General features: G+C 41.3%; 58 protein-coding genes, 1 pseudogene and 2 riboswitches (1 of these 61 running past the window's edge). Of the genes and pseudogenes, 16 read left to right on the top strand and 43 right to left on the bottom strand.

Annotated elements, in window-relative coordinates:
* Positions 1-1,250: the 3' portion of an LVIVD repeat-containing protein gene (locus tag N8M93_RS00290; RefSeq protein WP_261128929.1), read on the top strand. The gene continues 118 nt to the left of window position 1, outside the view; only the last 1,250 of its 1,368 coding nucleotides appear in the window; its start codon lies beyond the left edge, outside the window; the stop codon is at positions 1,248-1,250.
* Positions 1,251-1,363: 113 nt separating this feature from the next.
* On the opposite strand, the gene N8M93_RS00285 is transcribed toward N8M93_RS00290, so the two are convergent.
* Together N8M93_RS00285 and N8M93_RS00280 are read right to left on the bottom strand one after the other, a co-directional pair.
* Positions 1,364-2,569, bottom strand: coding sequence for an MFS transporter (locus tag N8M93_RS00285; protein ID WP_261128928.1), 1,206 nt, complete (start codon positions 2,567-2,569; stop codon positions 1,364-1,366).
* 178 nt (positions 2,570-2,747) lie between these two features.
* Positions 2,748-3,077 carry a four-helix bundle copper-binding protein gene (locus N8M93_RS00280; protein ID WP_261128927.1) on the bottom strand — a complete coding sequence of 110 codons (330 nt, stop codon included), beginning with the start codon at positions 3,075-3,077 and terminating at the stop codon, positions 2,748-2,750.
* A 139-nt stretch (positions 3,078-3,216) separates the two neighbouring features.
* On the opposite strand from N8M93_RS00280, the gene N8M93_RS00275 reads away from it, so the two are divergent.
* From N8M93_RS00275 to N8M93_RS00265, 3 genes are all read left to right on the top strand, one after another.
* On the top strand, positions 3,217-3,807 hold the full coding sequence (locus N8M93_RS00275; protein ID WP_261128926.1) for a guanylate kinase: 591 nt from the start codon (positions 3,217-3,219) through the stop codon (positions 3,805-3,807).
* 37 nt (positions 3,808-3,844) lie between these two features.
* Complete coding sequence (locus N8M93_RS00270) at positions 3,845-3,988, top strand: hypothetical protein (protein ID WP_261128924.1); 144 nt, start codon at positions 3,845-3,847, stop codon at positions 3,986-3,988.
* Between the two features lie 689 nt (positions 3,989-4,677).
* Entirely contained in the window at positions 4,678-4,992 is a 315-nt protein-coding gene (locus N8M93_RS00265) for a hypothetical protein (RefSeq protein ID WP_261128922.1), read from the top strand.
* Between the two features lie 90 nt (positions 4,993-5,082).
* Here N8M93_RS00265 and N8M93_RS00260 read toward each other — a convergent pair whose 3' ends face one another.
* From N8M93_RS00260 to N8M93_RS00165, 20 genes are all read right to left on the bottom strand, one after another.
* Complete coding sequence (locus N8M93_RS00260) at positions 5,083-6,117, bottom strand: serine hydrolase (RefSeq protein WP_261128921.1); 1,035 nt, start codon at positions 6,115-6,117, stop codon at positions 5,083-5,085.
* 418 nt (positions 6,118-6,535) lie between these two features.
* Complete coding sequence (locus N8M93_RS22760; protein WP_314728241.1) at positions 6,536-7,399, bottom strand: response regulator; 864 nt, start codon at positions 7,397-7,399, stop codon at positions 6,536-6,538.
* 33 nt (positions 7,400-7,432) lie between these two features.
* Positions 7,433-9,070, bottom strand: coding sequence for a GspE/PulE family protein (locus N8M93_RS00250; RefSeq protein WP_261128919.1), 1,638 nt, complete (start codon positions 9,068-9,070; stop codon positions 7,433-7,435).
* Positions 9,071-9,239: 169 nt separating this feature from the next.
* Positions 9,240-9,328, bottom strand: a riboswitch (cyclic di-GMP riboswitch).
* 221 nt (positions 9,329-9,549) lie between these two features.
* Entirely contained in the window at positions 9,550-10,206 is a 657-nt protein-coding gene (locus tag N8M93_RS00245; RefSeq protein WP_261128917.1) for a class D sortase, read from the bottom strand.
* Positions 10,207-11,349 carry a processed acidic surface protein gene (locus N8M93_RS00240; protein WP_261128909.1) on the bottom strand — a complete coding sequence of 381 codons (1,143 nt, stop codon included), beginning with the start codon at positions 11,347-11,349 and terminating at the stop codon, positions 10,207-10,209. It abuts the gene before it with no gap.
* A gap of 224 nt (positions 11,350-11,573) precedes the next feature.
* Complete coding sequence (locus tag N8M93_RS00235; protein WP_396125336.1) at positions 11,574-12,116, bottom strand: ribonuclease H-like YkuK family protein; 543 nt, start codon at positions 12,114-12,116, stop codon at positions 11,574-11,576.
* A 377-nt stretch (positions 12,117-12,493) separates the two neighbouring features.
* Positions 12,494-13,204, bottom strand: coding sequence for an ATP-binding protein (locus N8M93_RS00230; RefSeq protein ID WP_261128907.1), 711 nt, complete (start codon positions 13,202-13,204; stop codon positions 12,494-12,496).
* Positions 13,201-13,692, bottom strand: a complete 492-nt coding sequence (locus tag N8M93_RS00225) for an ECF transporter S component (RefSeq protein WP_261128906.1) — start codon at positions 13,690-13,692, stop codon at positions 13,201-13,203. Before N8M93_RS00225 ends, N8M93_RS00230 begins: the two co-directional genes overlap by 4 nt.
* A complete protein-coding gene (locus N8M93_RS00220; RefSeq protein WP_261128905.1) occupies positions 13,689-14,276 on the bottom strand; it encodes a cob(I)yrinic acid a,c-diamide adenosyltransferase in 588 nt (195 codons plus the stop codon). Before N8M93_RS00220 ends, N8M93_RS00225 begins: the two co-directional genes overlap by 4 nt.
* Positions 14,277-14,291: 15 nt before the next feature.
* Complete coding sequence (locus N8M93_RS00215) at positions 14,292-14,732, bottom strand: bifunctional adenosylcobinamide kinase/adenosylcobinamide-phosphate guanylyltransferase (RefSeq protein ID WP_261128904.1); 441 nt, start codon at positions 14,730-14,732, stop codon at positions 14,292-14,294.
* Entirely contained in the window at positions 14,684-15,301 is a 618-nt protein-coding gene (locus tag N8M93_RS00210) for a histidine phosphatase family protein (protein WP_261128903.1), read from the bottom strand. Before N8M93_RS00210 ends, N8M93_RS00215 begins: the two co-directional genes overlap by 49 nt.
* The gene (cobS, locus tag N8M93_RS00205; protein WP_261128902.1) at positions 15,259-16,050 is read right to left on the bottom strand and encodes an adenosylcobinamide-GDP ribazoletransferase; all 792 of its coding nucleotides are present in this window, start codon (positions 16,048-16,050) and stop codon (positions 15,259-15,261) included. The genes N8M93_RS00210 and cobS overlap by 43 nt, the downstream gene beginning before the upstream one ends.
* A 2-nt stretch (positions 16,051-16,052) precedes the next feature.
* Positions 16,053-17,552 carry a cobyric acid synthase gene (locus tag N8M93_RS00200; RefSeq protein WP_261128900.1) on the bottom strand — a complete coding sequence of 500 codons (1,500 nt, stop codon included), beginning with the start codon at positions 17,550-17,552 and terminating at the stop codon, positions 16,053-16,055.
* Positions 17,518-18,111 (bottom strand): bifunctional adenosylcobinamide kinase/adenosylcobinamide-phosphate guanylyltransferase, encoded by a 594-nt coding sequence (locus tag N8M93_RS00195; protein ID WP_261128899.1) that lies wholly within the window; start codon positions 18,109-18,111, stop codon positions 17,518-17,520. The genes N8M93_RS00200 and N8M93_RS00195 overlap by 35 nt, the downstream gene beginning before the upstream one ends.
* Positions 18,090-19,169 carry a threonine-phosphate decarboxylase CobD gene (gene cobD, locus N8M93_RS00190; protein WP_261128898.1) on the bottom strand — a complete coding sequence of 360 codons (1,080 nt, stop codon included), beginning with the start codon at positions 19,167-19,169 and terminating at the stop codon, positions 18,090-18,092. The genes N8M93_RS00195 and cobD overlap by 22 nt, the downstream gene beginning before the upstream one ends.
* Positions 19,144-20,109: an adenosylcobinamide-phosphate synthase CbiB gene (gene cbiB / locus N8M93_RS00185; RefSeq protein ID WP_261128897.1), complete on the bottom strand. Its 966-nt coding sequence runs from the start codon at positions 20,107-20,109 to the stop codon at positions 19,144-19,146. Before cbiB ends, cobD begins: the two co-directional genes overlap by 26 nt.
* The gene (locus N8M93_RS00180) at positions 20,106-21,575 is read right to left on the bottom strand and encodes an adenosylcobinamide amidohydrolase (RefSeq protein WP_261128896.1); all 1,470 of its coding nucleotides are present in this window, start codon (positions 21,573-21,575) and stop codon (positions 20,106-20,108) included. Before N8M93_RS00180 ends, cbiB begins: the two co-directional genes overlap by 4 nt.
* Positions 21,576-22,637: an iron ABC transporter permease gene (locus N8M93_RS00175; RefSeq protein WP_261128895.1), complete on the bottom strand. Its 1,062-nt coding sequence runs from the start codon at positions 22,635-22,637 to the stop codon at positions 21,576-21,578.
* Positions 22,600-23,571: an ABC transporter substrate-binding protein gene (locus tag N8M93_RS00170; RefSeq protein WP_261128894.1), complete on the bottom strand. Its 972-nt coding sequence runs from the start codon at positions 23,569-23,571 to the stop codon at positions 22,600-22,602. The genes N8M93_RS00175 and N8M93_RS00170 overlap by 38 nt, the downstream gene beginning before the upstream one ends.
* A gap of 132 nt (positions 23,572-23,703) precedes the next feature.
* Positions 23,704-23,886, bottom strand: a riboswitch (cobalamin riboswitch).
* A gap of 340 nt (positions 23,887-24,226) precedes the next feature.
* The gene (locus tag N8M93_RS00165) at positions 24,227-24,721 is read right to left on the bottom strand and encodes a PCYCGC domain-containing protein (RefSeq protein ID WP_261128893.1); all 495 of its coding nucleotides are present in this window, start codon (positions 24,719-24,721) and stop codon (positions 24,227-24,229) included.
* Between the two features lie 195 nt (positions 24,722-24,916).
* Between N8M93_RS00165 and N8M93_RS00160 the strand changes: the two genes are divergently transcribed.
* Positions 24,917-25,522, top strand: coding sequence for a hypothetical protein (locus N8M93_RS00160; protein WP_261128892.1), 606 nt, complete (start codon positions 24,917-24,919; stop codon positions 25,520-25,522).
* A gap of 186 nt (positions 25,523-25,708) precedes the next feature.
* On the opposite strand, the gene shc is transcribed toward N8M93_RS00160, so the two are convergent.
* Positions 25,709-27,589 carry a squalene--hopene cyclase gene (shc, locus tag N8M93_RS00155; protein WP_396125335.1) on the bottom strand — a complete coding sequence of 627 codons (1,881 nt, stop codon included), beginning with the start codon at positions 27,587-27,589 and terminating at the stop codon, positions 25,709-25,711.
* Between the two features lie 66 nt (positions 27,590-27,655).
* Here shc and N8M93_RS00150 point away from each other — a divergent pair, with 66 nt between their 5' ends.
* The 4 genes and pseudogenes from N8M93_RS00150 to N8M93_RS22750 form a co-directional block, all read left to right on the top strand.
* Positions 27,656-28,813: a DUF2515 domain-containing protein gene (locus tag N8M93_RS00150; RefSeq protein ID WP_261128890.1), complete on the top strand. Its 1,158-nt coding sequence runs from the start codon at positions 27,656-27,658 to the stop codon at positions 28,811-28,813.
* The gene (locus N8M93_RS22755; protein WP_314728240.1) at positions 28,722-29,204 is read left to right on the top strand and encodes a CBO0543 family protein; all 483 of its coding nucleotides are present in this window, start codon (positions 28,722-28,724) and stop codon (positions 29,202-29,204) included. Before N8M93_RS00150 ends, N8M93_RS22755 begins: the two co-directional genes overlap by 92 nt.
* A gap of 127 nt (positions 29,205-29,331) precedes the next feature.
* A complete protein-coding gene (locus N8M93_RS00140; protein ID WP_261128888.1) occupies positions 29,332-31,092 on the top strand; it encodes a Rieske 2Fe-2S domain-containing protein in 1,761 nt (586 codons plus the stop codon).
* A gap of 173 nt (positions 31,093-31,265) precedes the next feature.
* Positions 31,266-31,433, top strand: a pseudogene (locus tag N8M93_RS22750) (YjcZ family sporulation protein); the annotation flags it as partial.
* 286 nt (positions 31,434-31,719) lie between these two features.
* On the opposite strand, the gene N8M93_RS00130 reads toward N8M93_RS22750, so the two are convergent.
* Entirely contained in the window at positions 31,720-32,268 is a 549-nt protein-coding gene (locus N8M93_RS00130; protein ID WP_261128887.1) for a thioredoxin family protein, read from the bottom strand.
* Between the two features lie 427 nt (positions 32,269-32,695).
* On the opposite strand from N8M93_RS00130, the gene N8M93_RS00125 reads away from it, so the two are divergent.
* Entirely contained in the window at positions 32,696-33,022 is a 327-nt protein-coding gene (locus N8M93_RS00125) for a hypothetical protein (RefSeq protein ID WP_261128884.1), read from the top strand.
* Positions 33,023-33,346: 324 nt separating this feature from the next.
* Here N8M93_RS00125 and N8M93_RS00120 read toward each other — a convergent pair whose 3' ends face one another.
* From N8M93_RS00120 to N8M93_RS00105, 4 genes are read right to left on the bottom strand one after another with little or no spacing between them, the layout of a single operon-like run.
* Positions 33,347-33,646 carry a ferredoxin family protein gene (locus N8M93_RS00120; protein WP_225064517.1) on the bottom strand — a complete coding sequence of 100 codons (300 nt, stop codon included), beginning with the start codon at positions 33,644-33,646 and terminating at the stop codon, positions 33,347-33,349.
* Positions 33,646-34,941 (bottom strand): FAD-dependent oxidoreductase, encoded by a 1,296-nt coding sequence (locus N8M93_RS00115; protein WP_261128879.1) that lies wholly within the window; start codon positions 34,939-34,941, stop codon positions 33,646-33,648. Before N8M93_RS00115 ends, N8M93_RS00120 begins: the two co-directional genes overlap by 1 nt.
* On the bottom strand, positions 34,925-35,959 hold the full coding sequence (locus tag N8M93_RS00110; RefSeq protein WP_261128878.1) for an electron transfer flavoprotein subunit alpha/FixB family protein: 1,035 nt from the start codon (positions 35,957-35,959) through the stop codon (positions 34,925-34,927). The genes N8M93_RS00115 and N8M93_RS00110 overlap by 17 nt, the downstream gene beginning before the upstream one ends.
* Positions 35,959-36,786: an electron transfer flavoprotein subunit beta/FixA family protein gene (locus N8M93_RS00105; RefSeq protein WP_261128876.1), complete on the bottom strand. Its 828-nt coding sequence runs from the start codon at positions 36,784-36,786 to the stop codon at positions 35,959-35,961. The genes N8M93_RS00110 and N8M93_RS00105 overlap by 1 nt, the downstream gene beginning before the upstream one ends.
* A 338-nt stretch (positions 36,787-37,124) precedes the next feature.
* Between N8M93_RS00105 and N8M93_RS00100 the strand changes: the two genes are divergently transcribed.
* The 3 genes from N8M93_RS00100 to N8M93_RS00090 all read left to right on the top strand — a co-directional run bounded on the left by N8M93_RS00100 (position 37,125) and on the right by N8M93_RS00090 (position 39,908).
* Positions 37,125-37,445, top strand: a complete 321-nt coding sequence (locus N8M93_RS00100; protein ID WP_261128875.1) for a DUF4212 domain-containing protein — start codon at positions 37,125-37,127, stop codon at positions 37,443-37,445.
* Positions 37,442-39,127, top strand: a complete 1,686-nt coding sequence (locus tag N8M93_RS00095; RefSeq protein ID WP_261128873.1) for a sodium:solute symporter family protein — start codon at positions 37,442-37,444, stop codon at positions 39,125-39,127. Before N8M93_RS00100 ends, N8M93_RS00095 begins: the two co-directional genes overlap by 4 nt.
* A gap of 355 nt (positions 39,128-39,482) precedes the next feature.
* On the top strand, positions 39,483-39,908 hold the full coding sequence (locus N8M93_RS00090) for a hypothetical protein (RefSeq protein WP_261128871.1): 426 nt from the start codon (positions 39,483-39,485) through the stop codon (positions 39,906-39,908).
* 63 nt (positions 39,909-39,971) lie between these two features.
* Here N8M93_RS00090 and N8M93_RS00085 read toward each other — a convergent pair whose 3' ends face one another.
* Positions 39,972-41,558 (bottom strand): multicopper oxidase family protein, encoded by a 1,587-nt coding sequence (locus tag N8M93_RS00085; protein ID WP_261128870.1) that lies wholly within the window; start codon positions 41,556-41,558, stop codon positions 39,972-39,974.
* Between the two features lie 201 nt (positions 41,559-41,759).
* On the opposite strand from N8M93_RS00085, the gene N8M93_RS00080 reads away from it, so the two are divergent.
* The gene (locus tag N8M93_RS00080) at positions 41,760-42,227 is read left to right on the top strand and encodes a YndM family protein (RefSeq protein ID WP_261128869.1); all 468 of its coding nucleotides are present in this window, start codon (positions 41,760-41,762) and stop codon (positions 42,225-42,227) included.
* Positions 42,228-42,315: 88 nt separating this feature from the next.
* Here the strand turns inward: N8M93_RS00080 and N8M93_RS00075 are convergent, their stop codons facing one another.
* The 5 genes from N8M93_RS00075 to N8M93_RS00060 form a co-directional block, all read right to left on the bottom strand.
* On the bottom strand, positions 42,316-43,776 hold the full coding sequence (locus tag N8M93_RS00075) for an Msr family ABC-F type ribosomal protection protein (RefSeq protein WP_261128868.1): 1,461 nt from the start codon (positions 43,774-43,776) through the stop codon (positions 42,316-42,318).
* 253 nt (positions 43,777-44,029) lie between these two features.
* Positions 44,030-44,074, bottom strand: coding sequence for an erythromycin resistance leader peptide (locus N8M93_RS22830; RefSeq protein ID WP_396125353.1), 45 nt, complete (start codon positions 44,072-44,074; stop codon positions 44,030-44,032).
* A gap of 91 nt (positions 44,075-44,165) precedes the next feature.
* Positions 44,166-44,939 (bottom strand): NRDE family protein, encoded by a 774-nt coding sequence (locus tag N8M93_RS00070; protein WP_261128867.1) that lies wholly within the window; start codon positions 44,937-44,939, stop codon positions 44,166-44,168.
* 90 nt (positions 44,940-45,029) lie between these two features.
* Positions 45,030-45,476 (bottom strand): N-acetyltransferase, encoded by a 447-nt coding sequence (locus N8M93_RS00065; protein ID WP_261128866.1) that lies wholly within the window; start codon positions 45,474-45,476, stop codon positions 45,030-45,032.
* Between the two features lie 204 nt (positions 45,477-45,680).
* Positions 45,681-45,866 carry a hypothetical protein gene (locus N8M93_RS00060; protein WP_261128865.1) on the bottom strand — a complete coding sequence of 62 codons (186 nt, stop codon included), beginning with the start codon at positions 45,864-45,866 and terminating at the stop codon, positions 45,681-45,683.
* A gap of 164 nt (positions 45,867-46,030) precedes the next feature.
* On the opposite strand from N8M93_RS00060, the gene N8M93_RS00055 reads away from it, so the two are divergent.
* A complete protein-coding gene (locus N8M93_RS00055) occupies positions 46,031-46,441 on the top strand; it encodes a DUF1761 domain-containing protein (RefSeq protein WP_261128864.1) in 411 nt (136 codons plus the stop codon).
* 148 nt (positions 46,442-46,589) lie between these two features.
* Here the strand turns inward: N8M93_RS00055 and N8M93_RS00050 are convergent, their stop codons facing one another.
* The 8 genes from N8M93_RS00050 to trpD all read right to left on the bottom strand — a co-directional run bounded on the left by N8M93_RS00050 (position 46,590) and on the right by trpD (position 54,972).
* Positions 46,590-47,186: a superoxide dismutase family protein gene (locus N8M93_RS00050; RefSeq protein ID WP_261128863.1), complete on the bottom strand. Its 597-nt coding sequence runs from the start codon at positions 47,184-47,186 to the stop codon at positions 46,590-46,592.
* Between the two features lie 99 nt (positions 47,187-47,285).
* Positions 47,286-47,615: an MGMT family protein gene (locus N8M93_RS00045; RefSeq protein ID WP_261128862.1), complete on the bottom strand. Its 330-nt coding sequence runs from the start codon at positions 47,613-47,615 to the stop codon at positions 47,286-47,288.
* 692 nt (positions 47,616-48,307) lie between these two features.
* Positions 48,308-50,488, bottom strand: a complete 2,181-nt coding sequence (locus N8M93_RS00040) for an anthranilate synthase component I (protein WP_261128861.1) — start codon at positions 50,486-50,488, stop codon at positions 48,308-48,310.
* A gap of 95 nt (positions 50,489-50,583) precedes the next feature.
* Positions 50,584-51,378 (bottom strand): tryptophan synthase subunit alpha, encoded by a 795-nt coding sequence (gene trpA / locus N8M93_RS00035; protein ID WP_261128860.1) that lies wholly within the window; start codon positions 51,376-51,378, stop codon positions 50,584-50,586.
* The gene (gene trpB / locus N8M93_RS00030) at positions 51,375-52,571 is read right to left on the bottom strand and encodes a tryptophan synthase subunit beta (RefSeq protein WP_261128859.1); all 1,197 of its coding nucleotides are present in this window, start codon (positions 52,569-52,571) and stop codon (positions 51,375-51,377) included. Before trpB ends, trpA begins: the two co-directional genes overlap by 4 nt.
* Complete coding sequence (locus N8M93_RS00025) at positions 52,572-53,195, bottom strand: phosphoribosylanthranilate isomerase (RefSeq protein ID WP_261128857.1); 624 nt, start codon at positions 53,193-53,195, stop codon at positions 52,572-52,574.
* A 3-nt stretch (positions 53,196-53,198) separates the two neighbouring features.
* Positions 53,199-53,957, bottom strand: coding sequence for an indole-3-glycerol phosphate synthase TrpC (gene trpC / locus N8M93_RS00020; RefSeq protein WP_261128855.1), 759 nt, complete (start codon positions 53,955-53,957; stop codon positions 53,199-53,201).
* On the bottom strand, positions 53,950-54,972 hold the full coding sequence (gene trpD, locus N8M93_RS00015) for an anthranilate phosphoribosyltransferase (protein ID WP_261128853.1): 1,023 nt from the start codon (positions 54,970-54,972) through the stop codon (positions 53,950-53,952). Before trpD ends, trpC begins: the two co-directional genes overlap by 8 nt.
* A 637-nt stretch (positions 54,973-55,609) precedes the next feature.
* On the opposite strand from trpD, the gene N8M93_RS00010 reads away from it, so the two are divergent.
* Entirely contained in the window at positions 55,610-55,894 is a 285-nt protein-coding gene (locus tag N8M93_RS00010; protein ID WP_261129657.1) for a DUF3817 domain-containing protein, read from the top strand.
* Positions 55,895-56,638: 744 nt separating this feature from the next.
* Here N8M93_RS00010 and N8M93_RS00005 read toward each other — a convergent pair.
* Positions 56,639-57,307, bottom strand: a complete 669-nt coding sequence (locus N8M93_RS00005; protein WP_261128852.1) for a DNA alkylation repair protein — start codon at positions 57,305-57,307, stop codon at positions 56,639-56,641.
* Positions 57,308-57,671: the final 364 nt, after the last annotated feature.

The raw sequence follows: 57,671 nt of genomic DNA, 5'->3' as shown, positions 1-57,671 counted from the left end.
ACGAGGCAGAATTAAACGAAATTCCTATGGTTGAAGGAGCAAAAAACCTGGCCAATTGGAATGAAGCCGCTGCGGTTCCACTCAAAGAGTACAACGGGAAAAAGAATTCAACTGCAGATGTGTATGCGTATAAAGGCTTCGCTTATCTAGGAACTCATACATCAGGTGGCGGAAATGGCGGGGTCCGGGTCTTTGACCTCAAGGACCCATCGAACCCAGTTGAAGTATCCAGATTTGCCGAAGAAATTCCAGGAACCTGGCAGGAAAAAGTTATCGTAAAAACGGTAAACACTCCTTACTTCAAGGGTGATTTGGCAGTGGTAAGCATTCAACAGCTAAACCGTGATAATCCACTTTCTAAAGGTGGATTCCTACTATATGATGTGTCAGATCCATATGAACCTGAACGTTTGGGTTTTTGGGAACTTGATAAAAGGGTTCCCGGCACCCATGAGTTGTATCTGACGGTCCAAGGAAATAAGCCGCTTGTGTTGACAGCGAATCCATATGCGGATTACTACACACACGGGGAGCAAAAGGATTTTGCGTTAGTGGATGTTTCAGACCCGGCAAATCCGAATACCCTTTATGAATTCGATCCAAGGATGTTGGAAGAAGTACCAGACGACTTCAATGGTTACCACTGGGAATCTCCTGACGGAAAGACTCGCCCGGTATTCAATCACAGTACTATGACAGATGAGAACGGCCAGACAGCTTTCCTATCATTTTGGGATCTAGGGACGATCATGTTGGATATTTCGAATCCGAACGACGTAGAATATCTTGGCCGTACCGATTTTGCACCTGATGTTCAAGGATCTGCACACTCATCAGCTATTGCAAATGGTGGAAATGTCTTGATTGAAACGCGGGAAGTTTATGCTCCTTCTAGAGAAGGATATGAAGAATCGTATGGTTATACTAGAATTTTCGATATCAAGGATAAAACAGAACCCAAACTTTTAAGTACGTTCAAGACTGATCTAGTTGATAATGTAGAGGATGGTGTCACCTTTGCGAATACGGTCCATGATCCGAAAGTACAAGGAAACACTTTATATCTATCGCATTATGCAGGAGGAGTAAGAGCTGTCGACATCACAAATCCTTCAGAACCGGTTGAAATTGGAAAGTATGTTCCCGAACAAGCCTATATCTGGGGAGTGTTTGTAGATAGGAATTATATCCTTGCCTCTGATATGGGCGAAGGACTTAAAGTACTATTGAAAAATAACGGACAAAAATGATAGCGATAAACAAGGAGCTGACTTATAGATGACAAGTCGCTCCTTGTTTAAATTATAAATGACAGTGAACTAAGACTCAGCAGCACCTGGGGTTTCATTGAGCCAAGTTTCCTTCACATTTGCTCTCCCAATGCTGGTTTTTGTTGTAAGGTGAAAAGAGTGATGGTGACAGCCAACAGACTGACTGAAGATAGTGTCAGAAAGACATGGTTCTCTGAAGAAGTTAGTAGAACTGAAACGACTGGCGGGCCAGCCGCCACACCAATAAATCGCATACTGCTGTAGAATGACGTGATCGTTCCCCTCTCTTCTTTCTCGATTCCTTCTGTAATCAATGCATCTAAACAAGGTAATCCAATTCCGATACCAAGACCGGAAACAGAAAGAAACAAAATGATCAAACCTAATGAATTCATAAACAATAATGAGCATAATGCACCAGTAGAAATCAAATTCCCGATCAAAATCAAACGATCCATACTTCTTTTATCGTTACCTACCCTTTTTCCAGTGATATAAGAAGCCACACATAGTGCAAGCAGCGGAACCGCTAAATAAATCCCCTTCATGACTCCTGTAATATCGAATCTGCTCTCTAATGATGATGATAGATAAATGAGAAAACCAAAGATGACAAACATGTTCAAACCACCAAGCATAAAAACCCCGTACAACCACCTGCCATTCTTTTTGAAAATTTGTTTCAAAACCTTGAAAAATTCAGCAAATGGTTCAGGTTTATTGGTTTCTTTTGGAGGTTTTACAAATAACAACATCAAAATGACCGCGGTTACAGCTAAAAATGGCACAGACCAAAAAGGGATATACCAGGCCCAGATTGCGAGTAAAGCTCCTAATATCGGGCTGAGCACTTTTCCAAATGTATTGGATGTTTCGATGAGGCCAAGTCCTGCACTAACTTCATCTTCATCTTTGAAAAGATCACCTACTGTTGGTAACACAACTGGAAATGCACCAGCCGCACCTGCTCCCTGCAAGAGCCGTCCAAACATGATCCAAAGATAAGGACTATTTGAAAAAATCGCTCCCCATCCACTAATCACACCCCCTGCTCCGACTAGAATCAAGCTGGGAATGATGACTTTTTTTCGACCGAAATAATCGGATAGATAACCGGCAATAGGGATGAAGATAATGGCGATGACCGAGTAAATTGTAATGATCAGACTAGCTTGGAAAGATGTAATGTTGATTTCCTTTTCGATGATTGGAAGTACGGGGATGAACATCGAGTTGCCTAAGGTCATCAACAGCGGAATCGAAGCTAAAGCCAACAGAGCTAACTTATTCTCTTTCATATTCTCTTCTCCATCATTCTCCAATGTTTAGATGCGGAACTTCACCCTCACATTTTTTACTTTTCGCAGTTCAATTATTCATTCATCTTTGATCAATTAAAAGAGGCCGATCCATTGGATCAGCCTCTTAATTATAGACAACTTGGATACGGTGTATGTGCCCAAATCCCTGTTTTCATCAAGCTATTAGACTTTTACAAGCGTCTGCACATTTGAAGCATGCCTCTGCGCATTTTTGGCAGTGGTCATGATCATGCTTCTTACATTCGTTTCCGCAAGCTTCACAAATATCAGCACATGCTTTAGCTAACTCCGCCGTAAATGGAGTCCCTCTTCCTAGTGCTTGTTCCAGAAAAGAACACATGTCAGCACATTCTCTATCCATTCGGATACAATCAACCATCATTTTTAGGTCATCTTCCTTCAAACATGCATCATAACAGTGGTTGCATGCTACCATGCATTCGTGTAAGGTGTTGATCAAAGATTGGTGATTTTCGTGTGACATCATTAGCCTCCTTCTGATTTTTGGTACACTCCCAATATACCCGGCAAGGTGTTAGAGCAAACACGATATCAGCAGACGTTGCTAATTTATGGTATAATAAAATAACTGAAATTTCTAACACTTTAAAAGGAGGTTTTATATGTATCAAGTAAAAGATGATGAAAAGATCTTCATTTACACGGGTCCAGATGGTTCAGGTCGAAAAACACTAGCGAAGATGGTTGCTACAGTTTTTGATATGGAAACGGTGTTATCTTACACGACTCGGAAGCCTCGTCATTATGAAGAAGAAGGTAAAGACTATCATTTTGTAAGTGAAGAAACGTTTCAAAAGATGCAGCAACAGAATGAATTTTTGGAATGTGTCGATATAGATGGTTTCCGCTATGGTATCCGTGAACAGGACATTGTGAATACTTTCAAGGACCATAAATTAGTTTATCTAGCACTGAACCCTGAAGGTGCAGATAAACTGAAGCATATGTACGGAGAAAACGTCATCCGGATTTTCATTTATGCAGATCGAGACACTGTCATCAAACGTCAAAAGGAACGGCAAGATGATGAGGCTGCAATCCGCCGGCATATGGCACACTATGATGAAACCATGAATTACAAAAATGGTTGTGAACATGCTTTCGAAAATTATGATTTACCTCAAGTATCTTATCAAATTAGTGAGCTTGTCGAAACCTATCTGGACAGAAACTATATCGAATCCGAGTATTGATGTTCGTGTTAAAGAAAAAGTAAGGAAGTGAAAAACAATGAAAGCTTTCAGAAAAGCACTCCGGATCATTGTACTTTCAAACCTTGCAGTATTTGGATTCATAATGCTCCTCCCTGCTCTCTTAGTCACAGGAGATATCGAAATCGTTCGTGAGTTCATTGATTTTTTGAATAAGGATTAGATCACCGTTAATTAAATGAAGCGTGTCCTGGAATTTTTGCAGGATACGCTTTTTAATTTGGATTTGTTAAATAATACTGTTGATATCTGACTATTTTGGTTGAAGTGAAATTTTCGGCTGTTTTTGAAAACTTTGTTGCTCTTGCACTTAAAGAAAGTATAAATACTTTCTTCAGTATAAGGGCAACTAAGGCTCGACCTACAAAAGGCTTGGTCTCACCAAGTTTTCTTTAAAATGCGTTGATTTCCGCTCCAGTGTGCTCGCTTTCTGCGGGGCGTGGGGTTAGCCCACTCGTTGCCTTGCGACCTCAGGAGTCTCCTTTTCAAGGAAGCATTTGTCCTCCTGCGTCTACAAGAAAGTCCTATCGAAGCGAGCTTCCTCGTTGCATGCCATGCGAGGAGATTATTCAGGTAGTAGGCACGCTGATCCCGCAGGACAAGGAAAGCTTCGGCAGCGTTACACCGCACGAAGAAAATACGATTTTCATTTTCAAGGAGTCTCGCACCTTGCTCTATTCAACTTGCATAAGTTGAGTTTTTCAAAATGACTCAAAAGCGACAATCCTTTAAAAAAGAGCGACCGACAACAAGGTTTTTTTGTTTAATCAATAGTGTTTCCCCTTTTCACTTTGTTCTGGTATTCGATATAATGAATCATATATAGTAAAGTAACGCAGAGGGGAATTTTAGATGAATTCTAAAGATATGCAAGAAAAGATAATCGAAAATTATCAACGGGATGAACAGATGATGATTCTTGTTTTTGCGCAATGGTGTGTTAACAATGATCTTGATCCTGAAGAACTTTATAAGAGAGCCTATCCAAAACAAGCCTCCAATCCATCACTTAAACAGGCATTCGATCTAACTGTATCAAAAGAAGAAGCCGGGGAAATCGGTGATCAGACATTACTCGGAGTCTTATCGATGTTCGGTAACGAAGACCTTGCTTTTGTGATTACGGAGGAAATTGAAAAACGGAAGAAAAAGAATGGAAAGAAATGATTATATCAAAACCAAGAGAGCTTGCGTTCCGAGCTCTCTTGGTTTTTAGTTTACGGTCCTAGAACACTTCTTTTGAGCACTTGTCCTGCCTTATCCTTTGGATAGTACTTCATCCTCAAGTAGTTTCATGATCTTGTATGGTCCATTATTTTGATTGGAAGGGATAGTGAGTTTGATTCCGCTCTCTGGATAGAACGCAGAATGGAAACTGACCCCAGGATCATATCCCATCACATGATATTTGAAAACATCATTTTCCTTTTTATTAATCCAAATTCCATATCCGTAATAGACATCAGGCTTAACCTCAATGTATGGATTTAACAACTTGTTTGTAGTTGTTAAATCTAAGAGCTTATAGCTGAATAGTCCATCCCAAAACTTATTCATATCTGATGCACTGACGTATGCACCTCCATCGGATCCGCCTTTTATAGGAATGGAGTATGTATTTGTCCTCCATGTTCCATCCGTTTCTTCAATGTATCCCAGGGCAGTATTCTCAGGGAGTCTGTCTAATGAAAAATATCCTGATTCATTCATTTCGCATCTTCTGAAAATGTTCTCTTCTATATAATCAGTAAACCTAACTCCGGTCCTCTTCTCCACAATCAAGCCGAGAAGGATGAACCCTGCATTATTGTAATGAAATCTTTCACCCGGTTTAAAGCTCATATTCTTTTTTTGAAACATAGGGAGAAAATCTTCCAATTCTTTTAAAAGATACATAGGTTGCTTGATCCAAAGCTCCTCAAAGTCATCCAATACATCCTCGTCGAAATAATCTGGAGTCCCAGCGCTATGGGTCAAAAGATGATGAACTGTTACATCTGGATCAAAGTTCGGGAAATCAAAATCAAGACAATCCGTTATCTTTGTCTCAAAAGATAACATTCCATTTTCTACTAATTGGCAGATCGCTACAGCTGTGAAAAGTTTACATCCGGAAGCGATTCCGAATCGGGTATCTATTTTATTTGCAATTTTTTCTGTCCGATTAGCATACCCTGCATGGGTAAGAAGGAGAGTCTCTTTATCCTTTTCCATATGGACGACTCCGGAAAAATCTTCAATATCATTAATTCGTCTTAATGTGTTTTCAATAAGATTATCATTTTTCAGCACTTGCTTCCCCTCCTGAATAACCAGTCTACCTACTCTTCTACAATAAATAAGCAAGCCCTTTACAAAAGGCTGTTTTTGCAAACCTTGTTGCTCTTGCACTTAAAGAAAGTATAAAATACTTTCTTCAGTATAAGGGCAACTAAGGCTCGACCAACAAAAGGCTTGGTCTCGCCAAGTTTTCTTTAAAGTCGTTGAATTCGGTCCAAGGATGCTTTCTTTCTGCAGTGCATGAGGTAAATCCGCTTGTGGCCTTGCGAAATTGAATGGTTTCACTTGTCCCGTTGAGCCTGCTGGAGGTTTCGTACCTTGCTCTCCAATCAACATGCACAAGGTGTTTTTTTAAGAAAAAGCAACAATCTTTTAGAAAAAAACGGCTCTCATGCTCAGGAAGCATGAGAACCGTCCCCAACTAAGCGAATTATCTCAGATTTTTACCTTCTTCAAGTCGCTGCTCAAGCCACCCATACAGATCACGGAAACCATCGAGAGATAGACGGATGGAATGCTTTTCATTGGATGCATCGATCATTTCTAAACAGACGTTCTGATCATTTTCTGTATACGTGAAAGCAAAACTCTTTGTTTCACCTTGCACCTCTTCCTCCCAATTGCACATATAACTTGTTAGAAATTTAATTTTACTGTTTCTGGTTGGTGCTGGTTTCGCTATTTCATGATTTGGTTCATTCACACGTTCTGGAGATGCCTTATGGTCCACAAGCAGTGTGACTTCTTCCTCAGTTTGTGCAACTGTTTCTCTGGCTGCCGCCTCCGTATCCACTTCATCTGTTTCGTCTTTCACTGTTTCGACTGCGGCGGCAATCTCTGATTCAGCTTTCTCCGTTTCTTTTGTATTCCTGCTTGATGTCTCTGCTGTAGCTGCTTCTTCGGAAATTTCAGCTTCTGCACTCTTCAAATGGGGCTCAGCATATTTTTTGATGATTTCATTCATATAATCCGGTTTGAAAGGCTTCATCAAATATCCGACTGCACCTGCATCCAAAGCCTCCTGGATCATATCTTTCTGGTTACTGGCTGAACACACAAGGATGACTGCTTCAGCATCTACCTTCAAAATTTCTTTGATGGCTTCAATGCCATTCATTTCCGGCATTGTTAGGTCCATCATGACTACTTGAGGCTGGATGGCTTTATATTTATGTACAGCTTCTTTTCCATTGACTGCCTCCCCAGCTACCGTATGGCCATATTGCTTCAGACAATCAGCTGCCATTTTTCGCATGAAACTGGTATCATCGACTACAAGAAACGTATAAGACATTTATAATCCCCCTGAATTTTATTCGTGCAGACTTCAATTGACTGCTTTCAGCACTTCCTCAACTGTTGTCAGACCTGCTCGTACTTTTGACAGGCCATCATACAACATTGTTTTGAATTCATTTTCTTTAAGGTAATCCTTGAATTCTTCAATCGGTTTCTTTTGAAGGATCAGTTCCCGAAGCCCATCTTCGATCGTCAAGACTTCATGGACACCGATGAATCCTTTATAACCGGAATTGTTACAGAGCTTGCAACCGTCACCACGAATTACTGCTACTTTAGAGCTTTTATTCGTAGTAACGAAGGATCGGAAATTACCGATTTTGCTTTTTTCTTTTTGGTCTTCTAAATCTAACAAGTCATGGGCCTCAAAAAGCTTCGACTCTTCATCAGAAGCAGGCATACTTTTTGCACACCTTTTACATATACGTGGCACGAGTCTTTGGGCTACAATACATGAAAGTGAGGAGGCGATCAGGTAGGGTTCTATTCCCATATCCAATAATCGTCGGATCGTATATATCGCATCATATCCGTGAATCGATCCAACAACCAGTCTGCCTGATAAAGCTACCCTTGTTGCAACTTCACCAGTCTCTGAATCGGGAGTATCGCTGACCATGACGAGATTAGGGTCCTGATTCAAGATTGTCCTCAGTCCATTTGATAATGTGAAGCCTAATGCTTCATCAACTTCTACTTGCATGACCCCAGTTATCCTTCGTTCCACAGGATTTTCTACAGAAACGATTTTTCGCTTATCGATGTTCATATGGTTCAATATCGAATAAAGCAGAGTTGATTTTCCGCTGACTGCTGGACCTGCAATCAAGATCAAGCCTTTCCCTCTGTCCAACGAATCCTCTAATTTCTGTTTGTTCATATCGGTAAAACCGAAATCTTCCAAGTTGAAAAAGTCTTCCGAATGCTTCAATAAACTTAGGACAACACTTTCCCCATCAATAGTGGGAACTGTTGAAACACGAATATCAAAGTCATTGTTATAAAAGTCTTTATGTATGTATCCGCTTTGAGGTAATTTTCGTTCAGATGTATCCATATTTGAAATGGTTTTGATTCTTGCGATAACCGCCTCTTGCAGCTGCTTTGGAATGGTCTTTTGTTTTTCAAGCATCTGATTGATACGATACCTGACCACTAGACCCTCTTTATCTGCATCAAGGTGGATGTCAGTTGCATTTTGTTGTAATCCATAGTCAATGATTTCGGATAATTCTTTCACAGAATTCAACAAACCATAATGGTCGATTATCGCCATTTCCAATTCGCTACGTGTAGCCAAACATGGTTGGACAACCATACCAGAAGCCACTTGAACATCTTTGATCGCTTCTTGATTCAATGGATCGATCATCGCGACCTTCACTCTTCCATCTTTTTGCTCAATTGGTACCATGCAGTGCTTTCGAGCTACCGATTCATGGATCAGCTGCAAGGTGTTACGGCTTGGGGCAGCTTCATCCATATTGATTACCGGTATGCCTAGTTGGAATTCCAATGCCTCTACTAATTGACGCTCTGTAATCATCTCTTCTTCCACAAGGATTTCACCGATTTTCTTAAATGAATGTTTCTGTAATTGGAGTGATTTTTCCAGTTGTTCTTCGGTTATCAAACCATTCATGATCAAAAGTTCACCGATGCGCATTTGGACCTCCTTAAAATGTAATAGAATCTATATGTACGCTTATATAGCGAAATCTTCGAATTCCAGCATAGAAGCGATTAGGCAATACCTCAAAATGAACAAGTAATAGGCTTGCGGTTACCGAGCAGAAATCACGTCTACAAAAAAAGACATAAAAAGCCAAGTGTTTTTGAGCAGCCCGACGGTCATGCCATTGGTGATGGTTTAGATTCGTGGCTTTGCGTCCCCGACTTTCGTACGGGTTTGCCTTTTATCCTTCACTTGACTTTCGTGTTAAAGTGAAAATTTTGTCTAGGAAAAAATACCCTTTTACACTTGGTTCAATTATACTTTAAAGAAAGATTTGGAAAAATAGAGCGATATCACTAATTTCCAAAATAGTTTAAAAGAACCATTATTTTAAAATTAAAGGTATTCTGACAATTCATAGTAGGACCTATTGCTTATGAAAATCGGAATAAAAAAGCCGTCGAACATTGTCAACGGCTTCGGGATGAATTTTTTTTCAATTCAGCTATCAGCACATATCGTTCTGGGGCAGTACCGATAAAATCAAATGGATAGCAAGTGGAAACTGTTAGTGTTGCTCTCGGTTTTGGGACTATGACAGTACGATCATCTTCATCCACTATACGCACCTTACGAACTTTGTATGTGAATTCGCCAGCTATAGTCTTAACAATAAGAATGTCGTTTACTCCGACTTCGCCAAGTTTTCGAAAGACAGTATCACGATGACCAGCCAGCACAGCATTATCATTTTCACCGGGTAGAACACTTCCTGCAAAATGGCCGACACCATTTTCCAATTCATCTTCATCCGTTCCATGATAAATAGGTAAAGCAGCCTCAAGCTTCGGTATGACCAACTCTCCAATCCGTTCACCTTTTTCAGGTCTCTCAGGATAAAGTGGTGGATTCTCTTTTTCTACCTGTTCTGACTCGGTTTCTTTCTTTTGAGTTTTGTTGTATAGAGAAGCTTCTACGGTTGAAACTTGTCCGGTTTTAAATAACAAGTATCCTTTCAAAAACTTGAAGGCATTTGTACTTGAGAACCAGAGACCACCTACAATCAGTCCACTACATAGGGAAAGAAGAACCAATTCCTTGATTCTTCCTCTTTTTATCTTTCTCATTTATACGTTTCTCACTTTGATTCGTCGGTATAAAATGAAGCCGAACATTGCTGCCAAAATACCAGCAGCTGTATTCTCTATATAATGTGAAGCCGTTTTCGGTAATTTTGCACCTTTTACTGTTTTGGCCACCGGCTTCTGGACGACTTTTTCTGTCTGTTTCAAATCACTGCCTACTTCTTTTACAAACTCTGATCCGAACATCTCTGCCGTGAAAAGGAAATCAGCAAGAAGTTCTCCTTGCTTATTGTAAAGTTCGATTTTCAGGTCATACCCTTGGGCGTCTTCCAGGGCCATCAATGCAGTTAATGAAATTGCTCTGATTTCATCCCCTTTTACGAGATAAAACTTAACATCAAGTTCAAATAAATCGAGCAATTCATTAAAAATATCCAGAAGTTCAGCAATCTGTTCTGCACTCAATTCAGTCGCTGTATCAAACTCTTCAAAAGCCATCATTCGATTGGCAAGGTTGTCCAATCTTACTAGAAAAGTTGGATCCTCATAATTCAATGTTTCGAAATGACTCCATAACTTTTCGAACTCTTCATCTGTGAAGCCAATTTGATTAAGAAGATCATCAAACTCTGTCATATCAATCTCAGGACCATTGATATAGAAATCCAGCATGAATTCAAGATCTTCAATCGTTTCATAGTTAGCAAGTTCATCATCATTTTCTGCTAAAAGTGCTTCCAATTCTTCCAACGTCATATTGTATTGATCAAGCAACTCAACCAACGTTTCATCTGTAATCGGTGTTAACGAGTAGAAGTAAAGATCACTATCGAGATCATCTCTGAACGTGTATACATCCAGAATGCTTTCCCCTTCTTCCAATTCACCGTTTGAAACAAGTAATTCCGTTGCTTCTTTAAGCGTCAATCCATACTCTTCAATCAATTCATTCATGATGTCAACTGTCAAAACAGGCCCAAGGAAGTCTTTTAGATCATCCATGTTTTCAAAATCTTCTAAAGTATAATCATGGAAATCAAGATATTCCGTTATCTCTTCCTTCGTCCATCCAATTTCATTCAAATAGCTCTGAAGCTCTTTCTCTGCTGGTTCAGCAGAAGCGTTAAAAGGTAAAGTCACAACACAAATTACTGTAATGAAAAATGCTATCAAGAAACGCTTCAACTCAATCTTTCCCCCTAAAAATAGTAGTAAATTCTAGAATAGTATAATCTTGAAAAATGAAAAAAGATAGATTTATTTTTCGACAAATATTGGAAGGTTGTTTTTAGACGAAAATGCCGCAATCATAGGCATTTGGACTCTTGCTGAAAAATAAAAAACAGCTTCGTTGAATCGAACCTGTTTTGTTTGAAAAACATTAAATTATTTTTCTGTACAAATAATATCTATTTGGTATACCGGTTTGCATAACTTGATGCTACAAGGGATTCTGGTTTGATTTTCGCTTCAATGCCGTGAGCTTCAATTCTTGCTACCATTTCTGCAACAAATTCCCTCGTTTTGTTACGCTTTCCTTTTCCTATATCAAGGTGTCCTTCCATGCAGAAGCTTGATCCTTTATACACATGTGGTAAAACGATTTGGACTAATTTATTTTTTAAAGATTCATTGAAAAGATACGCTACTTCCTCTGTCAGTGACGTTTCAATTGAAATCTTCTGATGCAGGTTACGGATTGCTTCTGGGTATCGTAATTTCCGATAACAAGCCCATGCCCCTCTCCCAACTCTTTGAATGACCAAACCTGTAATGAATATCGTTTCATTTTGATAAACATGGGAATCTGTTCCGATCATCAGCTTATAGTTACCCATCGGCTCCGTTTTCATAAAGGTTACAATATGATTGAATACCTCTTCAAAGGTCAAATGGGAGTATGTCAAGTTTTTAAACGTCATTGGCTGGTCTGCAAAGAAACTGCCATTCATTTGCATCCATCTCCTTTTGTCGTTTTCTTGTCCTATTTAAAATAACCGGTAATTGCTGATATTATTTATAGCTTATACTATTGTATTCATTTCTTATTCAAAGAGTGATGGCATTATGCTAGCCATAACCTTGTTCCTTTATTTTTCCGCTTTTAAGCCAGCCAAAATAACAAAATTAATGGAATGAACAAGAGGAATAGAGCAATCACTTCGGCTAAAAAGAATGTCCGATAGCTTCGTTTTAATAAAAGAAGTGAATTTCCTGATAAGTGGTTTGAGATTTATTAAATGACAATGTTTTGATTGGGAGTAAATTTCGCTTTATTCTTAAGGGAAAATTTGGAATACAAAAACCTGAACCATTCGTTACAAATGATTCAGGTTATTAGATTTAATGGATGGTATAAGCTTCCGGTTATGTCTATTATGGTATTCCTAAGTTCTGAGGGATACGTTGCGATGAAGCATGTTGATGGTCCTGCAGGTTTGCCCAAATCAATATCAGAGTCTTCGTGTTCATTTGGCTGTACTTCCCATTTGGAATTGATTTGTTTCAATTCGTACAAGATCCCTTTGGATCCAACTGGCCAAACGGAAACGCCGTCTAATTGCAGGAGCCTTTTGAAAATAGGAAGTGAAGCAATCTTTTGGTGTTGCGCTATCACTTCAGGTCCAACTAAAGGACTCCCGATAACAGCTGCTTCGTAACCATCAATCAACAAGCTTTGTGAAGGATTACCTTTACCTATTACAACAAGTCCAATGGCTGACTGATCCATTGGAAAATTACTTTCTGTACTGCCGCTGACTGGTATATGCTCCATATCTAATTCTGATAATCCGTTCTCAATCCCTTTTACAAGGTCTCCCCATTCTTCATCACCACAAAAGTTATGTAATAGTACTGATATCGGGGTTCCTCCCGCAGCCATACATTCCATCACAGCCACTCGAAACGAGTAATACGAGACGATATCATAACCAACCTTTACCGCATCCATTTCTTTTTCGCCTATCGCTCCACTATTATCACTTGTGATGATCAGCTTTTCATCTTTATCAAAAGGGATGATGATTGCGTTTCTCATCGTTCTGCCTCATGTTGTTTAACATTGACATAGAAGGCTTGCAAACGAGGAGCAAGGAAGAATGCAATCACTATATTGATGAATGAACCGATCAATAAGGAGGGTACGATGGAAACATAAAAAGGTTTACCTATAAAGAACATGAATGGTAACGGAGCAATAAGGGCATTCCCAATTATAAAAATGAATCCAGCAAGAATCTTGTTTCTATTATGGAAAAGTTTTGAAAAAATCCATACTAGGAATGCCATTTCGAAAGCAATCATGACATGGAACGGACCTAACGGCATACCCCCAAATAAAGCTGAAATGAGATGTCCAAAACAAGCAACCATTGCCCCGGAGCTGCTACCAATCAAAATAGCAATAACCAAAGCAGGGAAAACATCGAGAGCGATACTTCCGATGATTGCTGGTACTTTGATAGATGCACCAGCAACGGTTAAGGCTGTGAATAATGCTATCAAGCTGATTTTCTTGCTGGTCATGTCTCCTCACTCTTGCGCTTCCCTTTTTTAAAGACCTTCGCACTTCGGACGTACTCTACGTCATTGACATTCAAACGGAAATTGATGACTCGTCCAAGTGCAAAAAAGTAATCTGATAACCTGTTCAAGAATTGCAGTGGTATACTTGGAACCTCTTGTTCTGTTTTCATCAAACGCACCACCAATCGCTCTGCCCGTCTTGTCACTGTACGTGCGATATGGATTGTGGCAGCAGGTTTTGATCCGCCGGGCAGGATGAAACGTTCCAATTCAGGGGCTTCTTCAATGAATGAATCGATTTTTTCTTCAAGGTATGTGATTGCATCCTTAGCCAGTTTGAGTTCCCTCTTTTTCGAAACGTTTGATAAGTCGCCACCGCAATCAAACAATTCATGCTGGATTTTCTCAAGGTCATCCAGAACATCTTGAAATAATGATGGATCCAGTTCTGTCATCGCTTGTCCGACAAAACAATTCACTTCATCAACCGTCCCGTAGGCTTCAACTCTGACATCGTCCTTATCGACTCTACCGCCAATAAGACTTGTTTGTCCTTTATCACCTGTGCGTGTATAGATTCTCATATTCCCACTCTCCTCCTATTTGATTCGTTGATGGATGCCATACCAGATCAAATCGACACGATCCGCTTTCGTAGTCGTATCTTGATAACACCAACCTGTTACATCCCGCCACTTCCGTTCCATTTTATCCAAAGGGACGATTCCTTTAAAAATATCCGTACCAATCAGTATGACTTTGTTCCTCGAATTTCTGTATTCCCATTTCTGTAATTCCGTTAATTTTTCATTCCAGCAATTTCTTGTCTTATCGAGATCAGTATTGAAAATCATTTCTTTGATCCATTGTTCAATCCCTTCAAGAATCAACAGGTGAGATGTGATCTGTAAAGGATCTTCCAGCAGCCTTTCACCCTCATACGCTGATATCCAGTGGAATTGACTGTGTTTGGATAGGGTGTACAGATTTTTCACCCATGCACTTTTCCCGTTATAGGCACCTCCTGTAACAAAATGCATCGCTCTCCCCTCCTCAAAGCCTCTTTCTCGAAAATAAGCTCAAATCCAATTTCATGTGGTACAGCCCACTGCCAGAATGATTTTTGAACCGGTGCAAATTCACTCAATAACAGCCTGATTACGCCTCCATGGGTTACGACAGCAGACCGTGAACAACCGGCGTCAAACATTCGATTCACAATCTTGTTCCAACCAGATTGAACCCGGCATTGAAAGGTTGAAAAAAGTTCGCCATCAGGTGGTGAATTTGAAAATGGATCCATTAACCATCTCCGGTAATCCCTTCGGTTCTCCAATTGACCATATGTTTTCTTTTCCCACTTACCGAAGTTCATCTCTCGAATTTCAGACAGGCAAATCGCATTTTTGTTTGGAAAGAGGAGTCTTGATGTATGTATACAACGGGCCAAATCACTTGAGAAATGAAGATCGTAGAACTGTTTTATTGGACGGATTGACGCTGATTCCTCTTTCGATAAAGGTGAATCGGACCAGCCGAGATACGCTTTCCGTTTGTTTTCTTCTGTTATACCATGACGGAATAATGCAATAACCAGATTGTCATCCATAACATCAATTCAACTCCTTCAACCGACGCTCCTAATACATCACCAGTAATGCCGCCGAACCATTTGACAGTTTTCGAACGTAGGAGAATGAAACATGACATTACCACAATGAACATGATCATGATGGGTAGAAGCGTTCCAAAATCAATCAACGTAACGAGTCCGGTGATTACGATCCAATAGATTAAATAAACCAATCCGATAGGAGAGTCTCCAGCTTTTCGAAAATGATAGGCAAGTCCCTCTTCTTTGGCTTGTTGTACTGTCATAAGGATCAGCCCCATCAGCCCTTTACTTAAAAAGGGAAGTATGATGATCAATAGATAAGATGTAAATGTAATTCTAGATACGATTTCATAAATGAATAAAAATTTTGTGCTTAATAATACAATGGCTGAAAGTACTCCGAATGCGCCAGTACGCGGATCCTTCATGATCTCAAGCCGTCTCTCGATACTTGAATATGAAAAATAAGCGTCGCAGGCATCCATCCAGCCATCAAGATGGATGCCACCTGTCATTAGGATCATCATGAGCCAGAGTATGAATGCAATGGCAAGAACTGAAAGAGGTGTCCAATGAACGAGGATAAAGACAGCCAAAGCATAAATAAGCCCTTGTAACAACCCTAATAGAGGGAAGGTTTTTACAGCTTTTTTCAAGTGGTCATCATCCATACTAAGCTCCACAGGTACGGGAATCATCGTAAAGAATTGCAAATTGATAATAAAACCATGCAAATGCTTCATTATTATCCCTCCGATTCAAAGCTGATTTCCTTCAAAAGAGTCCAATCAAGGTTTTCTTTTAGTCGTTCGGCCAGGGAATCAAACCGCTCTTCTTTTAGATGACCAGCATAGATAGGTGCTCTCAACGTTAATCCTTTGCTTTTACGAATCAGGTTCAACCATTCATTTCTCCAATCATCATTATGGAACAAATGATGAAAGTAGGTTCCGATAATGGTTCCATCTTCATTGCAGTACCCCTCTGTCCGACCATTTTCAAGTTGAATGAAACTTTGCTCTGATTCCGGGTGTGTTGTTATTCCTAAGTGGATTTCATAACCTTCAACCAATAGTTGCCCTCTTTTGTTCCTGGAGAGGATCGACCCTTTTACTCTATTCGTGTCTTTGACCGGATGAAAAACAGTTTGTCCTGAAATAAGATCCAATCCTTCAACTTTTTTCCCAATCACCCCAGTATCCGACCCGGCTTCATCAATGATATGCTCACCAAGCATTTGATAACCACCACAAATGCCGATCAGAAACCCGCCTTTATGGGCGAAATCTTTTACTTGACGATCGATATCAACGGACTTCAAGTAATCCAAGTCATTTATTGTGCTTTTCGTCCCAGGAATGATGACGGCGTCGGGATTTCCGAACTCATCCCCATGCCTGACCCATCGGATAGAGACATCCGGTTCAAAAGCAAACGGTTCGATGTCGCTGTAATTTGAAACATAAGGCAGGTGCAAGACGACCAAATCGATTTCTCTATTTTGGTATCTCGGTATTTGATTCGGTAAGGATAAGGAGTCTTCAGCATCAATCCCATGATGTTCAATATACGGAATGACACCTAGAACAGGAACACCTGTATTTTCTTCAAGCCATTTAATTCCATCCTTGAATAAGTTCATATCTCCTCTGAACTTATTGATGATCAATCCACGGACCCTCTTCCGTTCTTCAGGTGTCAGTAATTCAAGCGTTCCAATGATACTTGCGAATATTCCGCCTCGATCGATGTCCGAGACCAGCACGACTGGCACATCGGCCATTTCAGCCACTTTCATGTTGACGAGATCACGAGATTTCAAATTGATTTCAACCGGACTGCCTGCACCTTCAATGACAAGGACATCATAATGTTGCTCCAAATACTCAAGGGAAGAATGAATGACTTCTATTCCCTTTTCATAAAACTGATTCGGATATCCTCTTCCAGACATCGTTTCGAGCGACTTTCCAAAAAGGATGATTTCAGACTGCTGATCAGATCGAGGTTTCAACAGTATTGGATTCATCCAAACAGATGCTTCCGTTCTTGCTGCCTCAGCCTGAATCCCTTGAGCACGCCCTATTTCTTCTCCATGAATGGTGACATAAGAATTATTAGACATGTTTTGTGATTTGAAGGGAGCGACCCTCCATCCTTCATTTGCAAACAAACGACAAATAGCGGTGGTCAACAGACTCTTGCCAACATCAGAAGCTGTTCCCTGAATCATGATCCCTTTCATCGGCTCCTCCTTTCATCAGAATCGGAACACCAGACTCGACTAGAAACGCTTCATCCGATTGTTTCACGATCTCCTGGTGCAAGTGCCCTAACATTTTTTTATATGAAAGAACAAGTTCGTTCGTCTGGAGCGGTTCATTTAAGATTTCATTACTGACGATGATGAGTGAGTCACAGTTTTTCCTTATTCGTTCGATTCCGCTTAAAATGGAACCTATCATCCTTTTGTTGTGAGCCGTTTCATCACTGAACAGTTCATTATTCAGTAGCGTCGTCAAACAATCGAGAAGCAAGATGTCTTTATTCGTAAAGTTATCAGCCAGCAAACCAATATTTTCAGACTGCTCCCAGGTTTTCCAGTTCTGGTTACATTGATGTCTTTGTTGTTTATGCTTCTCAATCCGCAGATTCATCTCTGTGTCTGAAGGCAAACCTGTTGCAATGTAATGAAGGTTTCCATCCCTGGAAATCGCTTTTTCCAAAGCCATCTTCTCCGCAAAACTGCTTTTACCGCTTCGAACTCCGCCAGTTATGAATATCATGTGTGTGGTCGTTTCCATTTTTTCAACACCTTACTCAACTCATTATTCTCATATGAAGATTTGATGGCAAAACGAAGCCACTTTCCATCCAATCCTGAGAAATTGAATGTATGCCTTGGGACAATTCCTTGTTCGAGCAAATGACGAAATAACGGTAGTTGATCATCACTATCAGGGTCCCGGAGAAGATAAAAGTTGACCTTTGATGGAGAGAATCTGTACCCCTCTTTGGTGAAAAATGCAAATAATTTCCGACGTTCTTCATTTATGTATTGTCGTGACTCATGTAAAAAGGAAGCGTTTTGTAAACAAATCTCTCCAGCAGCCAGCGCCAGTGAATTTACACTCCAGTGTGTTTGGAACCTCCCAACTCGACGGATGATTTCAGGATGAGCGACCATATAACCTAATCTCAGTCCTGGGACCGCGTACATTTTCGTCATCGAACGGATGATGATCAGGTTTTCGAATTTCTCGATATATGGGATGAATGTTCGATAATCCTCGAGCATATCGTAAAAAGCCTCATCCAATATGATTCGGCATTGTGATCTCTTACAGGCATCAATCAATGCTAATACCATTTCGAACCGGTACTGTACACCAGTCGGGTTGTTGGGATTACATAGAAAAACAGCATCGACTTCTTCAAGTTTAGGTTGAAGTCGATCAATGTCCAATTGCCATAAGGGATCCTCAAGCTGGTGATAGCTGATGTTGCATCCATTAACGTGGCAGCTCTTTTCATACTCTGAAAATGCAGGCTGTACAATCAGAACGTCTTTCCCTGCCAAAAGCCTTGTTATGAGGCTGATCAGTTCTGCACCCCCGTTCCCGATCAGAATGGATTGTGGATCCACCTGTTCCACTTCAGCAATGCCCTTTCTTAGAGAAGTTGCATGGGGATCAGGATAATCTATGATTCTATGGAATATATCTTTCCATTTGTCCTTCAATTCAGAAGGCGGTCCCAACGGATTGATGTTTGCACTGAAATCAATGATCTCTTCTGGCATTCGGAGATCGATCGCTTCGTATAGATATTTTGGATTAGAACCATGAGATGGCCAGTCCATATAAGATCCCTCCTATCCATAAAGAACATATGAAGCCTGCCACGGTGGTTTGCATGATTGAATTTGTCTGTAAGATATGATTACTTCCCAAAGATACAATCGGGTCTCCCATCCATGATCGTTTAGAAATGACCCCGTCATAATAGTTTATTCCGCCCAGTTGAACGCCTAGCAAAGCAGCTACGGCTGCCTCCCCCCATCCACTGTTCGGACTTGGATGCTTTTTCGCATCACGTTTCCAAATCCTAAAGGCGCTTTTCCTGGTGAGGTACTTCGGTTTATTGCAAACCATCATTGCCAGACCAGTTAGTCGGCTTGGAATCCAATTGACGATATCATCTGTTTTGGCTGAACACCATCCGAATCGATGATATTTTTCATTTCGGTATCCGACCATCGAGTCACAAGTATTGATCACCCTATAGACCATAGCGAGTGGTGCTCCGCCAACCAGTGACCAGAACATGGGAGCTGTTATTCCATCGCTCGTATTTTCAGCAACTGTTTCAACTACACCACGAGTGATTTCACTTTCATCCAGTTTCTCGGTATCACGTCCGACAATGTAGGAAAGTTCCTTCCGAGCCTTGATTAGATCTGCTTGTTTTAAAGGTTGATAGACATTCATTGCGGCTTGTTTCAAACTCTTTCGGGCTATGGTAGTCGAGATGATGATCCCCTCAGCCAGTATGCCTGTATAAGGATGGACTTGATAAGAAAACCATACTAACAAGGTTGTGATTGATCCGACAAGTGATACAACAAAAAGGAGCATGAAGGCTCCTTTCTGTAATCGGAAACGCCCTCTGTTCAATTTTGTGTCCAAAAAGGCTATCAATCTGCCAATCCATCGGACGGGATGTGGCCATTTAGGCGGATCACCAACCACTGCATCAATAACGAGTGCAAGTGTAATTGCGTACAAATGAAACAGGATCATGTCCGTTTCCTTTTTTCATAGTTCAGAATCGCTTCGGTCGTACATTCGTACACTGCTTTTCCGATCAGCTTCCCGAGAGGTGTGATCGATCCTGCAAAACTGAGTTTTTTCCCGGTTTGTGTAGCAGCAATCATAACGCTGTCAGTGGACGTTCCTGTCGCAAATGTGTCGTTCGCTTCATCTGTTATCTCTTGATCATGCAAAACCTTGACTTTGGCTTCTGTCGCTGTCATCACACTCTGGATGAATGCCTCCTCTGTCATATTTCCATTGACAAATATCCAAGTATTGATCGTTCCTGGTTGCATCTCAAAATCGTGAAGTATACTTTTTGAAGCATCTATTGCATTTCCTACTCCAGCAGTGACGATGACAAAGATGGAAAAACCATCTCCATCATATGAGTGGAACGCTGCGTCATCAAGGTGGACTGCTGTCATCATGCCAACAGAATCAGAGGGCTCAAACCCATGTTCTTTTAGATATCCAGCCATTTCTTGTTTGTGGTCATTGCAATTATAGTCAAGATCGACATGTCTATTGATGAATGTTTGGTGCCAGCCTGTTCCTGAGCCGATCACCCCTGATGACATCGTCCGTAACGGCAAGGGTGCTTGTAGTACGATCCGTTCATCGGATACTGTCAAATACGTTGAGTCGATCTGGATTTCAGTTGGTTCCTTGGTCAACTTTTTCGGTAACAATACCATTTGTGGAGCGGGTACCTTCGGATGTGGCTGCTTTTCGATCGTAGTTTGATAAACGGTTTCGATCCGCTCTTCCCGCAAAACTTCATTCGGGGTATGTTGGATATTGATTAACCCTTTATCCAATAGTAATAACCGATCACAATATAATCCCGCAAGGTTGAGGTCATGGAAAATCGAGATGACCGTTAGTCCACGTTCCTCCGTCCATTGCTTCAACAGGTCCAATAGCTCTTTTTGAAATGAAAGATCCAAATGGTTCGTTGGTTCGTCCAACAACAGGATATCGGGTTCCTGTGCCAATGCTTGAGCTAAAAATACCCGCTGGCGTTCCCCGCCAGATAAAGACTGGATATTTTTATTTTGAAAGGCTGTTATTCCCGTTTGATCCATCACTTTGTTGACAATGATATCATCTTGGGGACTCCACGATTGGAACCAACCCTTTTGATGTGCATATCGTCCGAGAGAAACCGTTTCTTTTACGGTATAAGAAAAACCCTGGTCAGAATGCTGGGGTAGGACAGCAACAATCTTTGCCAACTCTTTAGATGCAAAGCTTTCAAGCGGTTTACCTTTGATGAAGACACTACCTTCTTGGCTCGTCAAAATACCGCTGATCATCTTGAGCAAGGTTGTTTTGCCGCTGCCATTCGGTCCTAAGACACCGAACATTTCCCCTTTTTCCACCTTAAAGGTTATTTCTTTTAAAACCGGTGCATCGCCATAACCACCAGATAGGTTTTCTATACTTAGCATTCAACCACTTCTTTCTGTCTTACGCTTGATTAAGATCAGTCCAAATACAGGTGCGCCAACTAGAGCCGTAATGACACCAATCGGAAGCTCGGTAGGCGAAATCACTGTTCTTGCTACTAGATCTGCAAGAATCAGGAACCCGCTTCCGGTTAATATGGATAAGGGTAATAAGTGCTTATGATCGGGGCCCCATAACAACCTGGTCAAATGTGGAATGACCAATCCTACGAACCCGATTGTTCCAGAAACCGCCACAGCTGCTCCTGTCAATATTGAACCAGCTGTCAAAATGACCATTTTCCTTCGATGCACATTTACACCGAGATGATGGGCTCTTTCTTCCCCGAAAGACATCGCATTCAATTCATTTGCGTTTATTAGGAGAATGACAGAACCGAGTGCGAAGAATGGTAGTATGATTTTGATGTATTCCCATCCTCTCATCGAAACACTTCCTAAAAGCCAGCCGATGATTTGTCTCAATTCATCCCCCGTCAATGCAATCATCAGTGAAATGACAGCTCCAAGAAAAGAACTGAAAATGATACCCGTTAAAATGATTGTCTCCACTCTCATTGAACGTTCGATTTTCCGTGCAAAACTGATGACGAGAAAAATCGTGATGAAGGAAAATAGGATGCTCAATAAAGGAAGTGTAAAGGATCCGACAACTGGTATGGACAATTGGAAAAAAAGCGTGAGGACTGCCCCGACAGACGCTCCTGAAGATACCCCTAACGTATAAGGATCTGCTAAAGGATTCCTCAATAGACCTTGGAATGCAGCTCCCGCAATCGCGAGAGCAGCACCAACAATACCAGCAAGAATGACTCTTGGTAGTCTGATGTTCATGACAATGCTTGTATACATCGTGTCAATATGATCGATTGATATGAACGGAAAAATTTCATGACTTACGATTTGAATGATTGCTGACGCAGGCACAGAAACAGTACCGACTGAAATACCTAAGATTATAGCTATGAACAGAAAAACGAAAGCCGAAAGGTAAGCTAGTACTCTGTTATTCTGTAAATGTTTCTGGATAAACCGCCTTTGCAAGTTCCTCTACTCCTTCAACAAGCCGTGGACCAGAGCGTGTTACAAGGTCTGAATGGACGTCATAGACTTGTTTCTCTTTTATAGCCGTAACATCTTTCCATCCTTCTCTGGATAAGACTTGTTCTGCTGCATTCTCAGTATAATATCCATATGTCGTGATGATGACATCCGGGTTTTTCTCAACGACTGCTTCTTGATCGATCTTCGCCCAACCTTCCAAATCAGCCGATGCATTCTCAGCATTTATAGTGGATAACATTTCATTCATGAATGTATTTTTTCCTGGTGTGTAGATTTCTGGTGCGGGTGAAACTTCAATGAATACTGATTTTTTCTCTGAGATTTCTTGCGTTTTCGTTTTGATTGCTTCAATTTCCTTTTTCATTTCTCTTACAATTTTATCAGCTTCTTTTTGTTTCCCTGTGGACTTTCCAATCATTTCGATAGACTCATAGACCTGGTCGAAGTTTTGTGCGTCGTTAACAACAAGAACCTGAATACCAGCATCTTTCAACTGTTTGAATCCTTCAGTGGAGTTGTGTGCACTCGATGCATGGGCAAGTACAAGGTCAGGCTTCAGGGAAATGATCTTCTCGATATTCAGTTCCTGGCCGCCAACTTTCTCTTTACTGGTTGCTTCCTCTGGGTAATTATCAAAGTCAGAAACACCGACGATCTCTTTTCCGAGTCCTAATTCAAACGCGATTTCTGTATTACTTGGTATGAGTGATACGATTTTTTCAGGCTGTTCCTCTATGACAACTTCTTCATCAAGGCCATCCTTGATAGTGACTGGAAAGGAATCACCTTGATTGTTTTCAGAGCTTTCTTGGTTGGTATTATTTTCATCAGCAGGTGTCTGATCTCCTCCACATCCAGCAATCAAGCCGATTGACATTAATAACGTAAATACAAATAAGAGCAATTTTTTCATTACATGAAGCCTCCTGTTAGTTGTGATTGCATTAAAAAACATCTTCATAAGTGATATGAAGATGTTGTCAGATTCGATTTAGTTGATTGAATGATCGAATTTCGTAACACACCCCCCTATCCGCGTAGGTTTTTCAGTGGTTTCAGTGTTGGCAGGTCTCCTGGCTCATGGTCATCGTCCGCTGCGCCTTCCCGTTACTTCCTACAGTGGCTTTATGCAGCTGACTCCCAATTACAGTGGCGGGACCGCGTTGGATTCTAACCAACTTCCCTATTAAGTCTTTGATAAAAAGACACCAACTCTGTAAAACTATGAAATTTTCCGCTATGTTTGATTATACACTATAATGATCAGCCCTACCAAAAACATTTTGAATTAAAAACTTATCAAGCATTGATGGTAAGACTGTTCCAAGAAAATCCCTAGAGTCAGGAAATTAGAGGACACCAGAGACGTTATTTGTGTAAAAACCATTAAAAAACACCTCGGAAACCTCATATAGCAGAACAGATGTCCTCTAATTTTCTGGAAGACCCCTTTTTGTCACAGATAACGGAACAGTTTTCCTCTAATTTTAGTGAACAATCATTCTTTAACAGAGCCACAACAAAAACGACCCTGACATCGGTGTTCATCGATATCAGGGTCTGCTTCTTTAAACTTCTGGTGTTGGGGTCGGTTCAGCGTACCCGTCCTTATATTGTTCATCAATCATGTTGCGGATTTCTTTTACAGATTTTCCATCTTTATATTCAAGCATCGACTTCACCGCGATATCCAGGCAAGCTTTGCATCTTGTTGCATGATCATCCCATACCAGAGAGCCATCCGTTTTATTTTCATGTATGAAGCAATCATAGTTGTTCTTATGGTTTGCTGACTCGCCACAACCGCAATAGCAAGGGATTTTTTCAAGCAGGTCTTGATGCATTGCTACTGCCCTATAGATATTCTGCATATCCTCGGATTTGTCGTTCAGAAACTGTGGAATGATTTCTGCTGACTCTGTTGCTTCCCGCAGATCACCATTTGCTGGTTGATGCACTTCTTCATGAGACTCGTGAGATTCCTTATGTTCATCATTGGAACATGCGCCAACAAGCGAGACACTAAGGATAAATACCAAGAATAAACTACTTATTTTTTTCATTTCTACCGTTCACTCCATTGTGTATATTCGAATCTATCATAACACTATCTACTACATCGAGTGTAATGGAAATGTATTAGAATTGTGACAGTTGGTTTTTCAGACTTTAGTATGAGAATAGTTACAGCTTATTAAGGAAGGTAGATAGACAAAATTTCGATACAATAAATACAATATCAAGTTTAGGAGGGTACTATGTTATTTCACTATCATTATTGGACGCCATATTTGGAACAAATGGAAAATCATTATCTGAACCTAGGGTTTCGGGTTCATCAACGAATCGGAAAATTGGGTGGTGAATTCCAATCATTCAATCCACCTTTGACCTGGGAAGATTTCAGGGAAAAGGATATTCTATTCAGGATCATCGAAATGAAAAAAGGAAATGTGAATGTCACCTTCGGATATGGGAAACGGATTAATTTTGAGCATATCGGGTTCATAGTTACAAAAGATGAGCATGATCAACTATGTCAGCGAGCTGATAACATGAACTGGAAAGTGAAACCCGGGGAAAGACGGACATTCATCTCTACACCTTATGGATTTTCCATAGAGCTGCAGACCCATCGTGACGTCATTGATTTTCATGACGCTTCTTCTACGATTGATAATATGAAAATTGTTTGTACACAATCTGGTCTCGAAAACGATTTGAAGCGTCTCTTCAATAAAAAAATCGAACCGATTGAAACGATAATCGGCCACAGGACAGAAATTAAAGAAATCCATATAAACAATATTGGACTCGAACAATCAGAAGACCCTTGCGGAGTCCTTTTGCAAACGATTTCCTAGGCGGTGATCGAGCAATTTGTGGGGAACTTGAGCAATTTTTGTATAATCTTGAGCAAATCTGATGCAATCTTGAGGAATTTCACCATCATCTTGAGCAAATTCCCCTCAGGTAGATTTATTGACGAAGTGAACCCGCACCTCAACGGGTTCACACTATTCGATCATATCTGTCTCACCCTGGACTGATCATTGCTCCAGAAACGTTCTACGATAATTGCTCAGTGCGAGTAATGGCCAGATGTATCTATAGCTGTGGTAATGGATATAGAAACCACCAGCCATCCCCTGTCCCTTGGGGTAATTAGTCGTCCAGTCTTCTTTCTTCCCTTGATCGATCAGATGAGCGATGCCTTTCTCAATCTCTGGTGTACAACTATCGGCAACAGCGATCAAGGCATCAACTGCCCAGGCGGTGTGCGTCAAGGTACTTTCTCTGAGAGGAACATATTTCCGTTCGATATCGCTTTTACACGACTCCCCCCATCCCCCGTCCGGATTCTGGATTGATCGCAGCCAATCGACAGCTTTTTTTATAGATGGATCGGTGGTTGTTTTTCCGAAAGCAGCCATTCCCGTCAACGCTGCCCACGTCCCGTAGATATAACATATCCCCCAGCGACCATACCACGATCCATTCTTTCGTTGGTTGTTTTTTAGCCATTTCATCCCCTTTTTTATGGCAGGATGTTCATTGTTCATTGAGGAGTAGTTCCCAAAGAACTCCAACGTCCTTCCTGTCAAATCTGATGTAGATGGATCCAATAAAAGATATTCAGCACCTTGGATCGGAGCAAGAGCAAGCCATTTTTTATCAACGCCGCGTTCAAAAGCAGGCCAACCCCCATCATCATTCTGCATCGACAAGATCCATTTTATCCCTCTTGACCAGGCTTGTTGATTAATCGGCTGAACATCTGTCAACTCACAAATGGATCGAAGGCTGGCGGTAGAATCATCGACATCAGGATTGATTGTATTGATATTTGAAAATCCCCATCCCCCTGGCATTGTGTTTGCATTTCTAAGCACCCAATCCCCGAATTGTGTGTGCTGGCGTGATAACAGATAATGATTGGCCAGACTAATCACATTATGAGACTGAGATACACCTGCATCCTGGAGGACATGTGATATTAGTGCCGTATTCCAAACATTTGCGGTTGTATATTGCATATGAAGATCATCCCCAATTTGGACGGCCATGTTCCTTAATCCATTGATTGCCTTCACCATCATTGGATTATTCATCGTGTATCCCAGCGCTTTCAAGGCAAATATCATCAAGAAAGTCGAACTGAAATAACTTAATAATGTTCCATCAGGTTCGATGCGTTTCAGCATGTATTGCTCGGCTGCTTTCACAGCCTTCCTTTTTAAATCAGCAGGCTTTTCGGTCATTTTTTGTAATTGATTTTTCATAGAGGTTAATAGATTACGCCAATCCTCATTCCGGTTTTCAAAGTCAGAGTTTGTGTGTTGGACGAATAATTCACTTAGATCAGGGGTACGGGATGTGGTTTTTTTGTACTTGAAATGAGAAAGGATAAGGAGCGGTGCAATATTCGCTCTTCCAAACACTGAAAAATCATAGAAACTGAGCGGAGCACTAAGTGGGAACAGGATGATTTCAATTGGTAAAGGAAGAAGTGATTCCCAAGGGTATTGACTTGTCATTGCTAACAAGGTCTTCGTAAACGTTTCCGCTCTTTCAATCCCGCCGTTCTCAAGGATGAATTTTTGAGCGGCACGCATCCGTGAATCCTGTTTACTGACATAGCCTGAATATAATAACGCGTAATAAGCCTGGATTGTAGATGATAAGTCTCCTCCTTCTGCATCGTGGAATAACTTCCAGGAACCGTTGTCTTCTTGATTTCCCGCAATCCGTTGAACAAGAGCCTGTATCAACATTTCATCATTTATTTCAAACGTACGTAATAAAATGATCATATAAGCATCAGTTGCAATACCCGTTTCAAAAGCGTAATCCCACGAACCGTCTTTCGTCTGGTCCTTTATCAAAATCGAAATGATCCGATTGATTTCACGTTCGATTCCATCTTTCAAGGTCATCTACCTCCCTTACCAATACATATTCGATCGTTTCAGTTCCAATTCGTATGAGAGGAGCGGATGAGGATCTTCAAAATTACAAAGGGAAATACAAAATCAGAAAAAATTTCTGGAGAACTACTTCAACTTAAAAATGAGCTTCAGAAAAAGTTGACTATGGGTTCTAATGCAGACCTTTCATTGAATGCAACTGAAAGATTACTGATAGAAGAAATCACCCGGATGACCCATGAATTGAATATAAACAACATCACAAGAACAAAAGCATATCTTGATTTTTATAAAAAACATTCAGACATCCACTGGGCTTTCCTTGGTCATTTAGTGTCGCGGAATGGCGGATGGAATATGACGGATCTGAAAGGAGAATTCCTTTCAAAACTACTTACCGAGGATGAGCAAGAAAAGTTTTTCATATTCCTCGAACGAGGTAACTGGTTGATTTTTCAGGATGTGTTTCCCCAATTGCTTTTATACGAAACAAGCCTGGAGCTGAAGGAGCCGTTATTTCACTTATTGCCATGCTTTTCAGTTTCTACATTCATGGATTCGGTTTGGAATTTCTTTTGGCGGACAGGAAACCGACGCTTGTTGACAGTTTCGCTGATCATCAACGAGCAAAGCTATCTCGAAAAACAATTGATGATCAATGATCAACAAAACCAGATTCTAAAGACGATCGAATTCAGTTTACAGGATGTGTTAAGCCTGAATCATATCCTGTTCCCATATGATCAAACTGGAGAAACAAAACTGACTGGCCAAACCCTGCACCACTTTACTTCTCTTCCCGAGAGAATCGAGCTTGGTAAACGGATGTACGCGTTATTATATTCCAATCAGAAAAGATATGAGCGTTCGTTCCAATGGGCTCAAAGAAATCCCCATACTGGGTCGAGAACTGATTATTGGCCCGGACTTTTTAAACGTGTAAAAGAAACCATCCCAGGCCGGTTGTATAATCCTCAAGTGAAAAATTGCAAACTTAAATCTGGTGCTGCTCATTTGTATAGTCCTGAGCTTCAATTTGCATGGAAAGACATTGTGCACAATGCGCCTGTACAAGCAGATTGGTTCAACAATGTTGATGTGGTCGATTACCTGATTGAAAATCCGAAAAGTGTGGATGGTGAGATTCAGCATGCCTACTGTAAATCACTTGAAAAACTCGCTTTTACGACATTTGCCAAGAAAGCGATCTTCCTCCGAAAAGGGTAAAAAGCGAATCCCCTATGTTGTTGCTGTGCTGGCTTCCGTGCTTATCTGCACCTACATGGAGTTGTTCTTTTCCGGACTGGGATTCTATACTTTCTTGCAACGGCCCTTCCCTCATATCTTTACGATTGATATCCGTTTCACATTAATCGGCATACCGGTTTTCACAATGGCAGCAATATACGCACTGACGATAATATCAAAAAAATCACTTCGGCTATTTTTCATCCTGATCATCTCTTTTATCGCAATGCTCGCAGAGATCATCAGTGAACATCTAGGTTTGTTAGCACATAGCCTTAGCTGGTCACATGCCTATTCATTTTTCGGATATATGGTATTCACTCTCGTGTTATGGGGATTGTACAGATGGATTGAGCGTTATATCTCTTGAAATGGATATCCTCCCAATCTCATCCTTTTGACTGAGAAAACTTTCAACTTATGAAGGATTACGATCATTTATCAGTAATATATGGTAGTAGATGAAGATTTGTAATCTTTATAAGGAGTGTGTGTTCATGTCTGATTCAATTTTTGTTGGTCCACTCGAGTCATTAAAGAAAGATGGTGCAAAAATCGTCAAAGAAGGCAACCATGGAATAGCGGTGTTTCTCCATGAAGGAGAACTGCATGCGGTTGATAATCGTTGTCCCCACATGGGATTCCCTCTTCACATGGGGAGTCTCTGTGATGGTATTCTGACCTGTCACTGGCATCATGCGAGGTTTGATGTAAAAAGCGGTGGAACACTAGACCCGTGGGCAGATGACGTACCGACCTATCCTGTAGAAGTGAAGGATGGCGAGGTCTGGGTCGAACCAGTCCCCCATCAGAAAGTGACCGTCGAGAAATTACAACGAAGGCTTCGTGATGGTCTCGAACAGAGCATCAGCCTCGTCATCGGGAAAGCAGTAGTCGGTCTGATGGAGGCAGGTGTCTCTCCTGGAGAAATCGCAAAAGTAGGTGTGGAATTCGGTACGAAGCATCGGCAAAGTGGATGGCGTTCAGGTCTCACGATCTTGACTGGAATGACGAATATTTTACCGAAGCTAGATAAAACCGGCCAAATTCTTGCGTTGTATCAAGGTCTTGTCCATGTTGCAAGGGAAAGTTCAGGGATGGGCACTCGCTTTTTACTTGGATCCCTCCCGGTAACAGAGGAGATGGAAAATCAGTCTGTTGACACATTGAAGAAATGGTACCGTCATTGTGTGGAAGTCCGTGATTCACAAGGTGCTGAACGTGTCCTTTTGACGGCTATCGAATCGGGTTGTTCGGATGAAGAACTTGCGGATATGATGATGGTCGCGATAACGGATCACTTCTATATCAATACCGGCCATACCCTTGACTTCCATAATAAAGCCTTCGAGGTGCTGGATCATATCGGGGAAGAATATCGTTCCTATGTATTGACATCCTTGCTGCCAGGAGTATCCGATGTTTCCCGGAGTGAAGAATCCCACAGTTGGCAATCCCCTGTAAACCTTGTGACCCTTTTGAACGAAGCATTTGAAAAACTGCCGCGTATCCTAGGAGCTGCCCTGACGGATGACGGAACTTTTGACGAAGAAGCGATGCTGGAACAGTTATTATCCGATGAACCGAATATTACTGTTGAAACGATGTTGAGGGCATTGGAAACTGGTGTTTCTCCCGTACGCCTTTCACAATTAGTGGCATTGGCGGCTGCGGAAAGAATTGCTCGTTTTCACACCCAGAATGATTTCAGTGATTGGATCACGGTACTGCATACGTTCACACATGCACACGCCGTCCACCAAAGTTTACGTCGTTCTACAACGGCCGATTTGACTCGAGCTGTTTTCCATGGTGCGATGAGTGTCTATCTAGACCGTTTCTTGAACATGCCAGCAGCTAGAAAACCGAAACCTGCGGAAGGAATTTCAGAACCACGTAATCCTTCCGAATTGTTGGAGCTCATGGACAAACAGCAACAGGTAACAGAAAGTGCACGCTGGGTGATGACCTATTTGTCTCAAGGTGGAGAAAAAGCTCCCCTGTTCAATACACTCGGTCATGCATTGTTAAGGGAAGATGCTGAATTCCATTCCTTCCAGATGTATGAAGCAGGAATCGTTGAACACGATTATTGGGCAAAAGAGAGTTCACCACTAGCAAACAGAGCACAAGAAACTATGATTCTCGCAATTACAAGGTATCTTGCAGGGCATGCACCGACAGCTAGAGAAATGCCACACACAGCCCGAATTGCAATGAGACTTCATAAAGGTGAAAAGCTTTTTGAAGAAGAATGAGGTCAAATCACCAAAATAGGCTGTTTCCCCAACCAAATTAGGCATAAGTTTAAGAGACAAGTATCCTGATGCCTATTTTTGTCCAATTTCGTCCAATTTTGTACACTTCATTTTCCGTCCACATATATTGCTATTGTGTCGATTAACTTTAGGAGGATGAGAAAATGAGTGACGGTAGAGGCTTTGGCCACGGAAGAACGTTTGCGTTGATTGTAGTGTTATTCATCTTGTTGGTAATCATCGGGGCTACAGCATTAGGCGGTGGCTACGGTGGTCATGGCGGCCATGGTGGATATGGCGGCGGTTATGGTGGATGCTGCGACGGAGGATATGGCTACTAGGATTCAATGGTTTGAAGAATGATAGATTTTGGGGGGACCTTTGTAGCAGAAGGTCCTTTTTGAATTTAAAGAAAGTATACATACTATCTTCAATATGAAGGCACAAACTGTAGCATCGTAAGCAATACACCACATGAAGGAAAACCTATTGCTATTTCGTAGTACTAAGGCTCAGCCTGCGCTAAGGTTTGACTTTGCCAAGTTTTGTTTATGGTATTGGCATGTGGAGTAGTTCGCTAGCTGAGATACGAGACGAAAAAAGAGCCCCCAATTGAGAGCTCCCCATCTATTTCTGATCTGTCCCTGGAATTACACAACCGTCCGGACCACAATTCGCTTCTTCTTCCCGTTCTTTTTTTAACTGAGCTTGCTGCCATTCAACATCAATCGGATCTTTGAACTTCTCAGGATAACGGATATACCAGCGTTGTTTACGTATAAGAAAGTTATCGGGATCCAATCGGATCGCTTCATCTAATTCTTTCAAAGCTTCTTCCTTTTTATACTGACTCACATATTCCATTCCTAGCTTGAATTTCGTTTTTGCGAGTTCGAGTTGCAAGTGTTGTTCATCGGTCTTCGGTTCGTAATAAGTGTCCTCCAATTCGACTGTTTCAACTTCCTTATTGATCAGTTTTTCAATTGCTTGGACGTGCTCCTCTTCACCGACCTTGAACCCCTGTTTAATAAGCCGTATTGTCCCCTCTTCATCTACATAGATCCCATTAGGCACAATCTTGAAATCGAATAGATTCGAAAGAGCATTTTCCGTATCGACTACTGTTTGAAAAGTCGTTCCTGAGATATAAGGCTTGACGACTTCCGGTCCTTGCAAATCGACAGCGACCGATAATATCTCGAAGTTTTCATCTTGATACTTTTCATAGAAGTTCTGCCATCCAGGCAGATGTTCCCTGCACCTTCACCAGGAAGCCCACATGAAAATGAGCGCTTTTTTACCCCGTAATCGATCAGTCGAAAATTCCTCTCCGGCCATGTCAGTCAGTTTAACCAAAGGCATCTTTTCTAAAAGCATGAAATCACTCCTTTTGAAATAATAAGCTGATAAATTAGTACGAGCTTTCTAGCGAAATTCAAGATACTCCTGAGGAAATAATAACCTGTGCGTAAATATTTTTTAAAAATTATAAAAAATTAAAATCTTTAAGGAAATTGAAACATATACTGATAGTAATATCAAATAATCATACTCGTACCTGTGAAATCAGACAGGTTATCGAAATGAAAAAGGAGTGCTGCCGATGAAAAACGCCCCTAATTATGGTGAGTTTTATCAAAGGTCACTTGTGGTGATTGGTAAAGCTGACTTGCTCTCTGTGCAGGAGAAATCACAGTGTGATATATACACCCACTGGCTCATCGCGCTTGAAGGTACTGAAATGGATAAAATGACAGGTGCGTACCAATGGAATGTTGTTGTCTTTCCTTCAAAAAAATGTGGAGGATTCGACTATAAGCAACCGTATTATGTATCAGACTGCTTCCAATCGATCCACGAGGCCATCGATTTCACCGTCCAGCTTGAAAAGATAGCTAAAGAAGATCAATTATGCATGATTGCCAATTAAATAAGAGAAAAATCATAATGATTTCCCTCTCTTTTTGAACATATATGTGAAACAATGTACAAAGAAAGAATTTACATAAAAAGCTGGTCCCCCTATCTCCACCTTCTGACTATCCCCTCATTTTTCCGAGTCGCTACATTTTCCAAATTACTCACTGTTTTTGAAATACCTAACAAATTTACAAACATAAGCTGAGAATTTACAAAATTGGAGCACTCTACTTTGTTTTGGGAATTGCATCAAGCGGCAATTTTTCTGATCAATAAACTTCCGTGCACAAAAAAATGTGAGAGCTACAATATCGCTCCCACACTTTTTATCACATCACCCCAACCTGAAAATGATTCCATGGCCGCCTTTGGGATAGACCCAGTCGATATTTTCATGCGGACATCCAATCCGGCAGCTTCCACACTCGTGACAACCTTCATAGCCGATATGCATCCGGATGTCTTCCCACTTATAAATCTCTGCCGGGCAGAAAATCGTGCATATTTTATCTGGACAGTCTGTCATACATATCTCTGGATTTTTCACATGGAGATGAGATTTCGTGTCAGCGTTGAAACGGACGAGGTACTGCTTTTCTTCGATGGACTGTCCCTTCTTCTTTTCTTCGCTCATTATTTCATCACCTTCCAAGCCCGATAAACATCTCGAGCGATTTTGATTTTTTCCCGAGGAGATCCGATGTCCTTGAAGATTTTCTTTTGCTTCTCCCATTTCGATTTTCCATCTACCGTGAACATCTGACTTGCAGCCTTATTCACCATCGGGATATATTGATCGAAATACTGCGGGAACTTATCGAAATGGTGAGTCGAATCTTTGTATTTCTTCATATCCTGGCCTACGAAACTATTCAACAACTTGACGCGGTACCGATCCAATAACGCTTCTGAAAAATCACCAGCTTGCATCGCTAAAAGGACGGTTTCTGCGGCGATCCTGCCGGATGTCATGGCGAGGTTGGAACCTTCCCGATGGATCGCATTGACGAGTTGGGCCGCATCACCAACAACAATGACGCCATCACCTACGACCTTGCCCATAGACTTATAACCACCTTCAGGAATGAGATGAGCCAAATATTCCTGCTGCTCACTTCCTTGGAGATAAGGTCGGATCATCGGATGGTTCTTCACATATTCAAGTAATTCATATGGTCTGATTTTATGCTTGATGAGCCCGGATAATAACGTACCGACGCCAATACTTAACGAATCTTTATTCGTGTAGAGGAAGCCTGTACCAAGGATCCCTTTTGTCGCATCACCGAAAAGCTCGATGGTACAACCCTGGTTCGGTTCGAGGTTGAAACGGTCTTCGATGATTTTTTTATCCAACTTCAAAATTTCCATTGTAGCCAGTGCCACTTCATCCGGACGGTACTCCTTATGGAAACCAAGCGATTTTGCCAATAAGGAATTGACACCATCAGCAAGCACGACGACATCAGCGTAAACATCCCCATCAGGACGATCGGTTCGGACACCGACAACTCTTCCCTCTTCAACGATACATTCCGTCACTACTGTTTCATTGATGAGCAAAGCTCCCTGTTCCACGGCTTTTGATGCAAACCATTGGTCGAATTTCGCGCGCAGTACAGTGAAGTTATTGTATGGTTCTTTCCCCCATTCCAATCCTTTATATCCAAATGTGACGGCAGATTCCTTATCCATCATCATGAATCGCTGTTCAACAATCGGGCGCTCTAATGGGGCTTCTTTATAAAATTCTGGAATGACGTCCTCCATCATTTGACGGTATAAAACACCCCCCATTACATTTTTGGAACCTGGATATTCACCACGCTCGATGAGGAGTACTTTTGCACCGCCTTTGGCAAGTTCATAGGCACAGGCGATTCCAGCAGGTCCAGCCCCGACAACAATACAATCAAACCTCTCCGACATGATTGACCTCCTCTTTTTCCAATGCATGGCTGAATTGTTCGATGAGTAGTGGTATGATTTCGAAGGCGTCCCCTACGATTCCATAATGGCATGCTTCGAAAATCGGAGCATCTGGATCTTTGTTGATCGCAATGATCATACTGGAGTTTTTCATACCGACGAGGTGCTGGATCGCTCCTGAAATGCCAATTGCAAAATAGATCTTTGGTGTAACTGTGACCCCTGTTTGCCCAACCTGATGATGGTGCTCGATCCATCCAGCTTCAACCACATCACGGCTTGCTCCTACAGCGCCACCGAGCGTTTCCGCCAGGCGATGGACCAGCTGGAAACCTTCTTCACTGCCGAGCCCCTTCCCACCTGCGACAATGATATCTGCTTCGTCGATCCGGACTTTTTTGGTAGTCGCTTTAACGATTTCCAATACCTTCGTACGGATATCCTCTTCTTTTATATCAATCTTTTCTTCTATCAATTTTCCAGTCCTGCCAGGTTCAGCGTCCAACGCTTTCATCACTTTGGGACGTACGGTAGCCATTTGCGGACGGTATTTCTTACATAGGATCGTCGCCATGATATTCCCGCCGAATGCAGGCCGGCTGGCCAGTAAAAGTCCTGTATCTTCCTCTACGTCCAATTCAGTCGTATCAGCGGTCAATCCCGTAGGTAAGTCAGTCGCTACTGCACTCGCCAGGTCCTTTCCGGTGGAGGTTGCTCCGAACAGGATGATTTCCGGTTTATACGTTTCACAACAATGCAGAAGGGCTTTCATGTAAGATTCAGTCCGATAATCTTTGAAAATGGTCTGGTCATATACATAGACGACATCTGCACCATATTCGAATACAGTTGCTGCCAGTGGTTTCACTTGATTACCGATGATCACGCCGGCGAGTTCTACACCTCTTTTATCCGCCAATCGTCTTCCTGCTCCTAATAATTCAATTGAAACAGGAGCAATCGTTCCTTCTTGCTCTTCGATAAAAACCCAAACGCCATGGTAATCTTCAAGATTCATCAAGATCCCCCCTTCGCTTCAAATAGTTCTTTCTTTTCTAAAATGACGGATAGGATTTGATCGACTTGTTCGTTTGCGCTTCCTTCAAGCATTTTCCCGCCTTCAGGTTTTGGTGGTGCCCAAACTTTCGCTACAATGGTTGGTGACCCTTTCAATCCAAGCTGTTTGATATCTACATCTTCCAGATCATCCACAGACCAGATATGGGGTTCATATCTTGCTGCCTTGATCATGTTAGGGAACGGAGAGTAAGGAACTTCATTGATTTCTTTTTCAACTGACAACAAACATGGAAGGCTGGATTCGATCACCTCATGTCCATCTTCTATTTTTCGATGAACAATGATATGTCCTGTGTCATGGTTGACTTCCTCCATCTTTTTCACTGAGGTCAGCGGAGGAATATCAAGACGGCGTGCGATTCCTGGCCCGACTTGTCCAGTATCACCATCAATTGTCATCTTCCCGCATAGAATCAGGTCCACTGGTTTGATTTTCTGAATCTTCTCCAGGGCTTTTGTCAAGGCGTAACTAGTTGCCAATGTATCCGCACCAGCAAACCTGCGATCTGAAATCATGTACCCCTCATCAGCACCGATTTCAATACACTTCTTGATTGCCTTTACTGCTGGCGGCGGTCCCATCGTCAATACTGAAACTGTACCGCCATATCTGTTCTTTATTCGTACTGCTTCCTCAACGGCATGTGCATCATATGGATTCAAAATCGCTGGCGCACTTGCCCGATCCATCGTGTTTGTCTTAGGGTTCATCTTGATGATTTTCGTATCAGGCACTTGCTTGATGCAAGCGACGATATGCAGCATTTGACACCTCTCCTTTATTACGAAAATCGCTGTCTCGTATTTTTGCTTAATTAGCCTATCTACTTTTACTATATTGCCTGTTTATAAGATACATGCTGATTTTTGGTGAGGAATCTCTTAATTGAAATGAAACTTGGAAAATATTAATTGTATTATCAATTCATATCGATTATTTTTAAATATTTTGAACTTTCAAATAACTGATGTATAATCTTGGGTATAGAGAGATAAAGTCGATTTGAGGGTGGTGTAATCTGAAAGGTGGTGATTAATGCGTGATCTTTTAGCTGCGGTAATAAGTCCGATTTGTCACGGAACCATTTATGGAGGTGCTGGAAATGAAAGAAACACAGCAGGATTTGTCGCACAAGCAAAAGGAATATTGGAAGAAAAATACCCGTTTGATCAGAATTTTGCTAGTGATCTGGGCACTCGTTTCTTTAGTTGCTGCAATTATTCTTGCAAAACCTCTTAGTGAGATTCAGTTCTTTGGTGTTCCTCTGGCATTCTGGTTTGCACAGCAAGGATCGATCATCACATTCTTGATATTGACCTTTTATTATGCAATTCGAATGGACAAACTGGATAAGGAGTATGATGTTCAGGAAGTGATCCTGACAGAAGACTCTTCGTCTAAGGACAAGGGGGTATCGACATGAGTGTAGAAGCTCTTACATTGACCCTTGTCATCCTTACATTTGCCATCTACTTATATATAGGTTGGCGTTCAAAAGTAAAAGATACCAGTAACTTTTTCGTAGCAGGAAAAGATATACCAGCAGCAGCCAATGGCGCTGCAATTGCAGCAGATTGGATGTCAGCCGCATCCTTCATCTCGATGGCTGGCCTGATTTCTTTCTTAGGTTACGATGGTACGATTTATCTGATGGGTTGGACAGGTGGATATGTTCTACTTGCACTTCTTCTTGCCCCCTATCTACGGAAGTTCGGTAGGTATACCGTGCCGGATTTTATCGGGGACCGCTATTATTCCAACGGTGCCAGAGCAGTAGCAGCTGTCGCGACACTCTTCATCTCCTTAACATACGTAGCGGGTCAGATGCGTGGTGTCGGGATCGTTTTCAGTAGATATTTACAAGTGGATATTGTTGTCGGCGTCCTCATCGGCATGGCAATTGTCGCATTTTTCGCTGTGCTTGGAGGGATGAAAGGGATCACTTGGACGCAGGTGGTGCAGTATTCGATTCTGATCGTCGCTTTTTTGATTCCAGCCATTGCGATTTCGTTCAAACTGACTGGTAATCCTGTGCCGCAGTTAGCCCTTACGTTCAGTGACATCGCAAAAGAGTTGAGCGTATTACAGGTTGAACTCGGCTTGAAAGAATATGTTGCACCATTTACGGACATGTCTGGACTGAATGTATTCGCAGTCACCCTTGCTCTTATGATTGGGACAGCCGGTCTTCCCCACGTGATCATCCGTTTCTATACTGTGAAAAATGTCCGTGCAGCTCGATGGTCAGCTGGGTGGGCGTTGTTATTCATCGCCCTTCTTTATACAACTGCTCCGGCAATCGGAGTATTTGCGAAATATAACTTGATCAACAGTTTCAATGATCAATCAATTGAACAGGTCCGTGAAGAAGCCTGGGTAACGAAATGGGAGGAAACGGGTTTATTGACATTGGAAGATAAGAATGGTGATGGGGTTTTAGCCTTTTCTTCCGACACAGCATCGAATGAAGTGACGATTGATCCGGATATCATTGTACTCTCCACACCGGAGGTTGCTGAGCTCGCGCCTATTGTCATAGCCCTTGTTGCAGCAGGAGGACTTGCCGCTGCGCTATCAACTGCTTCGGGGCTTTTGCTTGCAATGTCTAGTGCCGTTTCACATGACATCTATTATCGAATCTACAAAACGAATGCGAGTGAACAGCAACGGCTCAAAGTCGGTAGGATCATGATTTTCCTTGCTGTCATCGTTGCCGGCTATTTCGGTGTCAATCCACCAGGGTTTGTCGGTGAAGTTGTTGCATTTGCATTCGGTCTGGCAGCAGCTAGCCTATTCCCCGCGATCTTGCTGGGAATCTTCGATCAGAGGATGAATCGTGAAGGCGCCATCTGGGGGATGTCAGTCGGATTAGCATTTACAGTCATCATGATTCTACTAATGCGCTCGCCGCAAGTATTCGGCACAGAGACCCCAGTAATCGAGAGCTTCCTCGGTATAACAGCACAAGGGATCGGTGTCGTCGGAGCACTCTTGAACTTCATCATCTCCTTCATTGTATCGAGACGCACAGCTGCACCACCAGAAGAAATCCAACAGATGGTGGAAGATATCCGCGTTCCGAAAGTGATGGACAAGACTGGATGACTTGATCCTTTGGGGCACCGCATTAGGGGGAATTCTCAGGATTCCTGTTGACAGTTCCAGAAAGACCGCTAACGGACACCAGAGTTTTTTTTGTAGGCTGTTTTCGTTGCTCTTGCACTTAAAGAAAGTATAAAATACGTTCTTCAGTATAAGGGCAACTAAGGCTCAACCTACAAAAGGCTTGGTTCGCCAAGTTTTCTTTAAAAGTTGTTGATGTAACGCTCATGGTGTCCGTTTCTATTCACGAACACACATCCAAAACAAAAAAGCAGATCAAAACAAAATTGATGTTTTGGTCTGCGCCATACATAAAACAATCGGTTTATCAGAGTCCCTTTTCAAAGGAGGAATTTTCATGACAGTATTCTTTGGAATAGTAACTCTAGGGTTATATATGTTTCAACCATATTTGGATTTGAAAGTCATTCGAAAAGCCCTAGGGATTGCATTATTCTTGGAATTATTTTATCTGATCGGTCACTTTCTTGCAGAATGGCCGTTTCCTACCCCAACAGTGATTTTTCAGATCATCATTGTATCAGCTCTCGGGGTGGCTTTAGGAGTGATTTTCTCCAGGATCTGGCCACTCCCCCGTAATAAAGGGTTTGAAAGGATCATGCGCACATTGTTGATCGTCATCCCTTCATTAGGAATCGGAGTCGGATTACAATTGTTGCTTCAGGGGAACCATCCAACACAAGCCATCTACCTTATGTTTGCATTATCAGCATGGTTGGGTTCGGGTCACTTCATGAAAGAGGTCTCCGAAAACGTTGCATGACACTAATAAGAAGACTTGTCATCTAATAATGATCACGATATTGGAAAGCTATTTTAATCTCGCCTATGTTCTTTTATAACCTATGAATTTTTTTAATAATCGTGGAAAAACTGGTCTTTCTATCACCTCATAAGGGCGCATCATTTCTTGATCTTCATGCTCCAGCATGTGACAGTGCCAGACGTAACGGCCTGCATATGGCTGGAACTTCCCAATGATCCTGGTCACCTCACCTGGATGGGCATTCACGACATCTTTCCATCCCTTTTCCGTTTTTAATGGTCCTTCCTTCTCACCCGTAAATTTAAGTTCACCAGTTTCGTTGTAAAAATCAACATCGAAAGACTGTCTGCTCAAGATTTGAAATTGGATGAGATGCAGATGGATCGGATGTGAATCCTCACTGATATTGATGAAATTCCAAATCTCTATTGTACCTAATCCTGGTTTCTCAGTAATAGGATCATCCCACCGCTTGTCATCCAACAACATAAGCGGACGTCCGTATTCATCTTTTAGATGTACTAACGTTAGAAAACGCTCTTTCATCGCCTTCTTTTCAACAAGCCATTTGATCTTTCTAAGGTACTTCGGGATGACGCTGGTATCTATACCTGTTATGGGAATCGTGATTTTAAACTGCATGATCTGCCCAGTAGTAGAAGGATCTAGAGCATCTCCCTCCGGAAAGGGTGCTTTGGCTGTGTTTTTCAACGTGATTGTCTGGTTTTTGTACAAAGAAAAATCCACGATGACATCGATCCGTTCACCAGGAGACAATAAAAACTCTTTGATTTCAACCGGATACTCCATGAGTCCACCATCAGTCCCGATTTGGTAGAACGAGGCCCCGTTACTTAACGATAACCGAAAAAATCGTGCATTTGATCCGTTAACCATACGTAGTCTGTATTTACGAGGTTCCACTTCAAGATATGGCCATACCTTTCCGTTTACGAGAATCGTATCTCCAAAAAACTCGGGAACAACAGAGGGAAAAACTGGTGGATTCTGGTCTCCAGGTTTAGCAGGATAGAACAATGTCCCATCTGGATTGAATGCCCGGTCTTGGATCAACAACGGGATTTCATACTTTCCTTCAGGCAGGTTAAGATTGCGTTCGTTTTTATCACGAATAATATACATGCCTGCTAATCCTGCATAAATATTAAGTCTAGTGATACCAATTGCATGGTCATGGTACCAAAGCATCGTTGCGTCCATATCATTCGGATATTCGTAGATTTCAGTCGTAAAAAATGGCCCTACTTGGTTGAAATTTGTTGTAAACCATGCGTCAGGATAACCGTCATTTTCCGGGCGAACTTTTGCCCCATGAAGATGGACGACAGTACGTACTTCCGGAGTTGGAGGATGGGCACCATGTACAGTTTTGTCCAGTGGCAAAAGCATCTCGCCAGGTAAATCGCACATCCATTTCACCTGCACGTTTTGTTTCTTTTCTACTTCAATCAATGGCCCAGGATAAATCCCCTGATAACCCCAAATGATTGTATCTGGCAAATCTTTATGCAGGTTTTGATAGGCTTGCTTCATTGTAACTTCGTAGTATTGGATCCCATCTTTTTTATATATCGGTCTTAGCACTTTTGGAGTCGGAAGCGGATTGGTGAACAATGAGAGTTTCATTTGTAATCTCTCCTTTTGGAATAGGATCGGGGATTGCTCGCAGGCCGAAGTCAGCAATGAAAACTGACAGAGCCTTTGGATAAAGCCTAATCCCTATTTGAATATGCATGAATCCCGGAAAAATGAACTGCAGAATAAATAATACGAAAGACTTTGGTGAAAATAGGGATAGGCAAATTCATAATAAAGGAGATTATTACATTGAATGTACGACACATTGTAGCTATACTTTCAAAGTTCCTGATAACCATATGTATTGCTTATGTCACACTGACCGTATTTTTCGGTGTGCCGATTGGAAATATATTTTGGATGTCAGTGTTGATTACGGTAGTCGGATATGTCATTGGGGATTTATATGTATTGAAGAAACTGGGTAATTTCATTGCCACGATTGCGGATCTCGGTTTAGTTTTTATTGTGTTTTGGCTTTTTGCCGATCCCTATATCGATACTGCCGCCAACCAATTTTGGGGTGCTGCCCTGGCTGCCCTGTTTATTGCGATTTCAGAATTTGTGTATCACATTTTCATCGAAGTCACAAACCCTTTACGACCGTCAAAAGCGGATGTTGATGTTCAAAAATATGCCACAGAGGTTGGCGAGGAATTTGCACCTTCAGATGATGATCTGTTAAATGAAAAAGATGGCAATAAGAAAAATGATTAAAACTTAAACCCCCATTAACAAATTAAGACAGGTAAAAACATAAAGCAACTGACTGTGACTAGATCAGTTGCTTTGTGTCCTTATACAATCATTTCATTACCAATTTATTATCTTCGATTTCATAAACGCAGTCTGCCACCCGGTCTATGAACGTTCGATCATGGGAGACGAGCAATACTGTTCCTTCATAACCTTTCAAAAAACACTCTAACGCTTCGATACAATGAACATCCAAGAAATTCGTTGGTTCATCAAGTATCAGGATATTGTATCTCCCCAAAAATAGGCGGCACAACTCAAGGCGGATCGCTTCTCCTCCGCTCAATTCTTTCACACACTTTTTCAAGTCAGAGCCTTTGAAATTCATAGTATGGAGTACGGCTCGGATCCTGCTTTCAACATAATCACTTCTCACTTTAATGAAATTTAGGACAGTTTCATCCTTCTTAAACTGATAGCTCATCTGTTGATAGTGGCCGATGACCGCTTTTGGCGATATATCTAGACCTTCTCTATTTTCAAAAATATGTTTCAGTAAGGTCGTTTTTCCTGAACCGTTAGGGCCTTTGATCGCTATTGTTTTGCCTAATGGAAATTGAAAGCTCGCTTCATGAAGGAGCATCTTTCCCCCGTTCATCAGTGTTAACCCATTGGCCATGATGGGGAACTTATTATGCAATTTCAACGTGGACGGCTGGTTGAAACGAAGCTTCTGTTCTTCTTTCGGTGCCTCAACTGCATCGAGTTGTGATACACGTTGTTCGATCGCTTTTGCAGCCCGTTGAACTCCTTTCTGACTGGTATCTTTTGATTTTGTCATGAACATCTTATTTGCTTTAGCTTTCGCTTCTTTTTTTGATAAATGACTATTCGCCTGTGTAATTGCTTCTGCCTTTCTCATCTTTTCATCTGCAGCTCTTAATAGCCGCACCTTCTCCCTTTCATACCTTTCATGCTTCTCTTGTTGTTGTTTCCGCTGACGTTCTTTTTGTTCCACATAATCGGAATAATTCCCGGAGTATTCCGTAACAGCTGCTCCTTCAATTTCCCAGATTTTAGTGACTAGTTGATCCAATACATATCGATCATGGCTTACAAGTACCAGTGCTCCGTAATAATAGTTGAGTTGTTCGATTAGAAATTGAGTGCCCGCTTCATCGAGGTGTGTTGTCGGTTCGTCGATCAACAGACCTTCTTTATAGGTAGAGAAGATTTGAGCGAGCTTAAGCCTTGTAAGCTCTCCACCGCTGAAGTTATCAATAGGTATCTTCGGGATTGACAGCTTACCGCTCGTTTCATAATCGACTTCAGCATCAATTGGGCTGGCAACTTGATCAAAGTAGGAGAACTCTATGAACCTTTTCACTTGCCCTTTATCAGGGACGAGTCGCCCATCCATCAGTTTCAACAATGTACTTTTACCAGCCCCATTCATTCCAACAATCCCTATTCTGTCAAACTGATGTACAGCCAGCTTTGGAACTTTTAAGATAACGCGATCTAAAAATGATATTTCGATTTTTTCTAATTGTATACATATTTTTTCCATTGGACACGCCTCCGTTTAATTTAATTGAAAAAAACACAAGCATCTGCCTGTGTTTTTGGAGTAAACGGAAAAAGCCTTTCCTTATTCGATTAAGAAATAATCTGGAAAAAGAACTATTACAAAGGACATAAATAAAGAAAGGTAGAACAATCCACCTTTCTCTTCAACGTAGGTTATTAGTGAAGAATTCTATAAAAAGACAGACTAATCCCGTTTACTCTGTTTACACAAACAGAGCCTTGAACGTATGAAATTACCGGTTCAAAGTTAGGAATCGAAGTCTCATAGAATGCGTCATTTTTAATGAATCCTCCCGAAATACTGATGTATAATTACCATTTTATGTGTTGTCATTGAATAAGTCAAAAGTTTTTTCAATGAACGATCGGTTACTTTTTACCTTCATTAATATTATAAGTCACGTTCACTGTTTCAATTTTCCCTTCAATTAAACTCCGTTCAGTAAAATCGACGACATCATTATTATCAAATGTAATAATAGTTGAAGAACGTGTTCCGTAATGTTCTGTTTCAATGAAAATTGGTGACAGTTTTTGCTCCCATTCACTTCCTACACCGGTGTCAGGTAGCTCACTTCGATCTGCGGGATCACTGTTTTTCAAAAGTTGGAACAGGCACTCTTTGGAGAATGAATCTGATTTCTCGATACACCTTACCAGATCATTTTTTCCTTTTTCCACTTTTGGCCATGGTGTATCTATGAAATGATTACTCAGTCCATAAATCCCTGAGGACAATGATTTTATCTCATCTTGTATGTTGGAATAGTACCATAAGGAATCTGTGTTTCCGATGATGAGATTAAAGCCCTGATAGCTGTTACGCTGTTCTTGTAATGTATGTAAAAATTCTTCTGGTGCAGAGGCGGATGATAAATAATCACGGATAATTTGCCCTCTGGAGATTTTATTCCCCTTTTGTTCATAAGGGTCCCTAAAATTCGTCAAAGCGGCAAAACGTCCCTTTGTGGTAACCCCCATCCACGTACCCATCTGGTGTAGGTCCCTACCTGCCAAAATGTTCGGTTCATCCTTCCAAAAATGTGCCTTGGCAGTAGGTCTTTCATAAAATTCGTCCCGATTTGCTGCAACAATGATATTATATTCTGGGTGTTTTTTATAAGCGATAAATAAAATACACATCGTATATCCTCATTTCTTGAAGCATCTACCAATATTGTACCTGATTCGATATTTACACTATGAGTGCACATAACATCAACCTGAGGGAGATTATGTGGCCAAAAAATAATAATAGTGATCTTCGTCTTTATTGTATCCGTATTTCTCATAAAGTTGTTGCGCCCCTGTGTTGTTGTGAGCGGTTTCCAAAAGAATCCCGGCTGAAGCAGTCTGTCGGGATAATTCTTCGGCCTTTGATAATAGCTTTTCACCGATCCCTTTTCTCCTGAAAGCCGGGTCTACGTATAAATCATTCAATAACCATTGCCTTTTCAAACCAACAGATGTAAAGATCGGATATAATTGGACAAAGCCCATGATGGTGTCAACTTCATCATCCTTCATTGCTAAATAGATTATTGACTCCTCGTTTTTTATCCGTTCTCGTAGGAATGTTCTGCTCTCTTCAATATCAGTGGTTTTACCATAAAAGACACGATACTTATCGAATAGTTCAGCAAGCTTATCCAGCTCATTCAGTGTAGCTTGTTTGATCAAGACTGCGTCTCCCCTTTCAAATGGTAGTAAAAAATGACTGTTGTCTATTCGTCTGCAAATTGAATACAGATAGAAGTTGAATGAACCATCAACGGAAAGCGATTTTGTTTCCCGTTTTTTAAAACAACCTTAACGCATACCTTAAAGGCATGAAAAGAGACAACCACTTTAATTATGGTTGCCTTTCATGTTTGAACGCAAGCTTTATGCCTTTTTTACCAACAACTTGACAGCTTTGAATATGAGGACTGCTGCAAAAACGATAACTGTTATGATGCCGATAATGTCCAATGCCGAGTCAAAGCTTTCTAAGAATGTACCACCCAATGACATTTTCAATAGGAGGAAACCAGCGACTAAAGCTGCAAAATATGTGAGATTCCCATCCATATCAGCCACTCCTCCTTCCTTTTCATATTTTTAGAAATGAAAAAGGTGAGTGGTCAATTTTATGCAGAAAATTCTAAAAATATTCATAGGATAGCCAAAATTCATGCTATAATACTAGTAAGTTATTGGTACCAATATACTATTTAGGCAGGGGGTATGATCATTTGGACATAGCGCAAATCAGTATTCTTGGAATTGCACTTGCTGCAGTAGCGAACTCCATGATCGGTGCACTTTGGTATTCCCCTCTTTTATTTGCGGACAAATGGATGGAAACGGCAAAGAAAACGAAAGAAGACTTCTCTTCTTCTACCGCAAATTTAGGTTACCTGATTACCTTTATAGGTGGTATTATATCTGCATACGTCCTGTCTATGCTTATACAACTTTTTGACCCCATTTCATTATGGAGTGGGGCTACACTTGGATTTTTAGCGGGTATTGGATTTTCTGTCGTACGAGAAATCTCTCCTACGATATTCGAAGGACGTAATACTATGCTGTTCTTCATAAGCGCTGGATATCATGTTGTTTCCCTTACAATAATGGGTACAATTGTAGCAGCTTTTACATAATAGAAAGAGCCTGACCCATAAGTGTCGGGATCTCTCCGAACTTACCAACATTTTGGGAAAAAGGATGCTTTTGATACAAAATGCTGTGTTGGAGGTGTCTGACACTTTTCTTTTGGGTCAGCCCCTTTTGCCAAATGGAAGCGGTAATCTATGAACCGTGACTGATTACACCACATGCTGCCCGATCTCCAGCATCTCCTGAAGGTTGTGATTTATGATCATCTGCTTCTTCATGAATGATCAATGTGGTACCATCAGATCCAATCAATGAGTTTTCTTCACCACTTTTAAGTGTAACCATATCAGTGGTCATTTCCGTTTCTACCGTTCCATCTTCTCCCACTTGAAGGTTTGGAAGATCACCGGCATGTGGACCATCTTTTTCTTCACCATGACTGACATCAGTAGGGTTGAAATGATCTCCGGCTGATTTGAAATCCGGCTCTTTACAAACTCCTTTTTCATGAATGTGGAAACCATGTTTACCAGGTGATAGATTGGACGCTTTAATCTTGATTACAACGCCTGAAAACTGTTGTTCCAAATCAGCTGTCCCAACTTTCTCCCCTTCTCCGTTCTTCAGTTCGACTGAAATAGGTACGACTTCATCCCTGGTATTCCCTTCATTTTCTTTTCCGCTTAATGAAGTGTCTTCTGAATCACTACCCTCATCATTATCAGCACCGCATGCGTTGAGAATTACAAGTACGATAATTACGAGAAAAAAAGATAACCAACGTTTCATAGCAGTCCCCCCTTACATTTTGTGTTATAACACCGTTCACAAAATTATAAGAGTTTAAACTTCATTCACAAAAAATAGGCTATCTACCTAATTAACGCATTAAATGATATCAACGTCATTCCAGTCAGGATCATAACGGTATTCGGAGAGGTCCACTTTATTCTGGTTAAAAAGCTTGATTCCCTCTTGGTTCAGGAGATTCAATTGGCGACTTCTTTGTTGTCCATCTTTTATTGCAATTTCCCCTTTTGCATTGATGACTCTGTGCCATGGCAGCTTATATGCCTGGCTCATCGTATGAAGGATGCGCACAACTTGTCTAGCCCCCCGAGGGTTCCCTGCTAGTCTTGCAATCTGTCCATATGTCATAACTTTACCCGAAGGTATATCTTGAATGATCGAGATCACTTTTTGAGTAAATGGCTGCACTTCTGAAACCTTCCCCTCATTTTAATAGGATGGTAATAATAGATTGTTGAAATTCTGATCCTTTAAGTAAGTCCATCTTATCAAATAGTAAGGAAACAATTTTCTATTCCTAGACTTTTTCAATTGTAGGAATATGAAATCCTGCTATCAAAAGAAAGGTTGCTAATAACTACTGGACATAAGGAGAATCTTGTTAAAACGTGTCAAACACCTCCAACACAACATCTTGAATCAAAACCACGATTTTTCATAAAATGTTGTTAAATTCGGAGAGAGTCAGAACACTTTTTGGACAGCCTCACTTAGGTAAAGAGAAGAAAGCAGGTTGTTGAAGCTATTTTGACCTGCCAAAAACGTTTATCTCTACAACTCGGACCAAAACGCTGCAATTTTACAATTATCTCTACAACTCTGAATTTATCTCTAAAACTCTGGAATTATCTCTAAAACTCCGAATTTATCTCTAAATTGATGAACTAGTAGCCAACGGCAATCGGTCGTTCCACAGGTTTTCCTTGCAGGGGCTTGACAAAGTCCATATCGAGTGCAATTGTCCACAATCTATTGAAAGTGGCGGGAATCCGTTCCGCCGCCTCCAATGATTCTGATTCAACGAAAAAGCAACGAAGGAAAACGAACACCCTTTTCCTCGTTGCTTTTTCATTTTAGGAACTTATTGGACAGCTTCTACGTCATACTGAAAGTTCTTCGAGTGATTTATCCAGTTGCTTCATCACGTTATAGATGATGTGAAGGCCGATATCTCCATCAGAACTCACAATTGATTCTGGATGGAACTGTACGGCGGTTATCGGGAGAGATTTATGTTCGACCGCCATAGGGATATCATCCTGGGATAATCCAGTCAATACAAGGCTTTCAGGAATATGTTCTGCATAGATCGAGTGGTACCGGCTCGCCTGGAACTGATCCGGCAATCCCTCAAACATCTTGCTAGAATTCAATTGAGTAATGGTTGAGGTTTTCCCATGTTGCGGATAATCCAGTAAATCCAAGCTACCCCCGAAATATTCGACGATTCCTTGAAAACCTAGACATACACCGAAGATGGGGATCTTTTTTTCGATACATAAGCGGACTGTTGCCCATACGTCAAACTGTGCAGGAGTACCGGGTCCTGGAGAAAGGACAACCAGGTCAAAATTGTTTGAATCACGCATCATCTCCCTCGCTTTATCAGCTCGATAGGTGACGACATGTGCACCAGTCTGTTTGAAGTAGTTCGCTAAAGTATGGACGAACGAATCATCATGATCGACAATCAACACGTTCTTCGACTCTCCGGGCAACTGGTTGTTCCGATCATCCTCAGCCTTGACGGGTTCACGGATCGCTTTTAAAAGTCCAGCTGCTTTTGTAAGTGTTTCCTGTTCTTCATCTTCAGGAATCGAATCATAAAGTAATGTTGCACCTACCCGAATTTCAGCAGTCTGATTTTTTATCCTGATCGTTCTCAAAGTCAATCCAGTATTCAAATCTCCATTGAAACTGTACCAACCTACAGCACCTCCATACCAGTATCTTGGAGAATCCTCGTGGTCTTCGATCCATTGGATTGCTGCTTTTTTCGGAGCGCCGGTTACTGTTACTGCCCACATATGCGTCAAAAATGCATCCAATGCATCAAATTCGGGCCTTAAATACCCCTCAACGTGATCAACGGTATGGATCAAGTGTGAGTACATTTCGATCTGTCTTCTGCCGATGACATTCACCGATCCAGGAGAGCAGATCCTTGACTTGTCATTCCGGTCCACATCGGTACACATCGTCAGTTCTTCTTCATCTTTTTTCGAGTTCAATAGTTTCCGGATCTGGTCAGCGTCTTCTAATGCGTTTTTCCCTCTTTTGATCGTGCCAGAAATCGGACACGTTTCAATCCGATTTCCTTCGACACGTACATACATTTCGGGTGAAGACCCTACCAGATGCTCATCGCCTAGATTGATGATGAACCCGTATGGACTCGGATTGATTTGCTGCAGTCGTTCGAACACGTCTGACGGTGGAGTTTCACATTTTTCATATAAGGTTTGTGAAGGCACGACTTCAAACATATCACCCTGTTTAAACCGTTTTCGTGCTTCATCTACTAAGTGGGCATATTTACCTGGTTGATATTCATCATATTCCGTCATGTTGATTGATTGGTCAGGGTTACGTGCACCGTTCCGTTTCAATCCTTCCGTTTTGAGTGACTCGAATCGAAAATCGTAGGAGAGCTGATAGGCATGATCAGATTGATGATCCACCACTACGATTTCATCTGGTAAGAAGAGTTTGATATCTTCTTCATCGGGATTTCTCTGTTGTTTAAGATCAATTGACTCGAATTGAAAAACAAGATCATAACCAAAAGCTCCGTATAGTCCTAAAAAAGAATCTTCATCTGAATAAAATAAATCTTTAAGTGTTCGGACGACGTTGAAAATAGATGGTTGTCTGCTGCGTTCCTCTTCAGGATAAACTGCATCAGATTTCACAATCGAAGCTTTGATCTGTGAATCAGATTTTTCAAACGAACCGATTTCATTCATGATACTCAATCGCTCCGAGATCATTTGAAGTAATATTTTACCTCTATAATTCAAAGCAATGATCGTAAAGTCCAATCCTTTCGCTTTTATTTCTAGAGGCGGATTGATGAAACCGACATCCCATCTAGAATAACGGCCAGGATATTCATATCTGCTTGAATAAAGCGCTCCCTGATAGTGGTCAATATCTTTTAAAATTTTGGATACAGCCTGGGCTGGATCAAGTGATGTTTGCGTACGTGCAATTTGAATGCCGCCTGCTGTATCATAATTTATAATATCTTCTGGGTGTTTGGATTTAGAAAGTCGTTGCAAAACACTACCTCCTTTTGAAAGGAGACATGGAAAAGAATCATGCTGTTTGTCTATTCCTGTCTCTGCTCAGCTCATCTCGATTTTTGTATCCTTTACTATACTCTGGTCTTTTCTTTCGTTAATGAAGAAATATACGATTTGAATGCTTTTTTCCAATTGTCTGGGTCTTCAGTATGGAGCTCATGGACTTTCCGGATGATCGAGCTCCCTATGATGACGCCATCACAGACCTTACCGACTTCAATGAATTGTGTACGTGTTGAGATACCGAAACCTAATGCAACCGGGATATCTGTAAATGATTTTGCTTCCCTTAACAATCGCTTCGTTTCTGGATGGAAATCCTTCCGTTCTCCAGTGACACCGAGAGAAGACACACAATATAAAAAGCCCTGGGATTCTTGAGCGATATGGAATAACCGCTCTGGCGAAGTTGTTGGTGCGACTAATGAAATGTAACTGATGTGTTCCTCCCGGCAACGCTGTCTAAGTGATTCACTTTCCTCAAAAGGTAGATCTGGTATCAGTAATCCATCAACGTCATTTTCTTTTGCAAGGTTGAAAAAACTCTCTTCCCCTAATTGCAGGAATGGGTTGATGTACGTAAATATCAGAACTGGGATCTCAAGCCCTTGCTCTCGCATCTCCTTTACCAGCTGCATTGCTTTTTCAATCGTCATTCCCTTTGCCCGTTTGGCAGCTTCTTGGATGACAGGTCCATCTGCAAGAGGATCCGAATAAGGAATGCCAAGCTCCAATACATCTGCCCCTTCATCTTGTAATAGAAGTGCCAACTCGATTGTTTCTTCAGGTGATGGATCTCCAGCCATGATGAATGGGATGAACAGTGGTTTCGCTTTTGTCTTTAATTGTTCAAAACGTGCATTCATTGTTGGTCCCCCTTCATCACTTTCATGATCGTTCCGACATCCTTATCTCCTCGTCCTGAAAGACAGACAACGATGGATTGGTTCTGATCCATTTCTGCTGCTTCTTTATACGCCTGAGCAAGTGCATGGGCACTCTCTATAGCAGGCAGAATTCCTTCTTCTTCTGATAAAATTTTCAACGCCTCTACGGCTTCATCATCTGTAATCGTTTTATAGGTGACTCGTTTTGAATCTGCTAGGAAGGCGTGTTCAGGACCGACTCCTGGATAATCAAGTCCTGCTGAAATCGAATATGGTTCGATGATCTGGCCATTCAGATCCTGGTTCAAGAATGTCATCGATCCATGGAGCACTCCGATCGATCCTGTTGTTATCGATGCTGCGTGTTCCCCGGTTTCAATTCCATGTCCGCCAGCTTCTACACCGATGAGCTCAACCTCATCTTCAATAAATGGATGGAACATGCCCATTGCATTACTTCCTCCACCGACACAAGCGACAATCCTGTCAGGTAACTTTCCTAATAAAGTGCTGTGTTGTTGTTTCGTTTCAACCCCGATGATCCGTTGCAGATTACGGACGATATAAGGATATGGGTGAGGCCCCACAACAGAGCCGATGCAGTAGAATGTATCCTGTACAGCTCCTGCCCAGTACCGGATGGCTTCATTAGTAGCATCCTTCAATGTCTTACTTCCGCTTTGGACGGAGATCACCTCAGCCCCCAGTAATTTCATGCGGAACACATTCAATGATTGGCGTTCGACATCTTCTTCACCCATGAATACCTTGCAACTCAAACCGTATCTTGCACAAGCTGTAGCCACTGCTACGCCATGCTGACCAGCACCTGTTTCGGCAACAACCTTACTTTTTCCCATACGCTTTGCGAGCAGCACTTGTCCGATGGCGTTGTTGATTTTATGAGCACCTGTATGGTTCAAGTCTTCACGCTTCAAATAAATACGAGCTCCGCCAAATCGTTTCGTACTGTTTTCTGCATATGTCAGCGGAGTGGGTCTCCCTGAATAATGATTCAATTCATGATCGAGCTCTTCCTGGAAATCTTCATCTTCCATAGCATTGTTGAAAGCTTCTTCTAACTCCTCAAGTGCAAACATTAAGGTTTCAGGTACATAACGACCGCCAAACTGGCCGAACCGTCCCTTTGTATCTGGGTAAAGTGCTTGCATTTATACATTCATCCTCTCTATAAGATCATTGATAAGTTGAGGGCTTTTCCGATTGTTTTCCTCGACCCCGCTTGATAGATCGATTCCCATCGGATTAAACGATAAACACTCCTCGATATTGGTTGGGGTGATCCCTCCTGCGATGAAGCAATCTTGATTCATCTCCAAGGCTTTTTTGGTATAAGCAGGGATAGCGTTCCAATCAAACTTGAGGCCTGTTCCACCCCATTTTCCTTTCACTTTCGTATCGATGACAAAACCATCGACATTGTTGTACTCATTTAATTGTTGGAGTGTCCCTTCACCATGGGGCAACGCTTTCCATATTTCAATGTTGACACTTTGCCGTACTTTATTGATAAATGAGTTCGATTCTTTACCATGAAGCTGAATGACATCGAGTTTGACGTGTGAAAGTGTCTCTTCGATTTCGTTAAGATCAGGATTGACGAAGACCCCGACATGCTTCAATTGATGATGAGGTTTGATCCACGTACTAACGTCAATTGGTGAAACGCGACGCTTGCTGTCTGCAAAAATGAAGCCGACATAATCAGCACCATATTCTCGGACGGTTTCATAATCTTCTTGAGAACGAATACCGCAAATTTTCAAATAAGGCATTGCTCAACTCTCCTGGAATAGGCTTTCAATACAAGTTGAAATCGACTGGGATCTCATCAGAGTCTCCCCGACTAAAATTCCAGACGCTCCAGCTTGATGAACCAGATCCACATCTTTATTTGTTTTGATGCCACTCTCACTGATATAAGTGACCTCTTCTGGAATGACGGAAGCAATTTCCCTTGTATGAGAAACTGAAGTTTTGAAGGTGTTCAAATCCCGGTTATTGATGCCGAGAAGTTCAGGGGTTAACTGACTGAAAACCTCTTCAACTTCAGCTTTGGAGTGAACCTCCAGCAATACTTCAAGTCCCAGTTCTTTTGCATATTGATACAACTCTTTCATTTGCACCGGATCAAGGATAGCTTTAATCAACAGGATTGCGTCCGCACCCATCGATTTGCTTTCTTCAACCTGAACGGGATCAATGATGAAATCCTTTCGTAATACCGGTAGATCAACCGCTTTTTTTATTTGCGTCAAATAATCAGGATGACCCTGAAAATAGGTTTTATCAGTCAAAACAGAAATGGCGTCTGCTCCTGCCGCTTCATAGGTTTTTGCAATATCGACTGGATGGAAATCCTCGCGGATGATCCCTTTAGAAGGGGATGCCCTCTTCACCTCTGCGATCAGTCCAAGCTTTTGATTGCTGTTGGATATCGCTTTTTCCAGCGAACGCTGCGTGTATGTTACCTTCTCAAAAGTCTTAGGATAATTTGATAGTTCTTGCTTTTTTGTTTGCACGATCTGTTCAAGCATAGGACCTCACCTGCACATGTGTCATGTTAAGGTAATGTCCTTCAACCTGTCCTGATTCGATCGCTTCTTTAACGAGTGGTACAGCTGTTAAAAAATCGGATGCTCGATCTGCAGCGACAAGACCTGCTGCTGCATTCAGAATGACAATGTTTTTTGCTGCAGGATTCGAGCTGTTGTTGAAGACCTTTCGTATGAGGTCTGCACTCATTTCGGGTGAATCCACTTGGATATCTTTTAACTTACCTGTTTGGAGACCAAGGTCTTCAGGATTGATTTTATAAGTTTTGATTTCATCTGGGGTGACTTCGAGCACCGTTGTGGATGACATCACCGAACATTCATCCAGACCGTCGTCACCCGAGACGATCATTGCTTTCTTAATGCCTAATCGTTGTACCACTTCTGCCATTTTACGAGCCAATTGTGCATCATAGACACCAATCAATTGTCGCTGGCACCCAGCTGGATTGCACAATGGCCCTAATATATTGAAAACGGTGCGGAATCCGATTTCTTTTCTCGGAGCTATTGCATGCTTCATCGCTGGATGATACAGAGGTGCAAATAGAAAGCTCATCGAATATTCTTCCAATGCTTTGATCGCTTCCTCCACACCGGATTGGGTAGGGACATTGAGACATTCGAGCACATCTGCGCTACCGCTTTTAGAAGAAAAAGACCTGTTTCCATGCTTGGCAACTTTCACTCCTAGTGACGCCATGACAATCGCTGATGCAGTTGAAATATTGAATGTTCCGGAACCGTCCCCTCCTGTTCCGCAGGTATCTACGGTATCGTTCATGTCTACCGGGAATGTAATAGCATGCTCACGCATCGACTTTGCGAAACCCGTCAATTCATCGACTGTTTCTCCGCGCATTTTTAAAATGGTCAATAAACTTGCGATTTGACTTGACGTAACGTGTCCGGTCATGATCTGATCCATGATGGATTTGGCTTCATTTTCTGAAAAGGTCTTACCATCCATCGCTTTTTTTAATTGGGTTTTAATCATTTGTAGTCTCCTTTCGATCCGTGTTTTTTGCATACGTGTGGACCAAAAGAAGTTCAAGGTGGAATGAATTTCATTCTTATTTGAAGGTTAATGAATGACATCTCTATCACGCTCCTCATAATGGAGTACTGATAGAGCTGAGGTATAGGTTATGAAGGTTATTGATTAGGTTCTGTTATTCTTAATTGTTTTTTACCGGAGTGACACGAATATAACAATTAAGTTAAAGAAAACTTAGCAAAGCCAAGCTTTAGCGCTGGCTGAGCTTTAGTTGCCCTTATATTGAAGAAAGATATTTATACTTTCTTCAAATGTAACAAAAACCTACTGATAATAAAAAATCCCATGGACATAAGGGTGTCCAAGGAATCGTCATTTGTAAAACGTACCTTAGCTCGCCTCAACTCTCTCAAACTCTACTCTTATCTCATCTCAACTAATCTAATTAACTATTTAAAAAACTTATACCTATACTATTAAGAAATACTGTGTTTGTCAAGGGAAGAAAGTTATTGTTTTTATGTGGAATATACTTGGGATCTGAATTGTCATAAATCGTATAAAAACTTTGGAAAATAGTTGAGTTGTCCCTGTTATAATGGCTTTGAGAAATGAAATATTGGAGTTGATCCGTGTGATGAATATGTTGAAAGCATTCCGTGTAGTTGGATATTCTGAAGGAGTTTCTTTTCTGCTGTTGCTTGGTATCGCAATGCCTTTAAAATACATGTTGGACTATCCGATGGCGGTAACTGTTGTCGGCGCGATCCACGGTGGATTGTTCGTCCTCTATTGTATGATGGTTGTTTACTTGAAGTTCAATCAAAATTGGTCCATTACAAAAGCTGCGCTTGGAATCCTGGCATCTGTACTACCGTTCGGTCCTTTCGTGTTTGATGCAAAGGCAGTGAGAAGTCAATAAGTAAAGGCTGTTTTTGCAAACTTTGTTGCTCTTGCACTTAAAGAAAGTATAAAATACTTTCTTCAGTATAAGGGCAACTAAGGCTCGACCTACAAAAGGCTTGGTCTCGCCAAGTTTTCTTTAAAAGTCGTTGATTTCCGCTCGAGGATGCCCGCTTTCCGCGGGGCGTGCGGTGAGCCCATAGGACAAGGAATACTTCGGCAGCGTTACATCACACGAAGTAAATGCGATTTTTCATTTTCGAGGAGTCTCGCACCTTGCTCTCCAATCAACTTGCGCAATGTGGGTTTTTAAGCAACAATCTTTTAGAAAAGAGTCAAAGTAAAAAACCGTATTCCGTTTAATATCGGGAGGACAGATTAACGGGTTCAATTGCATATGTAAATGCATAAATAATCGCACTAGGTTTCGTATAGTATTTGATAATAATGAAGTCGCATTTTCAATCCTTAACGATCGGTGTGCGGCTATTATTTTATTCCGGGCTTATTAAACTAAAGCCCCTTTTACAGAATAACGGACGCATTTTAATACGCCCGGTTGTTCTTCTTAAAGATAAGCGCCCTACAAACTAAAAAGTGATAGTGGGTTAATCCTTTACATCTTCCTTTCATATTTCACTAACTTGCTGCCATAACTCGTTGTTTTATTTGTTTTTCGGTCCAAGCCTATTACAATTTTCATATTGAGGCTTTGAATTCCCTTATTTTAACATCAAACCGTTATGAAATTTTTCAGTGGTAACTAATTATTAATTCGTTTGTTAACTTCAATCGTAATGAACTCCGGCAAATAATTGGGGGTACATCCTTTTGATACTATTTCATCTTTGTAAAGACCCGTTTTCTCACCAAGTTTAATACAACGTGCTCGATTCTTTTCATCATAAACGCCTATCCAGCCAGCGGTGAAATTCATAGCCCATTGAACTTCCGGTTCCTCCTGCGAAATATTAGCTTCTAATGCAGATAGCAAGTATGCGGTGTTATCAGGCGGTGTTTGTCCAGTCCATCTCAATCGCCCTTGATAATACCAGAAAGCTCGCCTTTGAAGAGCAGAAGGACTATTTTCCCATGACTCCATCAATGCAATTTTCTTCTTGTCTTTGGTGAGCTGATTAGCCATTAACCAATCCATTAAGTTATTTCGCTCATCAAAAGTGTGAGTCTGCATATCCTTATCAAGCTTATTTAGCACATCTTGTGAAAGAAGTTTTTTGTCCATAATTAAGATTGCTAATAGTCTGGGCATAAACTCTTCGGTTGACCAAAGTTCCATAGCTAGTTCGTGATCTTTTTTAATGTCCTTCGCGATTTTTCGTAAGTCGCCTAGCTTGGTTTTACTATTGATCTGAGGTAGAATATTTTCTGCTTTTGATGAGCGTTTTATTTCTGTGCTTTTATTTTTATTCATTTGACACAACTCCTTATTAAAGCACTGTTTCATAATATGTCATGGGCAGAATATATCAATAACTAAATTTCGTTATAAGTCTTATTGGGTACAATTGTACCATAACAATGTAAAAGGAGTGATTCATTTCGCCGTTATTTATGGTACGGTTCCCCATTACTAGTGCTAAACTACATCTTCAACAATCTGGCCCTTAACATTAAGAAAGAATACAATTCTTTACTACAGAATTGCCCCCTTTTATTGAAGATGGACTTAACTATTTTTTTGAATACTCTTAACTAAATTAAAGCCGAATACAGCAGTAATAACTACTCCAAACTCGTAATGGTCTTTTATGAATAAAGTTGTTAGTGGCTTTACC

Origin of the sequence: Bacillus sp. Marseille-Q3570 (assembly GCF_946151055.1) — a bacterium.
Taxonomy (GTDB): Bacteria; Bacillota; Bacilli; order Bacillales; family Fictibacillaceae; genus Pseudalkalibacillus.
This window is presented reverse-complemented; position numbering and strand designations above follow the sequence as displayed.

What these genes read in the sequence shown, in the direction of transcription:
- N8M93_RS00285 (WP_261128928.1), bottom strand. Translation starts at nt 2,569, where the DNA reads ATGAAAGAGAATAAGTTAGCTCTGTTGGCTTTAGCTTCGATTCCGCTG.
- N8M93_RS00280 (WP_261128927.1), bottom strand. Translation starts at nt 3,077, where the DNA reads ATGTCACACGAAAATCACCAATCTTTGATCAACACCTTACACGAATGC.
- N8M93_RS00275 (WP_261128926.1), top strand. Translation starts at nt 3,217, where the DNA reads ATGTATCAAGTAAAAGATGATGAAAAGATCTTCATTTACACGGGTCCA.
- N8M93_RS00270 (WP_261128924.1), top strand. Translation starts at nt 3,845, where the DNA reads ATGAAAGCTTTCAGAAAAGCACTCCGGATCATTGTACTTTCAAACCTT.
- N8M93_RS00265 (WP_261128922.1), top strand. Translation starts at nt 4,678, where the DNA reads ATGAATTCTAAAGATATGCAAGAAAAGATAATCGAAAATTATCAACGG.
- N8M93_RS22760 (WP_314728241.1), bottom strand. Translation starts at nt 7,399, where the DNA reads ATGTCTTATACGTTTCTTGTAGTCGATGATACCAGTTTCATGCGAAAA.
- N8M93_RS00250 (WP_261128919.1), bottom strand. Translation starts at nt 9,070, where the DNA reads ATGCGCATCGGTGAACTTTTGATCATGAATGGTTTGATAACCGAAGAA.
- N8M93_RS00245 (WP_261128917.1), bottom strand. Translation starts at nt 10,206, where the DNA reads ATGAGAAAGATAAAAAGAGGAAGAATCAAGGAATTGGTTCTTCTTTCC.
- N8M93_RS00235 (WP_396125336.1), bottom strand. Translation starts at nt 12,116, where the DNA reads ATGAATGGCAGTTTCTTTGCAGACCAGCCAATGACGTTTAAAAACTTG.
- N8M93_RS00230 (WP_261128907.1), bottom strand. Translation starts at nt 13,204, where the DNA reads ATGAGAAACGCAATCATCATCCCTTTTGATAAAGATGAAAAGCTGATC.
- N8M93_RS00225 (WP_261128906.1), bottom strand. Translation starts at nt 13,692, where the DNA reads ATGACCAGCAAGAAAATCAGCTTGATAGCATTATTCACAGCCTTAACC.
- N8M93_RS00220 (WP_261128905.1), bottom strand. Translation starts at nt 14,276, where the DNA reads ATGAGAATCTATACACGCACAGGTGATAAAGGACAAACAAGTCTTATT.
- N8M93_RS00215 (WP_261128904.1), bottom strand. Translation starts at nt 14,732, where the DNA reads ATGCATTTTGTTACAGGAGGTGCCTATAACGGGAAAAGTGCATGGGTG.
- N8M93_RS00210 (WP_261128903.1), bottom strand. Translation starts at nt 15,301, where the DNA reads ATGGATGACAATCTGGTTATTGCATTATTCCGTCATGGTATAACAGAA.
- cobS (WP_261128902.1), bottom strand. Translation starts at nt 16,050, where the DNA reads ATGAAGCATTTGCATGGTTTTATTATCAATTTGCAATTCTTTACGATG.
- N8M93_RS00200 (WP_261128900.1), bottom strand. Translation starts at nt 17,552, where the DNA reads ATGAAAGGGATCATGATTCAGGGAACAGCTTCTGATGTTGGCAAGAGT.
- N8M93_RS00195 (WP_261128899.1), bottom strand. Translation starts at nt 18,111, where the DNA reads ATGGAAACGACCACACACATGATATTCATAACTGGCGGAGTTCGAAGC.
- cobD (WP_261128898.1), bottom strand. Translation starts at nt 19,169, where the DNA reads ATGGACTGGCCATCTCATGGTTCTAATCCAAAATATCTATACGAAGCG.
- cbiB (WP_261128897.1), bottom strand. Translation starts at nt 20,109, where the DNA reads ATGATCCTGTTTCATTTGTACGCAATTACACTTGCACTCGTTATTGAT.
- N8M93_RS00180 (WP_261128896.1), bottom strand. Translation starts at nt 21,575, where the DNA reads ATGCTAAGTATAGAAAACCTATCTGGTGGTTATGGCGATGCACCGGTT.
- N8M93_RS00170 (WP_261128894.1), bottom strand. Translation starts at nt 23,571, where the DNA reads ATGAAAAAATTGCTCTTATTTGTATTTACGTTATTAATGTCAATCGGC.
- N8M93_RS00165 (WP_261128893.1), bottom strand. Translation starts at nt 24,721, where the DNA reads ATGAAAAAAATAAGTAGTTTATTCTTGGTATTTATCCTTAGTGTCTCG.
- N8M93_RS00160 (WP_261128892.1), top strand. Translation starts at nt 24,917, where the DNA reads ATGTTATTTCACTATCATTATTGGACGCCATATTTGGAACAAATGGAA.
- N8M93_RS00150 (WP_261128890.1), top strand. Translation starts at nt 27,656, where the DNA reads ATGAGGATCTTCAAAATTACAAAGGGAAATACAAAATCAGAAAAAATT.
- N8M93_RS22755 (WP_314728240.1), top strand. Translation starts at nt 28,722, where the DNA reads ATGGTGAGATTCAGCATGCCTACTGTAAATCACTTGAAAAACTCGCTT.
- N8M93_RS00140 (WP_261128888.1), top strand. Translation starts at nt 29,332, where the DNA reads ATGTCTGATTCAATTTTTGTTGGTCCACTCGAGTCATTAAAGAAAGAT.
- N8M93_RS00125 (WP_261128884.1), top strand. Translation starts at nt 32,696, where the DNA reads ATGAAAAACGCCCCTAATTATGGTGAGTTTTATCAAAGGTCACTTGTG.
- N8M93_RS00120 (WP_225064517.1), bottom strand. Translation starts at nt 33,646, where the DNA reads ATGAGCGAAGAAAAGAAGAAGGGACAGTCCATCGAAGAAAAGCAGTAC.
- N8M93_RS00115 (WP_261128879.1), bottom strand. Translation starts at nt 34,941, where the DNA reads ATGTCGGAGAGGTTTGATTGTATTGTTGTCGGGGCTGGACCTGCTGGA.
- N8M93_RS00110 (WP_261128878.1), bottom strand. Translation starts at nt 35,959, where the DNA reads ATGAATCTTGAAGATTACCATGGCGTTTGGGTTTTTATCGAAGAGCAA.
- N8M93_RS00105 (WP_261128876.1), bottom strand. Translation starts at nt 36,786, where the DNA reads ATGCTGCATATCGTCGCTTGCATCAAGCAAGTGCCTGATACGAAAATC.
- N8M93_RS00100 (WP_261128875.1), top strand. Translation starts at nt 37,125, where the DNA reads ATGAAAGAAACACAGCAGGATTTGTCGCACAAGCAAAAGGAATATTGG.
- N8M93_RS00095 (WP_261128873.1), top strand. Translation starts at nt 37,442, where the DNA reads ATGAGTGTAGAAGCTCTTACATTGACCCTTGTCATCCTTACATTTGCC.
- N8M93_RS00090 (WP_261128871.1), top strand. Translation starts at nt 39,483, where the DNA reads ATGACAGTATTCTTTGGAATAGTAACTCTAGGGTTATATATGTTTCAA.
- N8M93_RS00085 (WP_261128870.1), bottom strand. Translation starts at nt 41,558, where the DNA reads ATGAAACTCTCATTGTTCACCAATCCGCTTCCGACTCCAAAAGTGCTA.
- N8M93_RS00075 (WP_261128868.1), bottom strand. Translation starts at nt 43,776, where the DNA reads ATGGAAAAAATATGTATACAATTAGAAAAAATCGAAATATCATTTTTA.
- N8M93_RS00070 (WP_261128867.1), bottom strand. Translation starts at nt 44,939, where the DNA reads ATGTGTATTTTATTTATCGCTTATAAAAAACACCCAGAATATAATATC.
- N8M93_RS00060 (WP_261128865.1), bottom strand. Translation starts at nt 45,866, where the DNA reads ATGGATGGGAATCTCACATATTTTGCAGCTTTAGTCGCTGGTTTCCTC.
- N8M93_RS00050 (WP_261128863.1), bottom strand. Translation starts at nt 47,186, where the DNA reads ATGAAACGTTGGTTATCTTTTTTTCTCGTAATTATCGTACTTGTAATT.
- trpA (WP_261128860.1), bottom strand. Translation starts at nt 51,378, where the DNA reads ATGAATGCACGTTTTGAACAATTAAAGACAAAAGCGAAACCACTGTTC.
- trpB (WP_261128859.1), bottom strand. Translation starts at nt 52,571, where the DNA reads ATGCAAGCACTTTACCCAGATACAAAGGGACGGTTCGGCCAGTTTGGC.
- N8M93_RS00025 (WP_261128857.1), bottom strand. Translation starts at nt 53,195, where the DNA reads ATGCCTTATTTGAAAATTTGCGGTATTCGTTCTCAAGAAGATTATGAA.
- trpC (WP_261128855.1), bottom strand. Translation starts at nt 53,957, where the DNA reads ATGCTTGAACAGATCGTGCAAACAAAAAAGCAAGAACTATCAAATTAT.
- trpD (WP_261128853.1), bottom strand. Translation starts at nt 54,972, where the DNA reads ATGATTAAAACCCAATTAAAAAAAGCGATGGATGGTAAGACCTTTTCA.
- N8M93_RS00010 (WP_261129657.1), top strand. Translation starts at nt 55,610, where the DNA reads ATGAATATGTTGAAAGCATTCCGTGTAGTTGGATATTCTGAAGGAGTT.
- N8M93_RS00005 (WP_261128852.1), bottom strand. Translation starts at nt 57,307, where the DNA reads ATGAATAAAAATAAAAGCACAGAAATAAAACGCTCATCAAAAGCAGAA.